The organism is Halomonas sp. A3H3 (genome assembly GCF_000982975.1).
Classification (GTDB): Bacteria; Pseudomonadota; Gammaproteobacteria; order Pseudomonadales; family Halomonadaceae; genus Vreelandella; species Vreelandella titanicae.
In genome coordinates, this window is sequence record NZ_HG423343.1 from 1,896,323 (window position 1) to 1,943,679 (window position 47,357).

The following is a 47,357-nucleotide window of genomic DNA, read 5'->3' on the forward strand; positions in this document are numbered from 1 at the left end:
CACCGCCAATTTGAGCAGGTCACCCGCATGATCGACGCGGCGGTAGCCGCTGGCGCAACGTTGTTAACGGGCGGTAAACGGCCAGAGGGATTACCTACCGAGGCTCAGGGCTACTTTATCGCCCCTACCGTGCTGGTCGATGTCACGCCGGATATGGAGATTGCTCAACAAGAAGTGTTCGGTCCGGTGCTGGTGGCCATGGCCTTTGACAATGAAAATCAGGCCATTCAGCTCGCCAACGAGACCCGCTTTGGCTTGGCTGGCGCCGTTTGGAGCCAGGACGTAGCGCGAGCGCATCGCGTAGCTGGGCAACTGCGTGCTGGTACGGTATGGATCAATAGCTACAAGGCGATCAGCGTGATGTCACCGTTTGGTGGCTTTGGCGATAGCGGCTTCGGTCGCTCCAGCGGCTTGGATGGCCTGCGCGAATATACGGTGCCGCAAAGCGTCTGGGTGGAAACAGCCCCTGAAGCCAGTGTGGCGTTCGGTTACGGCAGTGGTGTTGGTTGATCGCTTACCGAGCCTGGGGCGCGAAACGCCTGCATCCAGCGCTGCAGGTGGCGTAGCAGCAGAATGCTGGCCTTGGGCTGTTGGCGGCCTACCCGCGTGACCATGTGGGCCTGGGAGCGCTGAAAAAGCGGATTATCTACCGGGCGCGCCACTAACGTACCGAGCTCTAAATCGTGGGCGACGGCAAAGGCGGGTAACAGTGTAATGCCCATGCCGCTGCGCACATATTGGGCCAGAATCACCATTGAGTTGGTATTCATCGCCATGCGCGGGGCTATGCGTGATTGCTGGAATGCTTGGTCGACCATTTGACGTACCCCATGAGTGGTGTCCCACATGGCCATGGGCTGGTCGCTAAGCTGGGTAAGCGTGAGCGGTGACGTTTGGCTGGTTAAGGGGTGGTTGGGCGATAGAATAGCCATGAGTGGCTGAGGAGTAGATGACCAGAAACGCAGCTGGGGATGGGTACGCTCATGGAACATCAAGCCGATATGACTGTGATCGCCGACAATGGCGTCAATAATGCCCGAGGTGCCTGCGGTATGGATATCGAGCTGAATGCCCGCATAGCGTTGGGTAAATTCATGCAGTGGGGATGCTACTAGGTCACTGACAAACCCTTCTCCGACGGTAAGCGATATCTTGCCGGTTTCCATGCGTTGGTACGATTCAAGTGACGCAATAAACCCTTCATCAAGGGCGCCGCGGCGCTCGCAGTACTCAAGCAGCATTTCGCCTACCGGAGTAGGCGAAATGCCGTCGCGCTGACGCTCCATAAGCGTCGCTCCCAAGGCTTCTTCCAGCAAAGCAATTTGCCGGCTTACCGCCGAGGGAGCAATATCCAAGCGCGCCGCTGCGCGGCGCACGGAGCCAGACTCAAGGGTAACGCGAAAGTAAACGAGGCGTTGATGAGGTATGTCCATCGATAGCTTTTATACCTCTACCTTGTTCAGCCTAAATTTATTTAATCTAAGCCGTTACCCTATGCCAATCGTAAACCGCTACAAATACTTGAGTAGTTTTTGCAGCTTATTCATATCGGCGGAATCACCCACTAAGCGCACGTCGCCGTTTATCATGCCGTCGAGAAAGGCCTGCTGTGTTGGCTTTTTGAGCACTTTCAAGGCGGTATTCTGATCACGGAAGCGTAGCTCAAGATCTAAGTCCACAGGCAGCCCTTTGCCGGTACTGATACTTTTCGGTGTCATCCGGTAGTGGCGGGCAATACTTAGATCTTCCGTGGCAATCCCCCAGTCCAGGCCGCGCATGCGTTCTAACTGTTCACGAAAGCGCGGCTTGCGGCGCAGGGCACGTTTGAGCAGTACGCCCAGTAGCCACAGCGTCAGCTTGAGCTTCATTAAGAAACGGCGTCCTTAAGTCCTTTGCCTGGCTTAAAGGCAACGTTTTTGCTGGCCGGAATCTGCAGCGGGGCACCGGTTTGCGGATTTTTGCCGGTACGTGCTGCGCGCTCACGTACCGTGAAGGTACCAAAACCAATCAAAGCGACATCTTCGCCCTTAGCAACGCTGTTGGTGATCTCATCCAGAATAACGTTCAGCACTTGGCCAGCTTTATCTTTGGATAGGTCGGCACTTTCAGCGATGGCTGCAGCGAGTGCAGGTTTGCGCATAAGGAATCTCCCCTTTTTAAAAGAAATCAAACATCAAACAAATGCATGTTGTTGGGTGCGTAGCCGATTAGGTTAGCTTCTCTAGCCTAGTCGTGAACGCGACGAAAATCAGCCTAGCAGTGCAGGTGCTGCTCTGGAAAGCTCCACTTTCCTTCTCACGCAGCCGCCTGTCAACGCAAAACCAATCAAACGACCGTCTTTATTTTCAGCCAAGGCACTGATATCACCGCCTTCGCCTTCAATTCGCCAGTGCTCAGGCGTGTTCGTTGGCGGGTAGGCCACCACTGGTAGCAGCGGCGTTTTAACCACTACCGGCCAAGCACCGAAGCTAACCGGCGTGGGCGCGCCTGAAAGGGTTGCCGCCAGCGCCTTAACGCTGGCTTGTAGTGGCTGCACGTACATGGCATTAACACCGTCTACGCAGGCTGCATCGCCCAGGGCGTGGATATTGGGGTGCGATGTACGCAACTGGCGGTCAACGACTATACCGCCAGGTGATACGTTTAAATCAGCCGATTCGGCAAGTGCTGTGCGAGGTACAAGGCCGGTTGCCATCAACACGAGATCAGCGCTGACAGCGTCGCCGTTATCCAGACGTAATACGATATCTTCGCCGCTTTCGGCCGCTATCGAATCAATCGAACGTGCAAGGTGAAGATGGATACCTGCTTCGCTAAAGGCATCGCCTAGGGCGTTCCCTAAGGGCGGTGGCAGCAAGCGAGGAAGTAGGGTTCCTTCTGGGGCAATGAGGCTGACACGATGGCCGCCAGCGTGGAGGTCGTTGGCAAATTCACAGCCGACCAGCCCCGCGCCAACAATCGCCACCCGTGCAGGGCCCTGGCCTAGCGCCGTGTGAAAGCGGCGGTAGTCATCCAGGTCGTTAATGGTAAAGCAGCGTGGGGCTACGCTGGGTTCAATGCTGAAGGGCACCCGTGGTGCAGCGCCAGTGGCCAGTACCAGTGTGTCGTAGCCGAGCACCATGCCGCCTTCGAGCAGAATTGTTTGGTTATCCACATCCAGTGCGGTTACCTGGGTGTGGATAACCATTTGGGCATTTAGCTCTTCGCCCAGGTCAGTAGCGCTGCGCTGGGCTAATTGTTCGGGCACCAGGCCCTTGGCGAAGCCGGTGGAGAGCAACGGCTTGCTGTAATCATCGCCGCTGTCGGCGCTCACCAGCGTGATTGAGCGTTGGTCGCCCAATCGGCGCAACGCCCGGGCAAGGCCAACCCCTGCCATTCCAGTGCCAATAATCACCAGCGCAGCGTGCGAAGAGGTTTTCTGTGTTTGGGTGGCGGGCATGCAGACACCAAAAAAGTTGCTAAATAAGATTGCGAAAAAAGAAGCGCTAAACCGAGTCGTTAAAAAAGTTGCTGAAACAAAAGCCTTTCAGTGCCCATGTTACACTAGCCAACCCGTTAATTGCCCTGGAGAACTCGGTGACGGCTGCTGCTTTTCGGCAAACTCCTCTATTTTCCCGCTGGCGCCCGATTGATGCGGCGCGCCCGGCGATGAGTGCTTCCTGGTGGCAGTGGGTTGCCTCCACCGACTCGTTAACCGCCCGCTTAATGGTCGCAGGTGGCGAGAAGCCGTTTCGAGTACGACTGCTGCGCCAGGGGGTTGGTTGGCCGCGCCAGGATGAGGCTCAGGCGCTGGGCATTGGTGCCAAGCGTTACGCCTGGCTGCGGGAAGTGGCGCTGTGCTTAGATGGAACGCCATGGGTGGTGGCGCGCTCGGTCGCCCCGCTCTCACAGGTAAAGGGCCAACGGCTAGAGTGCTTGGGCGAGCGCTCGCTAGGTAGTTGGCTATTTCGCCAGCCGGGTTTAGTGCGTGGGCCATTGGAAGTAACGACGCATTCCCCCCAGTTTGCTAGCGTCAACGGCATACAGGAAGGCTGTGCCTGGGGAAGGCGCTCTGTTTTTTATCACGGCTGTAAGCACGGCAGTCTGTCATTATTAGTGCAAGAGTATTTTTTGACGGCGATGGCGGATGATCTTGGCCTGCCTTCGCGCTAGGCTAGCGCCTGCATCTTATTCTTCGTGAGGTAAGCATGGATCGTTCACTGTTGCGGCCGAAGGGATGGGCTCGCGTGGCAGATTTTTTACAGCTGATGCGCTTGAATCGGCCGATAGGCACATGGCTTTTGATGTGGCCGACGCTGTGGGCATTATGGGTGGCTGCGGAAGGTGTACCAGGGCGAAATGTGCTGCTGATTTTTGTGGCCGGCGTTTATGTGATGCGCGCTGCGGGCTGCGTGGTCAATGACTATGCGGATCGCCACTTCGATGGGCATGTGAAACGCACAAAACAACGTCCGCTAGCGACGGGCCGTATCAGCGAAACCGAAGCTCAACTGCTGTTTATCGCCCTGGTGGCCGCTGCGTTTATTCTGGTATTACTGACCAACTGGTTTACGGTGCTGCTCTCGCTGGGCGGGGTGCTGCTGGCGATTATTTATCCGTTTATGAAGCGCTATACCCACTTTCCTCAGGTGGTGCTGGGCGCGGCTTTTTCCTGGGCAATTCCGATGGCTTTTGGCGCCGTGCTCGGCCACGTGCCGCTGGAAGCATGGCTGCTATTCTGCGCTAATGTGTGCTGGACAGTGGCCTACGATACCCAGTACGCCATGGTCGATCGCGACGACGATTTAAAAATTGGCATTAAATCGACGGCCGTGCTGTTTGGAAATGCGGATCGTTTGATTATCGGCTTACTCCAGCTAGCCACCCTGGGGTTGCTGGCTTGGGTAGGCTGGCGGGTTGGTTTAGGTGGTTTCTTCTGGTTAGGGCTAGCGGCAATGGCAGCGACTTTTCTGCATCAGCAGCGCTTAATTCGCGACCAGGAGCGGGATGCCTGCTTCCAGGCGTTTCTCAATAATCACTGGTCGGGACTGCTGATTTTTGCCGGTATCGCGCTAAGTTGGTGGCCTGCGGCTGGCTGATCGAGGCGATTGTCATGTAATTGTCATCAAGTCATGGTGTTATCGTCACTGACATGTCATTGATCTGTTTATCTTTGAACTGTTTTTCTTTGAACTAGTTTCTTTGAACACCGTGAGGCTCTGGTATGACCGCCAAGACCGTTCTGATTGTCGATGATGAGGCGTCGATTCGCGAGATGATCGCGGTAGCGCTGGAAATGGCTGACTATCGCGTGCTCGAAGCGGATAACGCCCAGGATGCCCATGCCATGGTGGTCGACCACCAACCCGATTTACTGCTGCTGGACTGGATGATGCCCGGCACTAGCGGTATTGAGCTGGCGAGACGCCTAAAACGTGAAGAAACCACCGCTGAAATCCCGATTATTATGCTCACCGCGAAAGGCGAAGAGGATAATAAAATTCAAGGGCTTGAAGCCGGTGCCGATGATTATATCACCAAGCCTTTTTCACCCCGGGAATTGGTGGCACGGCTAAAAGCGGTGCTGCGCCGTGCGACGCCACGTGGCGTTGAAGACCCGATTGAGATTAACGGCCTGCTGCTTGATCCGGTGAGCCACCGGGTAAGTGCCCACGGCAAAGCGCTGGAAATGGGCCCCACCGAGTACCGTTTGCTGCAGTTTTTTATGACTCACCAAGAGCGCGCTTACACACGTAGCCAGCTGCTTGACCAAGTGTGGGGCGGCAATGTTTACGTTGAAGAGCGCACGGTCGATGTGCATATCCGCCGCTTGCGTAAAGCGCTGGGTGACGTGCATCAAAACCTGATCCAAACGGTTCGGGGTACCGGTTACCGTTTCTCTGCACGGGTGTAAATGTGCGTTTATGGAGTCGTGAGCTGTGGCGAATAGCGTGGCTGGCCACGCTGGGCACTTGCTTGGGCTGGCTGTTGGGCTCGGCTGGGCTGGGGCTCGCAGCAGGGCTTGCGGGATGCCTGTTTTACCACTTACGACAGTTACGCGAACTCTATTTGTGGCTCACCCTCCACCCTAACGATGAACCGCCTGCCGCTCGCGGGATGTGGGGCGAGCTATTCGATCGTTTATACCGCTATCAAAAAAGTCAGCGCATCACCCAAAGCCGTCTGCGGGCTACTTTGGCACGTATTCAAGAGTCGTCTGAAGCAATGCGTGATAGCGTGGTCATGCTTGATCGCCACGGTGATTTGGAGTGGTGGAACAGCGCCGCCACCGCCATGCTGGGGCTACAAACCGCCCATGATCGTGGTCAACACATTACCAACCTGCTGCGCGACCCGGGCTTTATCAGCTATTTTAATTCGCGTAACTACAGTGAGCCGTTAACGCTCACCTCACCGATTGATGAACGGCGAATCCTGCAGTATCAAATTACCCTCTATGGTGACGACGAACGCTTAGTGATGGCTCGCGATATCACCCGCTTGCATCGTCTTGAGCAGATGCGGCGCGACTTTGTCGCCAACGTTTCCCATGAGTTACGTACGCCGCTGACCGTTCTCTCCGGCTATTTGGAAACCTACAGTGATATCTCCGACCAGCTTCCGCCGCGCTTGGGACGTAGTATTCAGCAAATGCAGGAACAGACCCAGCGGATGCAGAATCTGGTCAACGATTTATTGCTGCTCTCGCGTTTGGAAATTGACCAGGGCGGCCAAGATCATCATCCACTGCCACTCGAGCCTTTACTGCAAAGCGTTTGTGATGATGCGCTGGCCCTATCGCATCAACGTCATACCATTACCGTCGCCCTTGAGAGCGATGCCCGACTGTTAGGCAGTGAACAGGAGATTCGCAGCGCCGTCTCTAACCTTGCCTTTAATGCGGTTCGCTACACGCCTGCTGGCAGCCAAATCACCCTGCGCTGGAAAGCTAGCGCTACTGGTGGCGGCTATATCGATGTGGAAGATAACGGTGAAGGGATTGATCCCGTTCATATTCCCCGACTAACAGAACGCTTTTACCGTGTTGATAAGGGGCGCAGCACTGCGACTGGCGGCACAGGTTTAGGCTTGGCGATCGTTAAGCACGTGCTATTGCGCCACGATGCGCAACTACAAATTGAGTCCCTTCCCGGCAAGGGTGCGTTGTTTCGCTGCGCCTTCCCCCCCTCGCGTCTTGTTTAATTTAGCAAGTCATTCCATCGCATAATATTTGTAACAATGTGCAATATTGGCATGCAAGGTTGGTAAAGCTTTACCCATGTGCCATTTTTACACAGCTCAAAGCGTTGTGTCGTGACTCAGTTGATGCCTTTTTGGCATAACTTATTTTTAAGTAAGAGTTTGATTTTGTTGTTTTTATTTATATTCTTCAGTTTTTTGGCATGCCTTCTGCAGAGTACAGATTGAAGGAAGATGACCGCAGGAATTGCTGGCTTCTCAGTAAGCCTTTCTTTCTTCATTAAGCGGTACTAAACAGCGATCGGAGGTAGGATATGACGTCCAAGGATTTTCTCAAGAAAGCTGGCATTTTAGGTGTATCTTTTGGTCTGATGGCAAGCCCATTAGCTTTTGCACAAACTGATGAAAATTCGGCGATTGACGAAAACCAAGGTATTACCGCTGACGAGCAACCGATGGATTCCCAAGGTACCGGTAGTTCAACTGGCAGTGATACAACAGACATGACTGACGATTTAACCCATGACGAAGGTGATGGTGCCAGCGACATGGATCCGCAATCAAGCAGTCACTCAGACGATGCTGAGTATGACAAGGATGAGCTTGTAGAAGAAAATGGCGGTAGCTAATTATCTATGACCTTTTAGATATCATTAAAAGCTTTTCAGAGAATGAATAAGCGATTAACAGGATGTTACAAAAGCAAGAATGCTTTTAAGATTCACGGATGAATCAGTAGGCAATCAGAACACTAGTCAGGGTTAATTCCAAGGTTGGAGCCCCGCACAAGGAGTGGAAGCTAGCGTTAGTTATTACCTATAGCCAATTCTGATATCGGGCCCCGCAATGCGGGGCCTAATTTTTGCTGCCTACTTTTTATCTCGCTTATTCCCCCGCTACTTTCTCCCCTATCTTTTCCGCCGATCTTTCTTTGCGCCTCTCTATCCAATGCCATGTTTTGTTTTTTATGAATTGATGCCGTAGCGCTTTGTTGGCATCGAGCCTTTTATTTTGCTGAGTGTGTCATAAAGGCACAGACAGTTTTGCGCATGTGTCATTAGTGCACATGTAATTAGCGTGCTTTTGTTTTTAGCGGCGTATAATTGTGCGCAATGTATTTATTTTAAATTATTGATTTATATAAGTATTTTATTTTTATAAGAGAGTTGGCATTACATATGCTCTCTAGAGGTAGTGAAGCTAGCCGCAGTGAGATCTGGCCAGAGAGCCCTTCTCACTTCACTTCAGCGGTATCAAACGGTCACCAGGAGTAAATAGTATGTTTAACGATTTTGTTAAAAAAGCAGCCGTCGTAGGTCTCTCTTTTGGTTTGCTGGCAAGCCCGCTTGCCTTTGCCCATATGTCCATCGAAGCAAATCAAGATTTGACCGTTGACGATGAGCCTATTCAAGCTCAATCACATCATACCTCGGGTCAGGCTAAATTTAGCCCCTCTGATTTGATGTATGACGAAGGCGACCGCCCTCGAGTCATCAAGGCAGAGTCGCATCACACTAGCGCTCAAGCGGAGTACACAGCAAAAGATTTGACCCAAGACGTAGGTGATGGAAACGTTTGGTAACAAAAATTTGCAATTCTGAAGAAATATATTACGATTAACACGTGAGCTAAACACGCGAAAGCGTGTCACACCGATACGGATGCATATCGATTCAAGGAATGAATCAAACGACAATCAGAGCGTTGGTCAGGGTTAAATTCCAAGGTTGGAGCAGCCCCGCAAAAGGAAAGGAAGCTAGCGCTAGTCATTGTCAAAGTCTTGTGTCCTTAGACCCTGCTGATGCGGGGTCTGATTTTTTGTGGCATCCAACACCTCTCCCACACTATTCTTGTTTTAGTTTAAGGTACGGCTTTCTAGCGGAGCCTAATTTCATTGCGTCGCTATTTATACACTGCCCATCATCAGCCTGCCGGTGGGTTATGTCTCAGGCATCCGGTCTCACAATCATTTTGACCGTAAAGGGTGAGCTAACTTTTTTGACGCCTAATATGCAACGCAAAGCGTAATAGCCGTTCTAATCATCGATGAACGGAATCCATGGATAATGAGGAGAACATCTTGCTGTTAAAAGAAATGAGCCAAAAAGTCGCCATAGTAGGTATTGCTTTTGGTTTGGTCGCGAGCCCCATGGCGATGGCGCACTCATCTATTGAACTGAACCAAGACCGCACCGCTGGTCAGGATGTCATTAACAAACCTGAGTCGCATGCAGCTTCCAAACCATCTCATGTCTCTGCGGGCGACTTGAACCGTGACGAAGCTGATAGCTTGGACTTTTCGCCTTCCAGTAGCCGTCCTTCTACGGCTGAAAAAGGGCCTACTTCTCGCCAAGAGGGTTACACTCCTGGAGAACTCAACCGGGATGAAGGTGATAGCACCGACTGGTAAATAATAGGATAAGTGTAACTGCTAATGTAAGCGTTACTCGCTAAAAACCCCGCTTTGGTGGGGTTTTTGCTATGTGTTAAAAGCCAACGACATCAGTGGTGATGCCCATCAGCAGCTTCGCTACCGTCTTGGGCGCTCTGTATCCAGACCTCGATGTCTACGTCACCTTGTTCAGCGAAGGTGAGCGTGAGGGGAAACCGCTCACCCTCCTTCAGCGGCTCGGTTAAGCCAATCAGCATTAAGTGAAAGCCGCCACCAGGGCGCATGGTATAAGTCTCCCCTGCCTCGACACGAATCTCGTCCACATGCCGCATCTGCATCATATCGCCGTCCATTTGCATATCGTGCAGCTCAACGTTGCTGCTCGCAGAACTGCTCGCGCCAACCAGAGTGACGGGGCCTGAAACGGCGGTGATATCAAGGTAGGCGGCACCGTTTACCGCACCCGGTGGGGTTGGGGTAGCGAAGGGGTGCGCAATGCGAAGAGTCTCTGTTTTTACGTCGTGGGCTAACGCCATAGATGTCATCGAAATAGACATAGCGCCAATCAAGAGTACGCCACCCAGCCAAGCCATCGGTTTTATCATGCGGTGATTCCTTTGTTGTTGATTGAGCCCAGGATCGACGAACAAAATATAAAGGTAGCAAAGTGACGTAGCCTGGGTAATAGGCGCCTACTGCGGTGTAATGCCACGTGCATCGCCACGTTTGTCGCTACGTACGTCTCTATAGTGGTCGTCCCACAGCAGTACGGCACCCGCAACGGCGCCGGGAATCAAAAACAGGTTGGCCAGCGGAATCCAGGTAATTAAGGTCACTAACCCCCCAAAGGTGAGGCTTTGCCACCAGCGCTTAGAGAGCCGTTGGCGCATATCGGCAAACGTTACTTTGTTGTTATCCATTGGGTAGTCTAGATAAGTGATTGCCATCACCCAGGCAGAAAACAGTGCCCAGAGTAGCGGAGCAACTATATTGACGCCTGGAATCCAGCTAAGCACAAATAGGCCTGCGGCACGAGGCAGAATATAGGCGAGCTTAACAAACTCGCGTCCCACAGCATCGATGGCTGTTTTGGTCAGGTTTCGGTCATCAATGGGTTCGCGGCCAGTGGCTTGGATTTCAACTTTGGCGGCTAAAAAGCCGTAAAAAGGGGCTGCAATCAAGCTGGTAACCAGCGTGAAGGTAAAAAACACCACCACCAACAGGCTAATCACAAACAGGGGCCAGATAAGCCAGGATAACCAGTCAAGCCAAGCGGGTACCATGCCCATCCAATGGGCGAGCCAGCCATCAAAACGGTTGAGCACAAAGCTGAACATGCTCACGTAGACAATCAGGTTGACCAGAATAGGCAGAAAAACATAGCGGCGCATACCCGGTTGATACACACAGCGTGTACCTCGGCTAAGCGCAGTGACAGCATCCAGCATTTAGGTGAGCTCCTCGTGATTCCAACGTCCAGGCTGCGTGGCAGCCTGGACGTATTGCAGGAGGAAAGCCCCATCAGGTCAAGACTTTTTTGGCACCTGTGGTTCCAGTTCATCGGTGTCGCTATGGCGAATATCCAAACCTTTGACGAGATAGACCACGTACTCAGCAAGGTTATCGGCGTGGTCGCCTACCCGCTCCAGCGCGCGCAGTACCCACATGATGCTGAGTACTGACGTAATAGAGCGTGAGTCTTCCATCATAAAGGTCATTAATGAGCGCATAGCGCTGCTGTACTCGTCATCCACCAGTTCGTCTTCGCGTACGACCTGCATAGCCAGGTCGGTATCAAAGCGGGCAAAGGCGGTGAGCGCATCGCGCAGCATTTTACGTACGTGCTCGCTAATGTGACGCACCTCCACCAGGCCACGAATGGTGCTAGAACTTTCGCTCAGGAGCAGGGCGTTGCGGGCGATTTTACTGGCTTCATCACCAATGCGCTCTAAGTCTGAGGTGGCGCGGATGACGGCCAGCACCAGACGCAAATCGGAAGCAGCAGGCTGGCGGCGCGCCAGTACGCGGGTGCATTCGTCGTCGATTTGCAGCTGCAGGTCGTTGACTTGGCGGTCATTGTCACGCACCTGCTCGGCTAACCGGGTGTCTCCTTCCAGTAGGGCAAAGACAGCGTCCTGCACTTGTTTTTCCACCAGACCGCCCATGGCCATCAGGTGGGTTTTCAGCTCTTCCAGCTCCTGGTTGAACTGGCGAGAGATATGCTGGCTGTGAGAGTCGCTAGTAATATCCATGGAGCACTCCTGACGGTTCAGTTGCTAAGGCCTAGGTGATACGGCCGGTGATGTAGTTTTCAGTGCGTTGCAAACGGGGGTTGGTGAAGACCTGATCGGTAGGGCCGTATTCAACCAGCTCCCCTTGATGCAAAAAGGCGGTGTAATCCGATACGCGCGCCGCTTGTTGCATATTGTGGGTGACCAGGATCAGCGTCAGCTCCGACTTGAGGTTACGGATCAACTCCTCAATTTTGAGGGTTGAAATTGGGTCTAGAGCTGATGCTGGCTCATCAAGCAGTAGCACGTCGGGTTGTACTGCTAAGGTACGGGCGATCACCAGACGCTGCTGCTGGCCACCGGAAAGCTGCCAAGCGGAACGGTGTAGGCGGTCTTTCACTTCATCCCACAGAGCGGCGGAAGTTAGCGCCCACTCAATAATGTCGTCCCTTTTGCGCTTGGGCATGCGCTGTTGCAGTCGTAGCCCAAAGGCCACGTTTTCATAGATCGACATAGGGAAGGGGTTGGGCGTTTGAAACACCATCCCGACACGCCGCCGCAGCTCAGTCACATTCATTTGCGGGTCATGAATATCCTGCCCTTCCAGCGTGATTTGGCCGCTGTGGGTGACTGACTCATTAAGATCGTGCAAACGGTTAATTGCCCGTAACAACGTCGACTTACCGCAACCTGACGGGCCGATAAAGGCCGTTACACGATGCCGGGGAACACTGAGGGTTAACTCGCGCAACGCCTCTTTCCCCGCGTAGGCGAGGCTAAAGTGATCGATACTCAGGCAGCTGTGCTCGGACGAAAAGTGCGCCACTGGTGCCTGAGAGGTATTGGCTGAATGTAATGACGCTAGCATTCGTTTCCCCGTTGACGCCTAAGATAATGACGCAGAAATATGGCAGTTAGGTTAAGCACCAGCACAATTAACACTAAAAGTAGCGCTGTGGCGTAAACCAGCGGTATGGCAGCCTGCACATCTTCGCCGTGAAAGGCGGTATCAAATAAATGATAGCCAAGGTGCATGAACTTGCGCTCTAAATGTAGGTAAGGAAACTCACCATCGATGGGCATTTGAGGCGCCAGCTTAGCGACGCCAACCAGCATTAGCGGCGCTACTTCGCCGGCCGCGCGAGCTACCGCTAAAATGACGCCTGTCAGCATGGCGGGGGCCGCCATGGGCAGTACAATGCGGGTGAGCATCTCTAAGCGCGTGGCGCCGAGCGCCACGGCGCCTTCCCGCTGCGCCTCGGGAATCCGCGCCAGCCCCTCTTCTGTTGCCACAATCACCACTGGTAGGGTCAGCAGTGCCAGGGTGAGCGACGCCCATAACAGGCCGCCGGTGCCAAAGGTGGGCGAAGGTAGGGTATCGCTGAAAAACCACTCATCCAGCGAGCCGCCGATGCCGTACACAAACACCCCCAAACCAAATACGCCATACACAATCGACGGAACGCCCGCCAGATTGCGCACACCAATACGTACCAGCCGGGTCAGCCGCCCCTGGTGAGCGATTTCATTGAGATAAATAGCGGCCAGCACCCCAAACGGGGTCACCATCACCGACATTAAAATCACCATCAGCACCGTGCCAAATATCGCGGGCCAGACGCCACCGTCGGTATTGGCGGCCCGTGGGCCCTCACTCAGAAACCGCCAAACCGCATCCCCCCAGGCGAGCGTTTTCTGCCACACGCTCATGGCATTGGGAGCCTGAGCGCTCGCCACGCTGGCCAGCGGTTGGCGCAGGGTTTGGCCGTCCACGGTGGTAAGCAGCAGTTGGCTATCCTGGCGTTGGCTGGCGGGAAGTACCAATAAAGCGTTTAATCGCTGCCAGGCAGCGTCTCCCTCCCAGCGTTGATCATGCTGCTCAATGGCCACCAAACGGCCAATAAAGTCACCCCAGGGGCTGCGATCAAGACGAATCAAATCGTCTGGCTGGGCGCGCTCGGCAATGTCATCAATCGCCACCCAGCGCCAGCGAACGCCCTCTATATCCTGGTTGCCGGTAAAGTAGAGGCGTTCATCCCCAGCTCGCTGGGGTAGCGCGACTTCGCGCACAGCTTGACCAGCAAAGGTTTCACCCGAGTCAAGGGTGACCTCTTCCAGCGTAGCGGGCCAAAAGTGCCCTAGCCCGCGTACCAGCAGTAGCGCGAGTAAGGCGCCCAGCATCAGCAGGGAGAGCGCTACGCTGGCTGCGCAAAGCCAGGGCCATACATCATTTACCCGGCTAAAACGACGGCGGCGAGAGGCGGTGTGGGTCGCAGAGTTCATCATGTGCCCCCCATCTGGCGGAAGCGGCGGCGTAAGCGTTGGCGGACGACCTCGGCAAGGGTGTTGACCAGAAACGTGAAGATAAACAGCACCAGTGCGGCCAAGATCAGCAGATGGTAGGTCTGGCCACCGGGTGACGCTTCAGGCAGCTCAATGGCGATAGCCGCGGCCATGGAGCGCATGCCTTCGAAGGGGCTGGCGCTAAACAGAGCCGTATTACCGCTGGCCATAAGCACTATCATGGTTTCGCCCACCGCCCGGCCCGCACCGATCATTATCGCCGAGAAGATACCTGGGCCCGCTGCCACCAGCGCCACTTTCCATAGCGCCTGCCAGCGGCTGGCCCCCATCGCCTGGGCGCCCTCGATTAAGCTGGCAGGCACATCGGCGAGCGCGTCTTCTGCCAGTGAATAGATGCTGGGAATAACGGCAAAGCCCATGGCAATGCCGACAATCAGTGCGTTACGGGTGGCGTAATCCATGCCATAGCGCTGGTCGAGTAACTGGCGTAAATCACCGCCTAACCACTGCTGCTCCATCCAGGGCGCGAGCCATAGTGCTATCGCCACCATTACAGAGAGCCAGGGAACTAGCCAGAGACCCGCCCAAGAGAGCGGTAAACGGCGGCGTAGGCGTGTTTTGGCCCACTGCCAGAGTAAGCCGGCAAGCGCTGCGCTAAGCGGCAGCCAAATGATCAGCACCAAAGCGCTGGCGAGATGGCGTTCTACCCAAGGTGCCAAAATAAGCCCGGCAATAAAGCCCACCACCACACCGGGGATCGCCTCCATCATTTCGAGCGCGGGCTTGATCCGCGAGCGCAGGCGCGCTGACATAAACAGCGCGGAGTAGATGGCGGCCCCCAAGGCCACGGGAATGGCGAACAGCAGTGCGGCTAGGGCGGCTTTGAGCGTGCCCCACGCCAGGGGAGAGAGCTTAGCCAGCGCTAAGGTATCGCCAATCGCCAGCAGCGGCAGGGTTTCCCATACCAAAAAGACACCGATAGCCAGGATTGCCAACAGCACACCTATGCCGCCAGCGGTGATTAAACCGGTGGCCATGCGGTCTTGCAGCAGCCTAAGCGGCTGTCGAGTAGAGGTTAACCGAGGTAGGGTCATGTGGATATCATGGCAAAACCGAGGTGATCATAGCGCTGACCAATAGGTAGTGAAAAACCAGGATGTGGTGAAAAACAGTACATAGACAGGATCCCTACCCTAAGACAATTATGTGTCAGTTAGATGACAGTGGTTTACCACCTCTGTTGTGCACTAAGGACACTGGAGGTTAATGGTACAAAGCCGGATGCGCGCGCAATCTGCTGGCCCTCATCGGACATAATCAACTTGAGCAGTGCCTGCTCGGCGGGGGGTAAGTTCTCCCCCGGCGGTAGGTTCACATAGAGGTAAAGATAGCGCGACAGCGGGTAGTCACCGCTCTGTATAGCCGCTTCATCGGGCGGTATCGCAATGCCATCATCGTTATACAGGCTCAATGCATGCACGGCTGGGGTGAGGTGGTTAAACCCCGCATAGCCCATCGCATTGGCAGATTCGCCAACGGCCGCGACCACCGCCGATGAGCCGGGGTGCTCACTAATGTCGTTACGAAAAAGACCGCCACATAACGCCCGCTGTTGAAATAGCCCATGGGTACCCGAGGCAAGGTTACGCCCATGCAGCGCAATGCTACCAAATGACCAGTCACGGGTTGCCGATAGCTGCTCCCAGCGCCTGATCGGCGTTTCACCACCGCAGGCCAGCGAGGTTGAGAAGATCGCATCAACCTGCTGGCGGGTCAGAGCGCGCAAGGGGTTATGGCGGTGTACGACTACAATCAGTGCGTCACGGGCGACTTTTAATTCCAGCGGTGGATAGCCATAGCGCTCAATAAAGTTATCACGCTCTTCGCTGGTCATCGGACGAGACATCGGACCAAGCCGGGTGGTGCCAGCCATCAGCGCCGTGGGCGCACTGGCTGAACCACTTGCTTGAAACTGCAGCTTTACGTCAGGATAGCGGGTGGTGAGGGTTTCACCCCAGCGCAGCATTAGCCCCGCCATAGTGTCGGAGCCCACCGCGCCCAAGGTGCCGCTAATAACTGTTGGCTGCTGCCCCCAGGTCAGGGGCGTTATCAGCATCAGTATAAACGCCACTCCGCTCAATACGGTGCGACGGACGGCGGAAGTTAACCTCCGATTAATGCAAAGAGTCGTCAAACGAGTATTCAAACGAGCGTCCTCTTATGGTTAACTAAATTCATTCCTTTGTGTTGCGATGCAGCAACACGCATAAACAACGTGCCACTCTGCAACGTTTACAACAATAAACTGACTAAGCGACTAACTCATGACTCTTCTGGAAACCGATTTGGATGACGTACCGGCCCCTCAAGGGCAGCTTACTTTAAAACTACTGGCTTCCCGCCAAGATACCAATTTTTATGGTGATATACCCGGTGGATGGCTGGTCAATCAAATGGACCAGGCGGCTGAGCTGGCGGCCGGTCGTGAAGCGGGTGGTCGCACGGCGACCGTGGCGATTGAAGCCATGGACTTTTTAAGCCCGGTGCGCGTTGGCTCAATGGTCAGCGTTTACACCCAAGTGCAAGAAATTGGTCATAGCTCGATCAAGATTGATGTGGAGGTCTGGGTGCGTCCTCCCCATGGGCAACGCATAGAGGAGCGCCAAAAAGTTACCGAGGCGCGCTTTGTGATGGTTGCGCTGGACGATAATGGGCGCATCCGAGCAGTACATAGCGACTAGCTCACTTCAACTTGAAATAGCAAAAGGGCGCTTAGGGCGCCCTTTTGTCGTGCTTATCGTTTATTTGTCTAGCGGCTCATTAACCGTCGACGTTATCGCGGTTCTTGAGGTAGGCGTATTCACCCACATCGCTGAACGGGCGCAGCAGCTTCTGGAAAGCTGAATAAGACTCGTAAACACGGCGAGACTCTTCGTCGCTGTCGACCTGGCGCTGGATGGCTTCCAGTGAAGAGGTGTGAAGCGCTGCCATTACGTCGTCAGGGAAAGTACGTAGCTGAACGCCATGCTCATCGACCAGAGTTTCCAGTGCTTGCGCGTTGCGGAAGGCAAATTCGCTGATCATGGCCAGGTTAGACGCCCGCGCCGCTTCGCGGATCACGTCCTGCAGGTCTTCTGGCAGGGAGTTCCAGGCATCCAGGTTGATCGTCCCTTCCAGTACCGCAGAGGGCTCGTTCCACGCCGAGGTGTAGTAGTAGTCAGCCACCTGATGCAGGCCGAATGCCATATCGTTATACGGCCCCACCCAGTCAGCGGCATCCAGCGCGCCGGTTTGCAGCGAGGTGAAAATTTCTGAGCCTGGCATAGTAACCGTACTGACGCCGATGCCGTTCATCGCCTCACCCGCCAGGCCCGGCAGGCGAAGTTTCAGCCCCTGCATGTCGTCGAGTGAGTTGATCTCTTTCTTGAACCAGCCCGCCATCTGCGTGCCGGTATTGCCCACGGCAAACGGCTTCAGATTGTGATTGGCGTAGATCTCATCCCAAAGCTCCTGACCGCCGCCGTGGTACAACCAGGCGTTCATTTCGGTAGTCGTCATACCGAAGGGTACAGCGGTAAAGAACTGTGAGGCAGCGACTTTGCCACGCCAGTAGTAAGAGGCAGAGTGGCCCATTTCAGCGGTACCAGCTGCTACCGCATCGAAGACTTCCAGGGCAGGTACCAGTTCACCCGCGCCGTGGACGCGGATCTGCATGCGGCCGTTGGAAAGCTGTTCTACCCGGCGGGCGAAATCATTCGCACCAGTACCCAGGGCAGGGAAGTTTTTTGGCCACGAGGTGACCATGTCCCAGGTGAAGGTTTCTTGAGCGCGAGCACTTGAGGTGGTTACGAAGGGGGCGGCAACGGCCCCGGCGACGCCAAGGCTGGCAGTTTTGAGGAAGTGACGGCGTTGCATGGTGAGCAAAACTCCGGAGATTATAGGATTTTTTTGTCAGCGCGCACAAAGGCGCAATGTCCGTTCGCCAGTATGCGCTAAGCGGGTTTTAATCGGCAAGCCATTGCACTCAACGCCACGCGCGTAGCGGCTTAAAGCGGCGTTAGCTTAGCAAAACCAAGCACTAGCCATTTGACCCCTTCGCCTTCAAAGCTGACCTGTACCCGGGCGCGGGCACCTTCGCCTTCCGCGTTAAGAATAATCCCTTCGCCGAACACCGGGTGCTCAACGCCTTGGCCGACATGTAAGGCGGGTATATCACCGCTGCTCTCGACACTTTGCTGAGCAAAGGAGGTGCGCGACGCGGTGACTGGGCGGGAAATATGCCCGCGCAGACGGACTTCTTCGAGTAGGTGCGGCGGTAGTTCGCGCAAAAAACGCGACGGGCGTGGAAACACTTCTTTGCCGTGCAGGCGGCGGGTTTCGGCGTGTGTGAGGTAGAGCTTCTGCATCGCGCGTGTGACGCCGACGTAACAGAGCCGGCGCTCCTCTTCGAGCCTACCCGGCTCTTCCAGGGACATCTTGTGTGGAAACAGCCCCTCCTCGACACCGGCAATAAATACTACCGGGAACTCCAGGCCTTTGGCGGAGTGCAGCGTCATCAGCTGTACGCTGTCCTCAAACTCTTCGGCTTCGTGGTCGCCTGCGTTAAGAGCGGCCTCTGAGAGAAATGCTTCCAGTGCCGCCATGCCTTCGCCCGCTTCAGGCGCTTCAAAGACATCGCCTTGGGTAAAGGCACGGGCAGCGGTAACCAACTCTTCCAGGTTCTCGACCCGCGCTTGGCCTTTCTCGCCGCGCTCACTTTTGTGATGCTCTATCAGACCCGTGTGTATCGTGACGTGATCGATAATTTCGTGCAGCGCCATGCCAGAGGCATCGTTATCGAGCTGCTCGATCAGGTTGGCGAAGGTTTGCACGGCATTGGCCGCGCGGCCTTTCAAGGTGCCGTCGTTAATCGCATCGTGGAGCGCTTGCCAGAGAGGGATACTTTGTTCCCGAGCGCGCAGGCGGACAATCTCGACCGTGCGCGTGCCGATGCCGCGAGTGGGTACGTTAATCACCCGCTCCAGCGAGGCATCGTCGTCGCGGTTGAGCATCAGGCGAAGGTAGGCCAGGGCATTCTTGATTTCCAGGCGCTCGTAGAAGCGGTGGCCGCCGTAAATACGGTAGGGCATGCCTTGGCGAATCAGCGTCTCTTCCAGCAGCCGCGACTGAGCGTTTGAGCGGTAGAGAATCGCGATATCGCGGCGGTTAAAGCCTTCGTCGACCTTCTCCTTGATGGTATCGACGATATAGCGGGCTTCTTCCAGGTCGTTAAACCCAGCGTAAATTGAGATCGGCTCGCCTTCGATGCCGTCAGTCCACAGGTTTTTACCCATCCGCTCGCTGTTGTGGCTGATCAGCGTATTGGCGGCTTCCAGGATGGCGCTGGTGGAGCGATAGTTCTGTTCAAGCCGTACGGTGTGGGTTTGCGGAAACTCTTGCTCAAAGCGGCTGATATTCTCCACCTTGGCACCGCGCCAGCCGTAGATCGACTGGTCGTCATCACCCACCGCCGTCATCGGCGTCTTCATGCCGGTGAGCAGTTTTAGCCAAGCGTATTGCAGGGTATTGGTATCTTGGAACTCATCTACCAGTACATGACCAAAGCGCTCCTGGTAGTGGTTTAACAGCGCCGGGTTGTCGCGTAGTAGCTCCAGGCTTCGCAGCAGCAGTTCACCGAAATCGACCAGGCCGCCGCGCTCGCAGGTGAGCTGGTAGCGCTCGTAGAGCTCAACCATCTGGCCCATGTAGGCATCGCCATCCACATTGACCTGGTGCGGGCGCAGCCCCTCCTCTTTGCAGCCGGAGATAAAGTGCTGCACTTGGCGGGGTGGGAAGCGTTCGTCGTCGATGGAGTAATCTTTCAGCAACCGTTTGACCAGGCGTAGCTGATCGTCAGAATCGATAATCTGGAAGTGTTGCGGCAGCTTGGCGTCCTGCCAGTGGGTGCGCAGCAGGCGGTGGGCGATGGAGTGAAAGGTGCCCACCCATACATGGCGCATCGAGATGCTCAGCAGTGCCTCAAGGCGGGTGCGCATCTCTTTGGCGGCTTTATTGGTAAAGGTCACTGCCAGCAGGGCATAAGGGGACAGCCCTTCGGCCTGCATCAGCCAGGCGATGCGATGCACCAGCACGCGGGTTTTACCGGAGCCTGCGCCTGCGAGCACCAACAGATTACCTTGGGGGGCGCTCACTGCTTCGCGCTGGGCGGAGTTGAGCTGATCGAGAATCGCCGTGACGTCGTCCATAGTAGCCGCTGCCGGATCAAAAAATAGGCGGCTAGTCTAGCACAGCCAGCGAACTGGCTGTGTATACAGGTTAACGATTAGGATTCTTCAGGAAAGCGCAGCGTATTTAGGCTCTTTTTAACCGCTTTGAGCTGTTCGGCGAGTTTCGGCCCGCGGGTTTTGGCCACACCCACGGCGAGTACATCGATCAGCACCAGATGGGCAATGCGCGAGCTAAGCGGGGTGTAAATCTCGGTGTCTTCATGAACATCGATATACAGCGGCAGGCTGACCTCTTCGGCGAGTGGCGAGCCGCTGGGGCACAGGCCAATGACTGTTGCACCCGCCTCGCGAGCCAGGCGTACGCTGGCGACTAGCGCTTTGGTACGGCCGGTTTGTGAAATTGCCACCACCACATCGCCATCGTTCAAGGTCACTGCCGACATATTCTGCATATGTGGGTCGGCGTAGGCAGAAGTGGAGATCTGCAGGCGGAAAAACTTGTGCTGGGCATCAAAGGCCACGGCACCGGAAGCCCCAAAGCCATAGAACTCGACCCGGTTGGCCATCGCCAGGGCGTTAACTGCACGGCCCAGGGCGTCGTTATCAAGCCGGTCGCGCACTGAGAGCAGCGTGCCCACGGTCGAGTCAAAAATACTGTGGGAAAACTCAGCGACCGAGTCGCTGTCGTTCATGGAGAATTGCGCGAACTGACTGCCGCTGGCCAGCATTTGCGCCAGCTGTAGCTTGAAATCCTGAAAGCCATTGCACCCCAGCGCACGACAAAAGCGCACCACGGTAGGTTCGCTAACGGTGGCTTCGGTGGCCAGATCCACAATGCGCATGTGAATGACCTCTTCGGGGTTGCGCAGTACAAACCGCGCCACTTTTTGCTCGGAGCGTCGAAAGTGCTCCATGCGGCGTCTCATTTCATCGAACAGGGCGCGACTCACGTTCAGCTCCTTGGGTGCTCAACCAACAGGTATTCAACAGTATGCCTTAATGAGTCCATAGGGCCACGAACTATTAGGCAGCGTTCCAACTGCGTTTAAAGGCCGTTAGCCTCTTTTTTTAGGAATGGTCATCATTTTGTCAAGTAGGTTATAGTAATAATTGAAGTGCCGCACTGCATCATAACAGTCGTCACGGATGCAGGTGGACGAAGGCATATTCATCTGGAGGAACGTCGATTATGAGAAACGTCGAACGAATCACCTCGGTTAAAAGCGAATTGCTCGACATCTTTATGAGTATGGAAGTCGATGAGCATGCCCAGCGCCAGCGCAGCGCTGCCCAACGCAGCTTAAGAGCGCGGCGGGGTATTGAGCTTCATCGTGAGTTTCAAAAGTTATCGCGGGATATCGCCCCCTTGCCCGATGAAGATCGGCAAGAGAGCGAATTGCACTAAGTTTTAGGATGCCAAGAGGTTAGGGGCGCAACTATTATCTGCGCAGAACCTCGCTGCCCTGCCGGCTAGCAGGGCCTTGGCGGCTCAGCTTAGATTAGCCCTGTTACGAACACGGCAACAACGCCAGCGGGCGCTACATAGCGCGCGATAATGTTCCATACGCTCTTGCCGGTCGCTGAAAGACCCAGTTCGTCTTCCACGCTGCTGCGCTCCAGGCACCAAGCGGTGAATAGAATCGCACCCAGCCCCGTCAGCGGCAGCATTATTTTGCTGGTCAGCGTATCCAGCAGGTCAAACACGCCCAGTCCAAACAGCAGCGGTTCGCTCCACACGTTAAATGACAGCAGCGCTGCAATACCCAGCAACCAAGCACCCACACCGGCCACAACGGTAGCCATGACGCGGCCTAGCGGCGTGCGCTCTTCAATGAATTCCACCACGGGCTCAAGCAGTGAAATGGCCGATGTTAATGCCGCAAACGTCAGCAGCAGAAAGAACATCAAACCTAAAAGTAAACCACCATCAATATTGCCAAAGGCCAGTGGTAGGGTGACGAAAATCAGCCCTGGGCCCGAAGCGACATCCAGATTATTAGCAAACACGATCGGGAAGATAGCTAAACCCGCGCCTAAAGCGATGACGGTATCCATGATGATGACCGTGCGGGCGGTTTGCAGCAGATCGATCTCTTTGTCCAAATAAGAGCCGTAAGCCATCATGATGCCCATACCCAGTGAGAGGGTGAAGAAGGCGTGGCCCAAGGCGGCTAGCACGGTTTCTGCTGTGAGCTTGCTCCAGTCCGGGTTGAACATATACGTCAACGCCTCGCCAAAGTGGCCGGTTGTCATGCCATAACCGATCAGCACGACCAGCAGTAGTGCGAGGACTGGCATCAGAATGCGTACAGCGCCTTCAAGGCCTTTGGTAACGCCGCGGGCGACAATCCCAATGACCAGCAGCATAAACACGGAGTGGCCCAGCAGCAGCAACCCAGGGTTACTCAACATGCCATTAAATAGCGCGCCAATGCCATCGGCATCTTGACCGCTAAAAGCACCGCTCACCGAGTTGACGGTGTAGTAGAGCGACCAGCCGCCAATCACGCTGTAAAACGACAAAATCAAGAAGGCCCCGACAATGCCGCTAATGCCCACGATGGCCCAGGCTTTGGGCTTTTTCGCCGTGCGCGCTAGCTCTGACATGGTGCTGGCGGGGTTCTTCTGGCCGCGCCGCCCCAATAGCCACTCAGAGACAAGAATGGGCAAGCCGATCAGCGCGATACAGAGCAAATACACAAATACGAAAGCAGCGCCGCCGCTTTCACCCACCATATACGGAAATTTCCAGATATTCCCTAGACCCACCGCTGAACCAGCGGCGGCCAGCACAAAGGTCATTCGCGATGACCACTGCGCATGCGCAAGCTTCGCCATACATCACCCATTAAGTCGATTGTTGTGTAAGTCACTGCGTGTTGAACACGCTAGTTTTCGGAAAATTGCGTCATTGCCAGCGTGCTTTTCCGAAAGTAAGCGCAATTTATCTGATCGACCGCAAGCATGCCAGTTAGCTGGCCTAAAAAGGTGGGTTAAAACAGTTGGCTTTGCTTTTCACCCGCAAAGGGGCCAAGAGCGGGTAATGGCGTCACTTCTCCTAGTGCGTTATAGAGTAAACGGGCCATGTGGGGAGACTCGCGGTTGTCCGCAGTATGCACAAATAAGAAAGGGGTTTTCCCCTGACTTATCCACAGCTTTAGGCGGGCTTTCCAGGCGGTGAAGTAGTCACTATTAATCGTTTTGTCAATATGGCCAATAAAGCGAATGACAGGAAAATTTGCCGTGGAAAGCACGTGTAGCGGGAGTTTCGGCTTTTCTTGCTGGGCGTGGGCCAAGCCCAAATGGTCATTTGCCGGGGTTGAGAAGAGCGGGCGCACGTCGAGCATCACGCGGTTGGCCGAATAAGTTATCAACAGGCGGTTAAGGGCAATTTCGGCGGCCCCTTTGTGGAAAAACTCAGGATGCCGAACCTCGACCGCGCAAGGCAAATGGGTAGGCCAAGCGGCAAGTAGCGCTTCAAGCTGGGGAAGCTCTTGGGGGCCGAAATCTCGTGGTAGTTGCACCATGGTGGGGCCAAGGCGGTCGTGCAGAGGTTCTAGCGCCGCTAAAAATGCCCAGGCCTCCTCTAACCGCGTTAGCCGTTGATCGTGGGTTACGCTGGCCGGTAATTTAAAACAAAAGCGAAAGTGGGATGGTGCCTGGCGCGCCCAGGCAGCAATGGTGTCCGGCTTTGGGGTACCGCTATAAAAGGTAGTGTTGCCCTCAACGCTGGAAAACACCGCCGCGTAATCGCTTAGCAGCTCAGTTTTGGCGTGGCGTGGATAAAGGTTGCCCAGCCAGTCTTGATTGGCCCACATAGGCAAGCCTAGATAAAGAGGAAGCTTCATGGGTGCCAGCCTACATCGACAAGATCAAGCGCTAATGTAACAGGTTAAGAGCCTTGCCCGTTAAGCGTGAATGGCGGCTCTAAAACGTCTATAGATGCGGCGCCAGTATGCCGTGGGTGAGCAGAGGCTGGCGCACTGGCGGGTTAGCAGCTAATGGTGGTGCGGATAAGACGCGCTTTTGATTGCAGCAGCGGCAAGTACTCTTTGAGCAGGGTGTCTAAATCGATACGTGCCGCGTTGGTACTAATGTTAATAGCCCCTAACAGTTTGCCATTCGCATCAAACGCCGGTACCGCCAGCGAGCGTAAGCCTGAATCCAGCTCTTGATCGGCAATGGCGTAGCCTTGCTGGCGGGCCTTGTGAATACACTTTTTTAGTTCGCTTTTAGAGGTAAAGGTTTTATCCGTATGGCGCTGTAGGGTTATTCGCTCTAAGTAGGCATCCAACTCAGCCTCTGACAGCTGGGCTAGCAGAACGCGCCCCATTGAGGTGTATGCGGCCGGTAAACGGGTTCCTATGGACAGAGTAATGGCCATCAAGCGGTGACGCGCCGCTGAGCGCGCAACATAAATGACATCATCGCCATCAAGTACACCCAATGAGGATGACTCACCGCATTCGTTGGTTATCTCCTCCAAATACTGCTGAATAGCGCTGCGATAATTATTGGCGGACAAAAACGAGTAACCCAGTTGCAGTACTCGCGGCGCTAGCTCAAAGTAGCGCTGCTGTTTGCGCACATAGCCGAGTGCATGCAGGGTGAGCAGAAAGCGTCGGGCCTTGGCCCGGTTCATGCCTGTGCGTGCGGCCACTTCGCTAAGCGTCATCCTTGGGTGGCCCTCATCAAATGCTAAAATCACTTCCAGGCCACTCGCCAGCGCTGTCACGAAGTCGCGGTCATCGGGGGTTAACATTTCATCCTGAAGCTGTTCTTCCATCGGTGTCCACTCATCGGAATAGGCGTAAATTTTAAAGATCAATATAGCATATTGTTCGAATGGCGAACATGTATGCGCGACTTTGGCTGGCGAATATATTCGCCGTGTACGGCGCTATAAACGGTTGAGCGCTTGAACCAATGTGCGTAGATCTTTAATCGTGATGACATCGGCTGGGAAAGGAGATTGAGCGGGATTCGCTGTAACACCGACAAAAAGCGTTCCGTTTGAGCGTGCGGCGCGATAGTCATTATACGAATCGCCAATCATAACGGTGGCTTTCACTGCTAGTTGGTGTCGGGTGAGTAAGTTGCGTAAGCCCGTGGCTTTGTCCGGGGGCGCTCCCACCACCTCTTTAAAGTAAGGCGCCAACTGGCGCTGCTCCACAATGGCCTTGAGTTCCTGTTCGGGGGTGGCAGAGAGCAAATATAGCCACTGGTGGTGGTGCCAATCGCTTAAAAATTCTAGCGCTCCGGGAATGGGCGGTGCGGTCAGTAAGTGCTCTTCGACACTGGCTTTAAATTGCTCACAAAGCGCCTGAATACGTGCGTCACTGGCTCGCTTGCCCAGGATGTGTTCTTCAATATGGCGAAACTTGACCTCTCTAGGCTGACCACCGCGTCTGCTAAGGTAGGCCACGATGGCGCGGTACTGAGCTTCCGGCGCTTGACAGTATACGTCGGCAAACGCCTGGCGTTTTAGGGTTGCTGAATCGAGAACAACGCCATCGAAGTCAAACACCAATGCATAAGAAGGAATCGTATCGTCATCACTCACGGAACTACTCCGCTGGCTAGGTTCCAGGCAAAAAACGGCACTATACCTAGGCGACAAGTGCCGTTACACGAACATTAGCTACGTTTGAAGCGTGAATATAACCAACTTTTTAGGGGAGTATTGCCTAGTAAAACCAGCACAATCACTGAGGTAAGCACTAATGAAAGTGGGTTGATTACCAGCGCGAGTAGGAAATCCGTACTGCTGTCACCGACCGATGACATAGCCTGTCGGTAAGATTCATCCAGCAGCGGGCCAAGAATGACACCGAGAATAATCGGGCCCATCTGAAAGCCAAACATCTTCAGCCAGTAGCCCAATATGCCAAAGCCTAGCATCCAATAAACTTCTGTCATGCTGCTGTTAAGCGAGTAGGTACCTACCACACACAGCACCAATATCAGCGGGATCATAATGGCTTTAGGCACTTCAACAATTTTTGAAAAAAGCTTAATACCGGTGAGCCCAAAGATGAGCAGGAATATATTGGCCAATGCTAAATTGCCGACCGTAAACCAAAAGATATAGGGTGTTTCGATCATCAGCATTGGGCCTGGATTCAGGCCATGAATGACTAGTGCACCGATAATAACGGCGGTGACTGCGTCACCCGGCATGCCGAGGGTAAGCATAGGTACGTAAGCGCCACCCACTGCTGCGTTATTGGCGGTTTCAGGTGCCACAAGCCCTTCATACGCGCCTTCACCAAAAGGCACTTCAGGGTTTTTAACTGTGCGCTTGGCGTGATCATAAGCAAACAGTGATGCAATATCTCCGCCAGTACCGGGGAGAGCGCCAACCACGACGCCGATAATAGACGTGCGTAAAGAAAGCGGTAAAAACTTGAGCACCATATTAAGAGGCGGAACGATCTTATCGACGTTCTGTTTAACGGGCACTTTGGCCATATTATGTAGCTGGTAAAACGCTTCCGCGACACCAAACAGGCCAATCATGACCACCACGTAATGAATCCCGCCCAGCAGTTCCATACTACCCATGGTTAGGCGTGGCTGGGCGGTTACCATGTCCATGCCGACCAACCCAATGGTGGCCCCCAGGGCGACAGAGAAAATACCGCGTGCAAGCGATTTACCCGATAGCGAGCTGACCAATAGTAAACCCATGACGGCGATTAAAAAGTAGTCGCGGGGGGCAAATTTAAGAGCAAGATCGGCAAGGTGCGGGGCCGTGGCAGCGAGTACGGCCACACCAATCAAGCCACCGATGACCGACATCACGGTGCTCAGACCGATCGCTTTGCCCGCTTCACCTTTCTGGGCTAACGGGTAACCGTCGAAAGCAGTTGTGACCGCTGATGGGGCACCAGGAATATTGAGCAGGATGGCCGTGCGCGAACCGCCGTAAACGCCGCCGACATAAATACCCACCATCAGCGCTAGCGCGTTATTAATGTCCCAGGAAAACGTAAATGAAATCAGAATAGAGACGGCCATTGTAACCGAGAGGCCGGGAATGGCACCGATGTAAATACCGGCGATAACGCCAAGGGCAGTTAAGCCCAATAGACCTGGATCAAGCCAAGCCATGAGCAGATAGGAGAAGGTATCACTCATTGGATGCCTCGGGGTTCATTATCAAGGAAGATAGACACGAAACACTATCGTGAAAAGTACATAAATTACCGCAATGGCAAGCGAAGCAATCACTAGAGAACTAATGATTTTTCCTTGACGATAATAAATGAACATAGCGGCTAAAAAGATAAAGGTGCTTACATAGAAGCTTGTCCATACGATAGCTACTAAATAGAGCATCGATACTATCGAGAACACCACAATATGCGTTTTAAAATGCTCATGTAAAAACACTTTAAACTCTTGGCTAGCGCTGTGAATTTGGGGATCTCGCTGCTTGCGCCGATGGCTGAAGATAATGGCTATTGAGGAAGCGAGCATTATCAAGGCGAGCCCGACAGGAAATGAGCCAGCGGAGTTCAGCTGCACCCCATTATCGATACGATAAGCCTCGTAGAGGACGCCGACACTAAACAGCAGAAGCAACCAGTCAAAGACCTTTTCTCCCGCCCGAACGCGCTCAATTTTTTTAGTCATACAGAGACTCCAAGGGGACAGGTGGTAATCCTGTCCCCTAAGTCATAGGAAGATAGCGTTAGGGGCGTGGAATACCTAACTCTTCAGGGGATTTTTCGACCGCATCCGCTTCGAACATTGACCATGCTGTGACGGATTGCCAGTTATCCAGGTATTGCTGCGCTTCTTCACCGTTGAGGTTGAGCGATTCGCCACCAAAATTAGCTAAGAACTCTTGGAAACCATCGCTGGCAACGGCCTGCTCGTAAGCATCTTCCAAGGTAGCTTTTACGTCATCGGGTGTATCTTCACGCACAAAGACACCCCAGAACGGGCCCCAAGGCAAGAATGAATCAAGCTCTGGGATAGCATCGGTGATCGGCGGAACGTCCGGCAGATCCTCCAGTTCTTCACTACCCAGCACGGCCAGGCCCTTCAGGCGGCCCGCGCGGATTTGTTCGGCCACAGCAGAAAGACTTAGCGGCATAAAGTCGATATGTTCACCCAGCAGTGCCGTAACACCAGGTCCATCTCCACCGAAGGTCACTGTGCGAACATTAAGATCGTCGACAGAGTTGATCATTGCGTGAATCGTACTGGGCAAGCCACCGGCACCGGTACCGCCCATTTTGAGCTCGTCGGGGTTTTCGTGGGCGTACTCAAGCAGCTCAGCGAAAGTATCGAATGGGCTATTAGGATGGGTGGCAATAACCACCCGGCCTTGGCCGATAATATTGATAGGATACATATCATCGTAGGTGAAATCGGCTAAGCCCATTAGTGGGTATAGCTGGGGATTCTCTGCACCAAACAGCAGGTTATAGCCGTCAGGGCGCTGGCGCATGACGTGGTTCATGCCAATAACGCCAGTACCCCCTGGACGGTTGGTGAGAACAATAGTGGTATCCAGAACCTCTTCCACGTGGGGCGTCAGGCTGCGTACGACGTTGTCGGTGGCGCCCCCGGCTCCCCACTGGATGGTACCTTGAATGTTACGGTCAGGATAATCGGCGAGGGCGCCCCCCGCGACTGCCAAAGAGCCGATAGCGATAGCCAACTGGGTGAAAAGTGGCTTAGTCATAATGCTTATCCTCCAACGAGTTATTATATTAGTTGCTGCCAAAGGCGATATTAGTTCGCCTTACGAACTTAAGTGCTTAAGGCGAACACTAGTGATCGCTATGGCGGCTGTCAATCAACAAACCTTCGTATAAGACCAAGGTTTAATATTGCGTGATGGCCGTTACAAGGCAGTACTAAACATGCTGTTTTAGCAGGTGTTAATAGAGTTTTGGGCGCATTAGCCATTGTTTCTGATAACAATAAACCTCTATTACCTCTATATAGTAACGGTTTTTGATAGGTGTCGTGTTAGTCGTATAGGGAACAGGTTGCCACACCCCCCCGTCCTATCGTGCATAATGCGAACTAAAGAACGCTATGCGAACAATGGTCACCTATACTGAAAGCCATTAGCTCAGCCATAGCGACACATAATAGTCGTGGTGCTAGAGCTCATTCGCTTGAAAGCACTACCTGGGAGGATGCTATGCGCGCAATCGCCACTGTTTGTTTAAGCGGAGACCTGCGAACTAAGCTGGAAGCCATTGCCCGTGCCGGTTTTGATGGCGTAGAAATATTTGAAAACGACCTGCTCTCTTTTGATGGCTCGCCGCAGGAAGTGCGTGCGCTGTGTGAGCGCCTGGGGCTGAAGATCGTTGCCTTTCAACCGTTTCGCGATTTTGAGGCGATGCCGGAGCCGCAGCGCAGCCGCAATCTAAAGCGTGCAGAGCGAAAATTTGAACTGATGGAGCAGTTAGGCACTGATTTTCTGCTGGTGTGTAGCAATGTATCCCCTCAGGCCATGGACGATATGGATCGCGTAGTGGCCGATTTGCGCGAGCTTGCCGAGCTGGCAGCGAAGCGGAATATTCGGGTGGGGTTTGAAGCGTTGGCCTGGGGGAGGCATATTTCTGACTACCGCGATACGTGGGAAGCCGTGCGGCGCGTCGATCATCCTAATTTGGGCATTGTGCTCGACAGCTTTCACATTCTATCGCGTGGCCATGATCTCTCTGCCATCGGCAAAATCCCTAAACAAAAGATCTTCTTCGTCCAGGTGGCAGATGCGCCGCTGCTGGATATGGATGTACTGCAGTGGAGCCGTCACTTCCGCTGCTTTCCCGGCCAAGGTCGCCTACCGCTGAAAGCCTTCATGGCCGAACTCGCCAAAACCGGTTACGACGGCCCGCTGTCGCTGGAAATTTTTAGCGACGCCTTTCGCGCCGCACCAACTGAAATCACTGCCCTGGATGGTCTTCGTTCGCTCATTCTGCTCGAAAACCTTATCGAGGAGGGCCCCTGGGCAAGCCCTATTCCCCCGGCGCCCAACTACAACGGCATTCATTTTATAGAGTTTACCCTCGACGAAGAGAGCGCCGCGCCGCTCGGCGAATTTATCGATGCACTGGGCTTTCGTCATGTAGGCCGCCATCGCTCCAAAAATGTCGAGCTCTGGAAGCAGGGTGAGATTCATCTGGTGCTCAATTTTGAAACGGACAGCTTTGCCCATACTTTCCGGCTGCTTCACGGCACCTCAGTGTGTGCGGTGGGTTTCCGTGTTGATGATGTTGAACGCGGGCTTGCCCGTGCAAAAGCATTTAAAGCACAGACATTCCGTGGCCAGGTGGGCGAAGGCGAGATGGAAATCTCAGCGCTGCGGGGTATAGAAGGCAGCCTTGTTTACCTGGTGGATGATCAAGCGGCTGAGGACTTGCAGTGGCGAACCGATTTTGAACTGTTTGACCAAGAGAGCCGCAATGAGGCCGGTCTCACCCGGGTAGATCACCTCTCTTACGTACTGCCCGCTACGCAGCTACTCAGTTGGCAGCTCTTTCACCGCACCGTATTTGGATTTAACGCGGCCGCAGAGAACGAGATCATCGACCCAAGGGGCATGATGATCAGCCAAGCGGTGATTAGCCCAGAGCAGAGTATTCGCATCCCGTTGACGGTTTCACAGGCCCAGGATACCCAGCCAGGGCGTTTTCTGAGCGAGTTTCGCGGTGGCGTGCAGCAGATCGCCTTTGAAAGCCACGATATCTTCGCCACGGTTGATGAGCTACAAACGCGCGGCTTGCCGCTGCTGAAAATTCCGCAGAATTACTACGACGATCTTGAAGCACGCTACGGGCTGGAAGAGGAGCTGTTAGAGGCAATGCGTAAGCGCAATATTCTGTTTGATCGCAACGACGAAGGCGACTTTCTCCACGCCTATACCGAAACGTTCTCGGGCCGATTCTTCTTCGAAATCGTTGAGCGGCGTGGAACCTACCAGCAGTTTGGTGCTGCCAACGCGGGTATTCGCCTGGCCGCTCAGGCCGCCCAGCGCTAATTAGACAAAACGAAAACAATGCGGCGGTGCAAAGCGGCACTGCTCGGGAGGATAGCAATGAAACTTGGCCTAATCGGTAAAGCGATTATGAACTCCAGTTCACCGGACTTGCATGTTCGGCTGGGGCAGCTCACCGGCATACCTACTACTTACGACCTGTTTGATGCCAACGAGCAACCGATTAAGTCACTGGCAAAACAGGTAGATAAAGTCATCGCCGCAGGCTATCGCGGAGTTAATGTGACATTTCCCTGGAAAGAGGCCGCCGTTGGGCTGGCCTCCCGTCTATCCACGGGCGCAAAAATGGTCGGCGCTGCCAATACATTGGTGTTTGAAAACGGCGAAATCATCGCGGAGAACACAGACTTTACCGGCTTTATGAGTGGCTTTCGTGCCACCTTAGGTGAGCGCAAACCGGGCCGCGTACTGTTGATGGGCACCGGCGGCGTCGGCAAAGCCGTTGCTTTTGGCCTGGGGCAACTGGGTGCAAGCGAGGTAATCCTGATGGATCTGGATGACGCCAAGTCGCGCCAGCTGGCCAAGGAGCTACAGCAACACGGTTTCACTGCATCGACCATTACCGCCGCGCAGCTGGCTGATACCGTGCCCCACTGCGATGGGCTAGTAAACTGTACACCGATTGGGCACGAAAAAAGCCCCGGCTGCCCGCTGCCTGCAGAGCTGGTGCAGGCGCACCACTGGATTTTTGATGCGGTGTACGTGCCCGCCGTCACTGAATTTATTTCCGCGGCAAAGCAAGCGGGCGCTGCGGTGGTTAGCGGGGTTAGCCTGTTTGTGTATCAGGGCGTCGACGCCTTTAAGCTGTTCTGTGAAGATGAAGCTAAACGCAAGGCGGCTGACCAGCAGTCAACCACGCTATTTGCCCACTACCGTCGCGAACTACTCAAGGAAACTGACGAATGAGCCAAGGTAAAGTATTAGTGCTGCACGGACCTAATTTGAATCTGCTCGGTACCCGCCAGCCGGAAATTTATGGCTATGAGACCCTTGAAGACGTCAATAACGTGCTACGTGAAAAAGCCGTCATGGCTGACTGGGAGCTTAACTGCCTGCAGAGCAACCACGAAGGCGCGTTGATTGATGCTATTCATGCGGCACGGCTTGATGGTACCCAGGCAATTATTATCAATCCCGCTGCCTATACCCACACGTCAGTAGCGATTCTGGATGCGCTTAACGCCTTTGAGGGTAAGGTCATCGAAGTGCATATCTCTAATGTACACAAGCGCGAAAGCTTCCGTCACCACTCCTATGTATCGCTGCGTGCCGATGGCGTCATTGCCGGGCTGGGCACACAGGGTTATCAGGCCGCGCTGGATGCGATCATGAAAGCGGCGAGCATCTCCTAGGGTGATCCATTAATAGTTGAGAAGGTTGTCATGACCAGACTTCGACTAGCCTTGGTGGGGGCGGGTGTTATCGGTCGTCGCCATATCGGCTTGATCCAGGAGAGTGCCCAGGTAGCGCTAACCGCCATTGTTGGCCCAGGGGCTGCAACGCAAACCCTTGCCAATACGTTGGCCGTTGAGTACCACCAGGATCTACCCACGCTTTTTGCCCGGCAAACAGTAGACGGGGTGATTTTGGCAACCCCCAACGCGCTACATGTGGAACAAGCTCTGCTGTGCATAGAAGCAGGTGTGCCTGCGCTAATTGAAAAGCCCGTGGCGCATAGCGTGGCGGAAGGCGAGCGGCTGTTGAACGCGGCAAGCACTTCCTCAGTCCCTCTTTTAGTCGGTCATCACCGGGCCCATAGCCCCATTTTAGCCAAAGCGCGTGCCATCATTGCCAAAGGGGTGATTGGGCAGCCGGTCGCTATTCAGGGAAGCGCGCTTTTTTATAAGCCGGATAGCTATTTTGACGAGGCTGCATGGCGCAGGGAGCCTGGAGGTGGGCCTGTGTTGATCAACCTAATCCATGAGATTGGTAATCTGCGCTCACTGTTGGGCGATATCACCCATGTGCAGGCGATGACCTCCCAGGCCACGCGCCAGTTCACCGTGGAAGATACCGCGGCCATTAACTTTCGGTTTGCTAACGGCGCGCTGGGCACATTTTTACTGAGCGATACGGCGGCCACGCCGCGTAGCTGGGAGCAGTCTAGCGGTGAGGATCCTGTCTACGCGCATTACCCCGATGAGGAGTGTTATCTGGTGGCCGGTACTCAGGGGTCATTGTCGGTACCGACGCTGCGCATCAAACGCTACTGTGAGGAGCAAGTTGCTTCATGGTGGGAACCGTTTGATGAGCTGACACTCGACGTTCGCCGCGATGACCCTTTGGCTTGCCAACTCGCTCATTTTGTCGCCGTTATCCGCGGCGAAGCAACGCCCTTGGTCAGCGTGCACGATGGTTTGCAAAACCTAAGAGTCGTTGAGGCGATTTACGATGCGGCTGCCACAGGCCGGTGTATAGCACTCTAGGCGAGTTATCAAAATAAGTTGTCGTTCCACAACAAGAGTTAACATTTCTGATAGTTAGAATACTGTCTATTGATAAACCTATTAAGTTAAATATGCTTTAGTTTTAGATGTTTATACTAAAGTCGTGTTTTTTATGACTAAAGTAAAAGAGTAATCTCGCTGTATGTAGCGCGAATAGATGTACGAAATGCGAACATAAAAACAAAGCAATAATAGGAAGTTAAAATGAAAAAAATCTTTGCCGCAACCTGTCTCGCCGTTTGCAGCAGCGCCTTGGCTCTCGGTCTCACTGTTTCCTCCGCTAGCGCCAATGAGTGGCCGACTAGCGATATTCGCCTGGTCGTTCCTTATGCGCCGGGTGGCACTACCGATGTCTTGTCGCGTCGCGTTGCTGATCTCCTCCAGCAAGAACTTGATGCCAATGTCATTGTAGAAAACCGCCCAGGCGCGGGCTCCACTGTCGGCACCGGCAGGCTCGCCCGCGGTGGCCGTGATGCTGACCACACCATCCTGATGGCATCCCCAGGGCACACGATTGGTGCCGCGATCTACCCAGACCTGGCCTATGACCCCGTTGAAGATTTCGTCTTTCTACAAAATATGATCGATATTCCCAATGTCATGGTGGTGCCCGCAGACAGCCCCTATGAGAATGTCATTGAGTTTATCGAAGCCGCGAAAGAAGACAACATGACCTTTAGCCACAGCGGCGTAGGTAGCTCCATTCATATGTCGGGTGAGTTATTCAAAACGCTGACCGAAACGAATATGACGGCAGTGCCTTTTGCGGGTAGCGGCGCGGCGCTTCCTGCGTTGCTGAGCGGCGATGTGGATGTTTCGTTTGAGAACATGCCAGCGGTGCTCTCGCACATACGTTCAGGTGATCTACGTGCGCTGGCGGTTACCTCTGCCGAGCGTTCCGAGTACCTTCCCGATGTCCCGACGTTGTCAGAAATCGGTGAATATAACCTCGACCAGTTCATCACGACTGCCTGGTTCGGCCTGATTGCGCACAGCTCCTTCCCTGAAGAGGCCCAGAGCACAATGCGAGAAGCGCTAGCCAATGTCATGGAGCGCGAAGAGTTTCTGGATTTCGCCGAACAGCTGGGTGCTGAGCCGGGCCAAGTGGCCGGTGATGAGTTCAAACAGTTTATCGCCGATGACCTGCAGCGCTGGGAAGAGGTTGCCGAGCAGGCTGGTATCAGTCAATAAGTTCAGTAACCCCCAATAAGCTAAGGCGAGGGCTATGTCCTCGCCTCTCTTATTTGTTAGGAGAAGGCAGCGATGACGACATCGGATTCCCATCGCAGGGTGAAGATAAAGGACATCGGCGATGTAATAGCAGGCGTTGTCCTGCTGGGATTTGCCCTTGTGCTGGTCTTTTACCTGGTACCCAACTACATCAATGAGCCGCCCATTCTGCAAAACCCGATGATGTCGCCCCGCTGGCTGCCTACGATCGTGGGTTGGTTGATTTTGCTGTTTTCCATTCTGCTCATCCTCCAAGGCTTACTGGTAACAGGTGCTCGCGAGGAAGATGAGCGAGCGATTGAAAAGGGCTCGCCGCGGCGTTTCTTTATGATGGTCGTTGCGTTAGTGATCTACGTTGCCCTGTTTGAAACGATGGGCGCGGTGTTCTGTGGCATCCTTGCAACGCTCGTCTTGTTTGTGGCCCACCCTGTGCGCACATGGTGGGTGTATAGCTTGGCCTTCCTGTTTCCCATCGTCGTGACATTCTTATTTGTTGAAGTGATGAATGTACCGCTTCCGATAATGCCGTTTTGGCTCTGATTGACTGATTCTCGTACTGGGTGAGCTATGGAAAATTTTTCGGAAGTCATACACCTATTCTTTACCCTGGAGAACTTCCTGGCGATCGCCGTGGGGGTTGTCATCGGTGTGGTGGTGGGTTCGATCCCAGGATTAACCGCGACAATGGCGGTGGCATTAGCGCTACCCTTCACCTTCTCAATGCAGCCGATTGCCGCCATCTTGCTGCTGGTGGGGATTTACAAAGGGGGGATGTACGGTGGTTCGATTACGGCGATCTTGATACGCACGCCAGGCTCTCCTGCTTCTGCCTGTACGCTGCTTGACGGCTATCCCATGGCCCAGCAGGGGCATGCGAAGAAAGCCCTCAAAGCGGCGCTATACTCTTCGGTTATCGCCGATTTTATCTCCAACATCGCGCTTATCTTCTTTGCCGCTTATCTGGCTAAGATCGCGCTTAATTTCGGCGCCCCAGAATTTTTCTGGCTGATCTGCTTCTCGCTGACCATTATTATTTCCTTGGCCAGTGGCTCGATGATTAAGGGCTTAATGGCGGCTTTGCTGGGCATTCTGCTTTCCATGGTAGGGCTTGACGATGTCTTTGGCTCTCAGCGGTTGACCTTTGGCAGCTACAACTTAATGGATAGCATCTCCTTTATTCCCTTGTTGATTGGTCTATTCGCCATACCGGAGATTATTGAGTTTTATCGCAAAAAAGCGGTGCCGCATATTAAGGCTAAGGCCAGTGGTGCTGGCTTGGCGTTTTCCGAACTGAAGCGCTGCATGTCGAGCATCGTACGGGGCAGTTTAATTGGGGTCATCATCGGCGCGATACCGGGTACTGGCGCCACCGCGGCGGCGTTTATTTCTTACAGCGATGCGCGCAGGCGCTCGCCTAATAAGGCTAATTTCGGTAAAGGTGAAGTCGAGGGTGTTGCGGCCGCGGAGGCGGGCAATAATGGCGTCGCGGGCGCTACCATGATCCCTCTGCTCTCGTTAGGTATTCCTGGTGATGTGATTACCGCGATTATACTCGGCGCCTTTATGGTGCATGGTTTGACGCCTGGCCCGCTGATGTTCCAAGAGAACCTATCACTGATTTATGCGCTGTTTATGGGCATCATGCTCAGCTCCGTTATTTTGCTGGTGGTGGGTAATGTGGCAATTAAGTACTTCTCATTAATTGCTGATATTCCAAAGCCGATTCTGTTTCCCATCGTCCTGATGTTTTGCGTATACGGCGCCTATGCGGTCAATAACGATACCTTCGATGTTGGGTTGATGTTGGCCTTCGGTGTGCTGGGATATATCTTCAATCGGGCGGCGATACCCGCAGCTCCGTTTCTGATTGGTTTTATCCTGGGTCCGATGTTTGAAGATAACCTGCGCCGCTCTCTTTTAATCGGCTCCAATGACCTATCAATTTTTGTACGTGGCCCGATTACTTGGTTCTTTATTGCCCTGACAGTGGGCTCGATTGGCTTGGCGTTTTATCGCTTTTGGGAGGCGCGCAGGAAGCGTCCTATAACGTCTAAGACCTCCTAAACCGCTAAGGCTTTACAAACATTTGAATGTGACAAGAGAACAAGTCAATGAGTGACCACTTTTATAGTGCCGATCGTATCCGTGACCGCTTTTCCCAAGCGATGTCCGATATGTATCAGCAAGAGGTACCCCAGTACGGCACGCTGCTCTCGCTAGTGGCTGACGTTAATCGAGAGGTGATCGAGCGCGATACTAGGCTAGCGGACACGCTCACTGCAAACGGTGAGATGGAACGCTTGCACGTTGAGCGACACGGCGCTATCCGGGTGGGCAGCCCCGAAGAATTGGCGCTGTTGCGCCGCATGTTTGCCGTTATGGGCATGTTTCCGGTGGGTTACTATGACCTTTCAGTCGCTGGCGTGCCTGTTCATGCAACGGCGTTTCGTCCCATCGACGATGAAGCGCTGAAGTTAAACCCTTTCCGTTTGTTCACGTCGTTACTCCGGCTTGAGCTCATTGCGGATGCCGAGCTGCGCGAACGGGCGGCGGCGATTATAGCGTCGCGAGAGATCGTCACCCCGCAGGCCGTCGCCCTGATCGAACGCTTTGAGGCTCAGGGTGGGCTCAACGAAGCCGAGGCCGAAACCTTTGTGGTTGAGGCGTTGGAAACCTTCCGCTGGCACCGTGATGCCACCGTCGATTTAGCGACCTATCAAGCGCTACACCAAGAGCATCGCTTGATCGCGGATGTGGTTTGCTTCCGCGGGCCGCATATCAACCACTTGACCCCGCGTACCCTGGACATAGACGCGGTGCAGCAGCGCATGCCGACAAAAGGTATTACCCCGAAGGCGATTATTGAAGGGCCGCCTAGGCGCCACTGCCCGATTCTATTACGGCAAACCAGTTTTAAAGCACTGGAGGAGTCCATCTACTTTGCGGATGAGGCAGAAGGCCAGCATACGGCGCGCTTTGGTGAAATCGAGCAGCGCGGGGTTGCCTTGACCCGTAAAGGGCGAATGCTTTACGACCAGTTGCTGGCTGCTTCACGTCAGGGCGATCCAGCCGTTTCTAATGCTGACCATCAAGCTCATTTAGCCCAAGCGTTTGCTGAGTTTCCTGATGATCAAGACGCGCTGCGCCGCCAAGAGCTGGCATTTTTCCATTACCGTGCAGTGCCGGGGGCTACCACGGCAGAGGACGCCACTAGCGATAACATCGAACGGCTTTTAGCAACGGGTGCGCTGGTGGCAACGCCCATGATCTACGAAGATTTTCTGCCGGTGAGTGCGGCGGGCATCTTCCAGTCTAACCTGGGCGATGGGACGCGCGATGAGTACAGCAGCCACTCCAGCCAGCAGACGTTTGAGCAGGCCCTGGGCACCGCCGTGACGGATGAAATTGCGCTGTATGAGCGTCGCCAAGCCAACTCGCTGGCCCAGGCACTTGCCGAGCTGGGCGGCGCATAAGGGGGAGTAGCCTGCGCTGAGCGCGCTGCCCTTGGTTGGCCTATCCGACCGTAACACCGCCGCAAACAAACAGCGTTTGGCCGGTCATAAAGCCGCTTCGGTCGTCGCAAAAGAAGCTGACGGCCTGGGCTACGTCTTCGGGCTGGCCCATACGCTTTAACGGAATATTATCGATGATGCGACGGGCGCGCTCAGAATCGGGAGGATTATTCTCCCAAAAGGCACTGGTAGCGATGGGCCCTGGGGCAACGCAGTTAACCGTAATGCCGTGTTCCGCCAGCTCCAACGCCCAGGTTCTCGCCATAGACTGCAGCGCTCCTTTCGTGGCGCTGTAAATGGTGCGCGCCTCTTTGCCGAGCACCACGCGGCTGGCATTGATGACGATGCGCCCCATACCGGCTGCTTTCATGGAAGGCAGCAATGCCTGTGTGCATATCAGCGCCGAGCGGACGTTCAGGTGCATTAATGTGTCGAAGTCTTCAAGCCGCGACTCTTCAAGCAGCGCGGGGGCGACAATGCCTACGTTATTGATCAACCGGGTCACCGTATGGCGCTCGGCTATTTTCGCCATCACCCGGCGAGAGGCATCGGCATCGGCAAGGTCGACCAGGACGGCATCAGCTTGCAAAGACGCTGCTTCCGGCTCAACAATATCTACCACGATAACCTGGTAACCCTCCTGCTGGAGACGCAGGGCAATGGCTTGGCCGATGTTTCTAGCCCCGCCGGTCACCACGGCGCAGTGATGCTGAGATGTTCTGCTTTGATCAGAGTGTGAATGCATTTTTGTTATCCTTGGCGGTCATCAATCTTTGTTTTTGTATAAACCCAAACGTTAAAACGTCATCAGTCCCGACATCGTCATCAACCAAATTATTAGGCTAAGCGTAAAGAAGGAGGCTATAGTCGCCACCAGCAGAGCCGCCGCGCTCACCCCGGCTAAGCCATAGCGCTGGCCGAGTAGGGGGTAAATGCTGATCAACGGAGCGGCAGCAAACAGCAGCGCACCGGCCATATAAAGTGGGTCGATACCTGGGACAAGATAAAAGGCGATGAATATAGCCAGTGGGTGAAAGAGGAGTTTGCCGGCCACTATTTGGCCAACGTCCCTGGCCATTCCTTTCACCTGCAGGCCAAACAGCGCCCCGCCAATGACGAAAAGCGCCGCAGGGCCAGCTGCATCGGCTAGCATATCAATGGCTTTAAACAGCGGGCCAGGTATCTGCACGTGGGATACCGCGAGACTAATGCCGACCAGTAAACCAATCAGCACCGGATTTTTGATTAGGCTAAGCGCTGTGTGTTTGACCGTTTTCCATACGCTGGAACCTTGATGGCTGCCCATTTCAGCTAAAATCAGCGCGGCGGGAATAATAAGCAGGTTTTCAATGACCATATTCAGCGCCAAGAGCACCGCCGCTGGGGAGCCAATGACCATGGCCGCCACCGGGTAGCCGACAAAGCCACTGTTGGACGCAGCCATACCTAGGGCCTGCATGGCACTGGCGTTAAGGGGCTGGCGCTGTCGTTTTAAGCAGAGCAGCAACCCCCCACTAAACACGGCGATAGAGCCCAGGCCGTAAGCAACCAGGTAGTTGAGCTTGAAAATATCTTCCAGAGGCTGCTGGGTTAACGCACGAATCACGAGCGCGGGCAGCGCGCAGTAAAGTACAAATACGCCCACCCCCTGCATCTGATCGCGCTGAATAATACCGCTCCATCTCGCTATATAGCCTAAGCCAATGAGTAGGAATATGGGCGTGGTAATCCCAAGTATAGCGAGCATGGCGGCCCCTTAGCGCATGAAGGCAAATGATTAAGTTCGAATAACGAATAATTGTACGCTATTTCTCTTGCGCTTCATGGCATGGAGTGAACAGAAGGCGTGACAAGTTGCTCGATATAATGCGTACGCAGTGGTGTCACATGCGGATCGATCTGTTCAGAGGCGATGCAATCGGTATTTTCAGCCCGCAGACGGTCAGGGTCAAACAGCAGCATCTTGAGCGCTGCCGTTAATTTCAGCTTCCAAGCGCTGCTGCGCGGTGACGCGCACAAAGGCATTCGGCGCGCCCAGCCCTTGGTAACCTTCACGCTGCACCAGCTCAAAGAAGAACGCCTGACGGCTGGGTTGGGTATACAGCTGATGGAAGTCACCGTCGCTGTCCTGATCAAAGAGGATGTGGTGCGCTTGCATCCCAGCTCTGTCTGGCGGGAGAAGATATGGAAAGTGTCCAGCACCAGGCCGACATTAGGGTGGGCCGCCCGGCGCACCACCTCCCGGCTGTCGCGGTAGTCGTGAATATGGCGGCCCCAGGCCATCGCCTCATAGGCCACACGCAGGTGTCGCCGCGCGGCCCTGGAGACCTTCGAAATCGCGAAACGGCTGCAGCGTGACCAGCTTAAGGCCGCGGGAGCGTATCAACTCCCCCGCCTCCCACGGCGTGCCGGGAAACGCCGTTAGGTCGTTTTCAAACAGCTCAAGCCCCTCAAAGCCAGCTTGGGCAATGGCGTCTACCTTCTCTTCGAGCGAGCCGCTTAGGCAAACCGTGGCAATGGATGAGTACATGGCATCACGCTCCTTGCATTGAGTAATATCAGTAGCCCAATAGGCGTGGCAGGAAGGTGACTAGCGTGGGTGCTTTACCTACACAGCTTCTCAACCTGTGCCCGTGCTTCGGCCAGTGCTGTATGCCTAGCGTCTCCTTCACCCATGCCAGGTAGTTCAAGAGCTGCGTTCCATGTACCGCGTAGAGCTGAGAGCATGTCCTGAATGGGTAGTGCGCCTTGACCAGGTATGAGTCGACCGCCACGTGCTTCGGCAATAATATCGCCTTGAAGCTCAGCCGTGGCGTCGCAAATCTGCACCAGATTGACGAAATCCGGTGGCAGCGTGGCTAACTCTTCAGCAGTTCCGCCTGAGCGGGCAAGATGCAACAAATCCACCAGAATTCGTGCATTATGCTGCTCGGAGCGCTCTACCACCTCACGTGCATCCGAGAGCGTGCCAACAGCACGCCAGCGCATGAATTCAAGATGGACAAGCAGCCCGTGTGCTGCTGCGTTTTTGCAGATTGCTGCAAAGCGGTCAATCAACAACGCTCGATCATCGATATCACCGGTAACAATCAATCCGGTTGCTCCCAGCTCCTTTGCTACTTGCAGAAGAGGTCGTAGGGTGTCCGGCGCAAGGTTGTGGGTGATCGGCACTAGCTCTATTTCGCTAATAGCTATGCCCCGGGAATGGGCATAATCACGCAGCGCCAGTGTCTCGACAGAGCCAGGAACCATCGGGTAGACGGGCGTGCCGGCCGCCGCTGAATGTAAGCGCAGCGCGACCGAAGCATGCCCAGTGTTGGCCGCCAAATCGATGAGCGCAGCAGGCTCGAGTTCCATTGCGCTCAAATGCGCGAGTCCGATGGGATGAGCCATTAGTAAGTCGCCCGCCCGCCCGATGCATCGAACACGAAGCCCGTGGTACATGAGCATTCAGGACTAGCTGCGAAGGCCACGACAGCTGCCAGCTCCTCAATACCGAGTAGGCGTTGCATCGGGATCTTCGCTTTCGAAGCAGCGATATGCTCTGCCGTCATTTGCTCTAATAGTTCTGTTTCAACCATTACCGGGGCCACAGCATTAACAGTAACCCCGCTGGTCACTAGCTCTTTCGCGAGCGACTTCGTGAAACCGATGGCTCCCGCTTTAGCCGAAGCGTAGGCAGCGATGCCGGGTACTCCTTCCTTTCCAGCAATGGAGGCGACGGTAACAATGCGTCCGTAGCTCTTTTCAACCATGGCGGGTACGAAGGCGCGGCTAACCAGGAACACGCTATCAAGGTTCACTTGTATCACCCGTCGCCATGTCTCGAAATCATAATCAGTCACGGGGACGACGGGCCCATTAATTCCCGCGTTATTTACAACAATAGATGGAGCGCCATACGTAGTCAGCACTGTTTGAGCGGCAGTGGCAACACTTTCGGGATCAGCAACATCGACGGCCATAGTGTCAATTGGCTCGAAACCCGCAGCCACTGAGTCGAAATACTCGGGCCGGATATCCCAGATAATGACCTGCGCGCCGTCTGCCGCCAGGCGCTTAGCGATCCCACGTCCAATGCCGCGAGCCCCTCCGGTAATGATCGTGATTTGCCCTTCCAGCTTCCTTGTCATGATTCTACTCCAGCGTTCGCTCGGTAATATTTGATCGTCTGTTTCAGCCCTTGAGAAAGTGGTGTGGGCGACCAGTCCACCAATATGGCTGCACTGTCATCGGGTGGCGGAAGCACAATTGGCATCGGATCCCCCGTTGCTGTAACCGAGATATCCTCGCTGGCCTGCTCGTCAAGCATGCGCGCCACCTCGACGGCCTCGATTCTTTGGCCGAACAAATTCACCACGTGCGCGCCCGCAATATCGGCTTTCAGTGCGGCCATAAAGGCTGTGGCCACGTCTGCGACATAAATCATGTCAAGCAACCCTGTAAAGGGAATCGTGAACGATCGACCTTCAGCCACAGCACGTGCAGCAAGGCTTGGTCCAGCAGAAAGGCCTATCTCGCGACCAGGCCCGTAAACCACATAAGGCCGCACCCCGACGGAGGCGAGCCCATCATTATCCCAGAAAGACTGCGCGCAGATTTCGCCGGCCAACTTAAAGGCCCCATACAGCGTTGTTGGCTGGGGGGTTGAGCCCCCGCTAGGGCCGTAAACCCCGGCAGAACTCATGTAGATCACGCTCTTCTGGTTGAGTGTTTGTGCGACAGCAAAGACGTTAAGCAGGCCGATCAGATTCACTTCAGCCCCGAGCCGAGGGTTAGCACGGCAGCCGGGAGTCAGCATGCCTGCTAGATGAATGATGCGCTCCGTCCCCATGGCTGCTGCTTGCAACTGATCGGTGTCCCGGATATCGCCTATGTGCCAATTGAGCATGTTGGCGGCATCCGAGCCACAGATCGCGGCCACCAAACGGCGATCCTCTTTCAAGTCAAATACGACGGGGCAGTAGCCCTCAAAGAGTAGTGCGCGCAGTGTCCAAGCGCCGATGAAACCCGCGGCCCCAGTCACAAGAACTTTGGGCGCCTCTGCGGAGGGGAGTGGAGGGAAGGCAAGATCACTCATGGGCATCGACATCGCTCAGTACGTGCTGGGTTTGGTAAAGCGTGATGCAGTCAGACGCAAGTGCTCCCAGGTGATTCTTAAGCGCCACTATCGCCGCCTCAACAGAGGCACGATCCATTCCTTCAACCAACAGAGCAACGGCGACGGTAATGTCTTTATCGCGAGATTCGCGGAAGATTTTCTCCTTTGTGGGCTGCTGGCCAGTGGTAGGATCACCTTCGAGCGCATGAGCTGCCAATATGCCATCAAGGTGCATTATCTTATCTATCCAGTCGCCGTTAGCGAATGCGGTTGCCGTGTCTCGCTTATCTTCTCCAAACTCAAAAGTGGCGATCCAACCCCCGACACCACGCCCTGCACTGCCAAGGACACGGCAAATCGTCCGCGAGGGCGCTATGTATTCCGATAAAATTCGCTGCGTCCAGGGCGTTGGGTCGTTAAGGCGCGCAAGATAAGGCGAAGACTCTAATGTCTCAAGCGTGCGAGTCTCATACATCATAAAGTAGCGACGGTGAGCCGGCGTTCCTTCCACCGCAATACAGCGTCGACCACGAAGGAATCCCGGAACCGACATTCTTTCAGGCATGTGCTCAAGGCTGTGCCAAGCGTTGTAATCCGTCTCTGCTACCTCGGTCACACCGCCCCAATTGGCAAGTATTCCTTGCCCCAAAAATCCCGTCATTATTTGGTTCTCCTGCCGCATTGCCTAAGGAACTGCAGCTGATGACTCAGTAGAATAGTTTTGGTAGTGCCAGCGTCAGCCAAGGCCAGAAGGCCACGAGGCACAGCGCCAGCATGTTGACGGCCAGGAAAGGCAACGAGGCAATAGATAGGCGCCCAACACCGACTCGCGCAATCACCGAGCCTAGATAGATACAGTTGCCCACGGGTGGCGTTACCAGGCCAATCCCTAACGTCATGATCATAATGATGCCGAAGTGCACTGAATCGTAGCCTGCCGCCTCTGCCACAGGCAGCAGTATTGGGGCGAAGAGCACCAGCGCCGGGACAAGATCCATGAACATCCCAACCACCAGCAAAAAGAGAATGATCAATAGGATGATCGTCCAAGGACCGTATCCACCCGTCTCAAAAAGACTTACCAAGGTGGCTGGGTATCTCTCCACAGCAACAATCCAGGCTGTAACGGAGGTGGTAGCGAGGATAAACAGTGGCACGGCCGTGTTGATCGCAGAGTTAACCAGAACCTTCCACATCTGTATCAGCGTCTGATCACGATAGACCACACCGCCTAGCAGCAGCGCATAGATCACGCCGATAACGCCCGCCTCTGTCGCCGTCGTCAGTCCACTTACAATGGCACCGAGCAGGAAGACCGGAAGCAGCAGCGAAAGAAAGGCACTTTTAAAGCTCTCCCAAAGCTCCCTGCGGGTGGCACGGCGTTCGCGGCGTGGCCACTTTTTGCGTTTGGCCATCGTGAAGACCGCCGCCATCAGCATCAGACCCACTAACAAGCCAGGCACAATCCCCGCGAGAAATAGCTGACCCACGCTTTCACCCACCGTAATACCGTAGAGCACCATGGGAATTGAGGGTGGTATCAGTACGCCGATGGTGGATGAGCAAATGGTAATGGCACCCGCATCTTCTCGGGTGTAACCCTGCCGTTCCATTGGCGGTACCATGAGTGAGCCGAGCGCCGCGGTATCGGCCACCGCCGACCCGGAGATACCGCCAAAGAACATGGAGGCGGCAACATTCACTTGTCCCAAGCCACCACGAATATGCCCAACAACTGCATCGGCGAAACGCACTAGACGCTGCGCAATAGACGTTTCGCCAGCCAATGCTCCTGCAAGAATGAAGAGCGGCACCGCAACCAGCGAAAACGACGAAATGGCATTCACCATTTTGTGCCCGATGATCAGCAGCGGGTAGCTGCCATCCAGCCAAATAGCGATGGTAGCCGCAAGCCCCATACCGAAACCGATGGGCACGCCAATGAGCAGCAGCAAGACAAAGACGAGTGCGATTGTCAGCAGCATTTGTTAGTTTCCTATCGGATTAGTTTTATTATGCGTCGCGTCTGACCGCAGCCTTTAATGCCGGGCCCAACCGTTCTAGCACCATGAGCACGATCAGCGCCGAGGAAAAGGGTATAGCGCCATATACCCATGCTTTAGAGATGCGCAACGCTTCAGTGAACGAGGTCATACCCTGTTGTGTTAGCAGAACGCCCTGCCACAACATGATGCCGAAGAAGACTAGCGTCACCATCAGCACAATCACCGCGTTCCAGCGACCGAGCCAGCCTGGCAGCATTTCGCTCACCACGGTGAAAGCGATGTGCGAGTGCTGGTGATAAGCGGCAACGCTGCCGAGAAAGACCAGCCAGACCAGGATGATGTTCGGCACTTCAGTCCCCCAATAAAGAGAAGACTGAAGGAAGTAGCGATAGACAACGCCCAGCGTGACGACAGCCACTAGCGCAGCCAGCAGTAGGCCGATCAGGATCTTCAGGATCCGGCTAATCAGTTCCATGGTTTCAATCCTGGCCAGCGGTGCGGACGGCTTCAATTAGATCGGCGCCAATGCGATCCTCATAGGCTGCCCATGAAGCCTCGGCACCAACGCGAAAACTCTCACGATCCACATCTGAAACGATGGTCATACCACGGTCGGACAGTTCATTCACCAACGCTTCGTTAGCTTCACGTGTAGCTTGCACCTGAGCATCACGACTGATCGTCGCTGCTTCCATGACGGCTTCTTGCAAATCGGAGTCTAAGCCTTCCCAAAAGCGGGCAGACACAATGAACTCCGATGGGATCGAGGCATGCTCAGTCAGCGAAAGCGTGTCCTGAACCTCATCGAAACGTGAGTTAACGATAACCTCAGGTGGGTTTTCCTGCGCGTCCACTACGCCTTGCTGAAGTGCCGAGTAGAGTTCAGAAAAATCGAGCGGTGTAGGGTTTGCGCCCCATTCACGAAAGGCGATGAGCCATGGCTCGACATTCGGCACTCGGATATCGAGCCCCTCCAAGTCTTGGGCCTTGCGGATTGGTACTCCAGAAGTGGTAATGTCGCGGAAGCCCAGCTCCCCCCAACCCAGCACCTTGAAGCCATTTTCGTACATGATGTCATCTAACGTCTGCTGAACCTCACTACCACTGCGTAGGACCTCATCTAGATGGTTGGCATCTCTGTAGATCATCGGCAAATTTAGAACTTCGAGTCGCTGATCAATCTGGCCGTGGCGTCCGACTACGGCTCCTTCAATCACACCAAACTGCATACCTTCAAGGTATTCCGTCTCGGTTCCGAGTTGGGCATTCGGGAAAGCTTCGACCTCAATTTTACCTGGAGCCAAGCGTTCTAGCTCGACCGCGAAATCCTCAATCCAGGACTGGTAGCTATGAGATGTAGGCATAGAGTGTGCTACGCGAAGCGTGATCGTATCTTGTGCAGTGGCGTATTGGGTTCCCAGCGTTATTGCAACAGCAACCGCTAAGGTAAGGGGCTTCTTAAACATTTTGTTTTCCTTTGTTTTTAAGATTACTGGCGGCCTCACTGATAGAAATCTAATTCACTGACATACAGTATGTCAACAAGCAGATAAATGATCACTCAGGAGTATCTTTGCCTTATGGCAGGACGTAAGCACGGGCTCTCAATGAATGAAAAAAGCCTGCATTCAGTCTTTTCAACGGGTTAGCATTGCCTCTGCCTCTGCCTCTGCCTCTGCCTCTGCCTCTGCCTCTGCCT

50 protein-coding genes and 1 pseudogene (1 of these 51 cut by a window edge) are annotated in these 47,357 nt (G+C 54.5%); 18 read left to right on the forward strand and 33 right to left on the reverse strand.

The window, feature by feature from the left end:
* Positions 1-510, forward strand: the 3' end of a protein-coding gene (locus tag HALA3H3_RS08360; protein ID WP_022521102.1) for an aldehyde dehydrogenase family protein. It extends 1,041 nt beyond the left edge of the window; 510 of the gene's 1,551 nt are visible here — the last part of the coding sequence; its start codon lies beyond the left edge, outside the window; the stop codon is at positions 508-510.
* Here the strand turns inward: HALA3H3_RS08360 and HALA3H3_RS08365 are convergent.
* The 4 genes from HALA3H3_RS08365 to HALA3H3_RS08380 form a co-directional block, all read right to left on the reverse strand.
* A complete protein-coding gene (locus HALA3H3_RS08365) occupies positions 489-1,433 on the reverse strand; it encodes a LysR family transcriptional regulator (protein ID WP_022521103.1) in 945 nt (314 codons plus the stop codon). The two genes, HALA3H3_RS08360 and HALA3H3_RS08365, sit on opposite strands and share 22 nt — an antisense overlap.
* Positions 1,434-1,511: 78 nt before the next feature.
* Positions 1,512-1,868, reverse strand: coding sequence for a hypothetical protein (locus HALA3H3_RS08370; RefSeq protein WP_022521104.1), 357 nt, complete (start codon positions 1,866-1,868; stop codon positions 1,512-1,514).
* The gene (locus tag HALA3H3_RS08375; protein WP_022521105.1) at positions 1,868-2,140 is read right to left on the reverse strand and encodes an HU family DNA-binding protein; all 273 of its coding nucleotides are present in this window, start codon (positions 2,138-2,140) and stop codon (positions 1,868-1,870) included. The genes HALA3H3_RS08370 and HALA3H3_RS08375 overlap by 1 nt, the downstream gene beginning before the upstream one ends.
* Positions 2,141-2,248: 108 nt before the next feature.
* Positions 2,249-3,439 (reverse strand): NAD(P)/FAD-dependent oxidoreductase, encoded by a 1,191-nt coding sequence (locus HALA3H3_RS08380; protein ID WP_022521106.1) that lies wholly within the window; start codon positions 3,437-3,439, stop codon positions 2,249-2,251.
* 137 nt (positions 3,440-3,576) lie between these two features.
* Here HALA3H3_RS08380 and HALA3H3_RS08385 point away from each other — a divergent pair, with 137 nt between their 5' ends.
* The 7 genes from HALA3H3_RS08385 to HALA3H3_RS08415 all read left to right on the forward strand — a co-directional run bounded on the left by HALA3H3_RS08385 (position 3,577) and on the right by HALA3H3_RS08415 (position 9,589).
* Complete coding sequence (locus HALA3H3_RS08385; protein ID WP_022521107.1) at positions 3,577-4,152, forward strand: chorismate--pyruvate lyase family protein; 576 nt, start codon at positions 3,577-3,579, stop codon at positions 4,150-4,152.
* Between the two features lie 35 nt (positions 4,153-4,187).
* The gene (gene ubiA / locus HALA3H3_RS08390) at positions 4,188-5,078 is read left to right on the forward strand and encodes a 4-hydroxybenzoate octaprenyltransferase (RefSeq protein ID WP_022521108.1); all 891 of its coding nucleotides are present in this window, start codon (positions 4,188-4,190) and stop codon (positions 5,076-5,078) included.
* Between the two features lie 125 nt (positions 5,079-5,203).
* A complete protein-coding gene (phoB, locus tag HALA3H3_RS08395) occupies positions 5,204-5,893 on the forward strand; it encodes a phosphate regulon transcriptional regulator PhoB (protein ID WP_009286297.1) in 690 nt (229 codons plus the stop codon).
* A gap of 2 nt (positions 5,894-5,895) precedes the next feature.
* Positions 5,896-7,182: a phosphate regulon sensor histidine kinase PhoR gene (gene phoR, locus HALA3H3_RS08400; protein ID WP_022521109.1), complete on the forward strand. Its 1,287-nt coding sequence runs from the start codon at positions 5,896-5,898 to the stop codon at positions 7,180-7,182.
* A gap of 311 nt (positions 7,183-7,493) precedes the next feature.
* Positions 7,494-7,808, forward strand: coding sequence for a hypothetical protein (locus HALA3H3_RS08405; protein ID WP_022521110.1), 315 nt, complete (start codon positions 7,494-7,496; stop codon positions 7,806-7,808).
* Positions 7,809-8,458: 650 nt separating this feature from the next.
* A complete protein-coding gene (locus tag HALA3H3_RS08410) occupies positions 8,459-8,761 on the forward strand; it encodes a hypothetical protein (protein ID WP_022521111.1) in 303 nt (100 codons plus the stop codon).
* A gap of 477 nt (positions 8,762-9,238) precedes the next feature.
* Positions 9,239-9,589, forward strand: a complete 351-nt coding sequence (locus tag HALA3H3_RS08415) for a hypothetical protein (protein WP_022521112.1) — start codon at positions 9,239-9,241, stop codon at positions 9,587-9,589.
* Positions 9,590-9,681: 92 nt separating this feature from the next.
* Here the strand turns inward: HALA3H3_RS08415 and HALA3H3_RS08420 are convergent, their stop codons facing one another.
* From HALA3H3_RS08420 to HALA3H3_RS08450, 7 genes are all read right to left on the reverse strand, one after another.
* Positions 9,682-10,176, reverse strand: a complete 495-nt coding sequence (locus HALA3H3_RS08420; protein ID WP_022521113.1) for a copper chaperone PCu(A)C — start codon at positions 10,174-10,176, stop codon at positions 9,682-9,684.
* Between the two features lie 87 nt (positions 10,177-10,263).
* Positions 10,264-11,019, reverse strand: coding sequence for a sulfate transporter CysZ (cysZ, locus tag HALA3H3_RS08425; RefSeq protein ID WP_009286295.1), 756 nt, complete (start codon positions 11,017-11,019; stop codon positions 10,264-10,266).
* 78 nt (positions 11,020-11,097) lie between these two features.
* Complete coding sequence (phoU, locus tag HALA3H3_RS08430; RefSeq protein WP_009286294.1) at positions 11,098-11,823, reverse strand: phosphate signaling complex protein PhoU; 726 nt, start codon at positions 11,821-11,823, stop codon at positions 11,098-11,100.
* 31 nt (positions 11,824-11,854) lie between these two features.
* Positions 11,855-12,670 carry a phosphate ABC transporter ATP-binding protein PstB gene (pstB, locus tag HALA3H3_RS08435; protein WP_009286293.1) on the reverse strand — a complete coding sequence of 272 codons (816 nt, stop codon included), beginning with the start codon at positions 12,668-12,670 and terminating at the stop codon, positions 11,855-11,857.
* Positions 12,664-14,088 (reverse strand): phosphate ABC transporter permease PstA, encoded by a 1,425-nt coding sequence (gene pstA / locus HALA3H3_RS08440; RefSeq protein WP_022521114.1) that lies wholly within the window; start codon positions 14,086-14,088, stop codon positions 12,664-12,666. Before pstA ends, pstB begins: the two co-directional genes overlap by 7 nt.
* Positions 14,085-15,200: an ABC transporter permease subunit gene (locus HALA3H3_RS08445; protein WP_022521115.1), complete on the reverse strand. Its 1,116-nt coding sequence runs from the start codon at positions 15,198-15,200 to the stop codon at positions 14,085-14,087. The genes pstA and HALA3H3_RS08445 overlap by 4 nt, the downstream gene beginning before the upstream one ends.
* A 134-nt stretch (positions 15,201-15,334) precedes the next feature.
* Positions 15,335-16,222 (reverse strand): PstS family phosphate ABC transporter substrate-binding protein, encoded by an 888-nt coding sequence (locus HALA3H3_RS08450; RefSeq protein ID WP_230804270.1) that lies wholly within the window; start codon positions 16,220-16,222, stop codon positions 15,335-15,337.
* A gap of 208 nt (positions 16,223-16,430) precedes the next feature.
* Between HALA3H3_RS08450 and HALA3H3_RS08455 the strand changes: the two genes are divergently transcribed.
* Positions 16,431-16,847, forward strand: a complete 417-nt coding sequence (locus HALA3H3_RS08455; protein WP_022521117.1) for an acyl-CoA thioesterase — start codon at positions 16,431-16,433, stop codon at positions 16,845-16,847.
* A 79-nt stretch (positions 16,848-16,926) separates the two neighbouring features.
* On the opposite strand, the gene HALA3H3_RS08460 is transcribed toward HALA3H3_RS08455, so the two are convergent.
* From HALA3H3_RS08460 to hexR, 3 genes are all read right to left on the reverse strand, one after another.
* Positions 16,927-18,021, reverse strand: coding sequence for a TRAP transporter substrate-binding protein (locus HALA3H3_RS08460; protein ID WP_022521118.1), 1,095 nt, complete (start codon positions 18,019-18,021; stop codon positions 16,927-16,929).
* A 131-nt stretch (positions 18,022-18,152) separates the two neighbouring features.
* Complete coding sequence (uvrD, locus tag HALA3H3_RS08465) at positions 18,153-20,351, reverse strand: DNA helicase II (protein WP_009286288.1); 2,199 nt, start codon at positions 20,349-20,351, stop codon at positions 18,153-18,155.
* A gap of 77 nt (positions 20,352-20,428) precedes the next feature.
* Complete coding sequence (gene hexR / locus HALA3H3_RS08470; RefSeq protein ID WP_022521119.1) at positions 20,429-21,283, reverse strand: transcriptional regulator HexR; 855 nt, start codon at positions 21,281-21,283, stop codon at positions 20,429-20,431.
* Between the two features lie 239 nt (positions 21,284-21,522).
* On the opposite strand from hexR, the gene HALA3H3_RS08475 reads away from it, so the two are divergent.
* Positions 21,523-21,738, forward strand: a complete 216-nt coding sequence (locus HALA3H3_RS08475) for a PA3496 family putative envelope integrity protein (protein ID WP_022521120.1) — start codon at positions 21,523-21,525, stop codon at positions 21,736-21,738.
* Positions 21,739-21,827: 89 nt separating this feature from the next.
* Here the strand turns inward: HALA3H3_RS08475 and HALA3H3_RS08480 are convergent, their stop codons facing one another.
* The 7 genes from HALA3H3_RS08480 to HALA3H3_RS08510 form a co-directional block, all read right to left on the reverse strand.
* A complete protein-coding gene (locus tag HALA3H3_RS08480; RefSeq protein ID WP_022521121.1) occupies positions 21,828-23,171 on the reverse strand; it encodes a sodium-dependent transporter in 1,344 nt (447 codons plus the stop codon).
* Between the two features lie 155 nt (positions 23,172-23,326).
* Positions 23,327-24,181 carry a DUF72 domain-containing protein gene (locus tag HALA3H3_RS08485; protein WP_022521122.1) on the reverse strand — a complete coding sequence of 285 codons (855 nt, stop codon included), beginning with the start codon at positions 24,179-24,181 and terminating at the stop codon, positions 23,327-23,329.
* 143 nt (positions 24,182-24,324) lie between these two features.
* A complete protein-coding gene (locus tag HALA3H3_RS08490; RefSeq protein ID WP_022521123.1) occupies positions 24,325-25,119 on the reverse strand; it encodes an IclR family transcriptional regulator domain-containing protein in 795 nt (264 codons plus the stop codon).
* 114 nt (positions 25,120-25,233) lie between these two features.
* Positions 25,234-25,896 (reverse strand): HAD family hydrolase, encoded by a 663-nt coding sequence (locus HALA3H3_RS08495; RefSeq protein ID WP_022521124.1) that lies wholly within the window; start codon positions 25,894-25,896, stop codon positions 25,234-25,236.
* Between the two features lie 74 nt (positions 25,897-25,970).
* Positions 25,971-27,473 (reverse strand): tripartite tricarboxylate transporter permease, encoded by a 1,503-nt coding sequence (locus HALA3H3_RS08500; RefSeq protein ID WP_022521125.1) that lies wholly within the window; start codon positions 27,471-27,473, stop codon positions 25,971-25,973.
* A gap of 21 nt (positions 27,474-27,494) precedes the next feature.
* The gene (locus HALA3H3_RS08505; RefSeq protein WP_022521126.1) at positions 27,495-27,971 is read right to left on the reverse strand and encodes a tripartite tricarboxylate transporter TctB family protein; all 477 of its coding nucleotides are present in this window, start codon (positions 27,969-27,971) and stop codon (positions 27,495-27,497) included.
* Between the two features lie 58 nt (positions 27,972-28,029).
* The gene (locus HALA3H3_RS08510; protein WP_022521127.1) at positions 28,030-29,031 is read right to left on the reverse strand and encodes a tripartite tricarboxylate transporter substrate binding protein; all 1,002 of its coding nucleotides are present in this window, start codon (positions 29,029-29,031) and stop codon (positions 28,030-28,032) included.
* A gap of 468 nt (positions 29,032-29,499) precedes the next feature.
* Here HALA3H3_RS08510 and HALA3H3_RS08515 point away from each other — a divergent pair, with 468 nt between their 5' ends.
* The 8 genes from HALA3H3_RS08515 to hglS all read left to right on the forward strand — a co-directional run bounded on the left by HALA3H3_RS08515 (position 29,500) and on the right by hglS (position 38,512).
* Positions 29,500-31,344 (forward strand): bifunctional sugar phosphate isomerase/epimerase/4-hydroxyphenylpyruvate dioxygenase family protein, encoded by a 1,845-nt coding sequence (locus HALA3H3_RS08515; RefSeq protein WP_022521129.1) that lies wholly within the window; start codon positions 29,500-29,502, stop codon positions 31,342-31,344.
* A gap of 57 nt (positions 31,345-31,401) precedes the next feature.
* On the forward strand, positions 31,402-32,268 hold the full coding sequence (locus HALA3H3_RS08520; protein ID WP_022521130.1) for a shikimate dehydrogenase family protein: 867 nt from the start codon (positions 31,402-31,404) through the stop codon (positions 32,266-32,268).
* Positions 32,265-32,714, forward strand: a complete 450-nt coding sequence (gene aroQ, locus HALA3H3_RS08525) for a type II 3-dehydroquinate dehydratase (protein ID WP_022521131.1) — start codon at positions 32,265-32,267, stop codon at positions 32,712-32,714. Before HALA3H3_RS08520 ends, aroQ begins: the two co-directional genes overlap by 4 nt.
* A gap of 30 nt (positions 32,715-32,744) precedes the next feature.
* A complete protein-coding gene (locus HALA3H3_RS08530; RefSeq protein WP_022521132.1) occupies positions 32,745-33,788 on the forward strand; it encodes a Gfo/Idh/MocA family protein in 1,044 nt (347 codons plus the stop codon).
* A 225-nt stretch (positions 33,789-34,013) separates the two neighbouring features.
* Positions 34,014-35,000 (forward strand): Bug family tripartite tricarboxylate transporter substrate binding protein, encoded by a 987-nt coding sequence (locus HALA3H3_RS08535; protein WP_022521133.1) that lies wholly within the window; start codon positions 34,014-34,016, stop codon positions 34,998-35,000.
* Positions 35,001-35,072: 72 nt separating this feature from the next.
* Positions 35,073-35,579, forward strand: a complete 507-nt coding sequence (locus tag HALA3H3_RS08540) for a tripartite tricarboxylate transporter TctB family protein (protein WP_022521134.1) — start codon at positions 35,073-35,075, stop codon at positions 35,577-35,579.
* Positions 35,580-35,606: 27 nt separating this feature from the next.
* The gene (locus tag HALA3H3_RS08545) at positions 35,607-37,103 is read left to right on the forward strand and encodes a tripartite tricarboxylate transporter permease (RefSeq protein ID WP_022521135.1); all 1,497 of its coding nucleotides are present in this window, start codon (positions 35,607-35,609) and stop codon (positions 37,101-37,103) included.
* Positions 37,104-37,150: 47 nt separating this feature from the next.
* Positions 37,151-38,512 carry a 2-oxoadipate dioxygenase/decarboxylase HglS gene (hglS, locus tag HALA3H3_RS08550; RefSeq protein WP_022521136.1) on the forward strand — a complete coding sequence of 454 codons (1,362 nt, stop codon included), beginning with the start codon at positions 37,151-37,153 and terminating at the stop codon, positions 38,510-38,512.
* Positions 38,513-38,552: 40 nt separating this feature from the next.
* Here hglS and HALA3H3_RS08555 read toward each other — a convergent pair whose 3' ends face one another.
* From HALA3H3_RS08555 to HALA3H3_RS08605, 12 genes and pseudogenes are all read right to left on the reverse strand, one after another.
* The gene (locus tag HALA3H3_RS08555) at positions 38,553-39,296 is read right to left on the reverse strand and encodes an SDR family NAD(P)-dependent oxidoreductase (RefSeq protein WP_022521137.1); all 744 of its coding nucleotides are present in this window, start codon (positions 39,294-39,296) and stop codon (positions 38,553-38,555) included.
* Positions 39,297-39,347: 51 nt separating this feature from the next.
* Positions 39,348-40,298 (reverse strand): AEC family transporter, encoded by a 951-nt coding sequence (locus tag HALA3H3_RS08560; RefSeq protein WP_022521138.1) that lies wholly within the window; start codon positions 40,296-40,298, stop codon positions 39,348-39,350.
* Between the two features lie 201 nt (positions 40,299-40,499).
* Positions 40,500-40,709 carry a hypothetical protein gene (locus tag HALA3H3_RS27305; RefSeq protein WP_053856937.1) on the reverse strand — a complete coding sequence of 70 codons (210 nt, stop codon included), beginning with the start codon at positions 40,707-40,709 and terminating at the stop codon, positions 40,500-40,502.
* Positions 40,710-40,780: 71 nt separating this feature from the next.
* Positions 40,781-40,834, reverse strand: a pseudogene (locus HALA3H3_RS27310) (hypothetical protein); the annotation flags it as partial.
* Positions 40,835-40,838: 4 nt separating this feature from the next.
* Complete coding sequence (locus HALA3H3_RS27100) at positions 40,839-41,081, reverse strand: sugar phosphate isomerase/epimerase (RefSeq protein WP_022521140.1); 243 nt, start codon at positions 41,079-41,081, stop codon at positions 40,839-40,841.
* 74 nt (positions 41,082-41,155) lie between these two features.
* Positions 41,156-41,944, reverse strand: a complete 789-nt coding sequence (locus HALA3H3_RS08575; RefSeq protein WP_022521141.1) for a sugar phosphate isomerase/epimerase family protein — start codon at positions 41,942-41,944, stop codon at positions 41,156-41,158.
* Positions 41,944-42,684: an SDR family NAD(P)-dependent oxidoreductase gene (locus HALA3H3_RS08580; protein ID WP_022521142.1), complete on the reverse strand. Its 741-nt coding sequence runs from the start codon at positions 42,682-42,684 to the stop codon at positions 41,944-41,946. Before HALA3H3_RS08580 ends, HALA3H3_RS08575 begins: the two co-directional genes overlap by 1 nt.
* The gene (locus HALA3H3_RS08585; protein WP_051430510.1) at positions 42,681-43,631 is read right to left on the reverse strand and encodes an NAD-dependent epimerase/dehydratase family protein; all 951 of its coding nucleotides are present in this window, start codon (positions 43,629-43,631) and stop codon (positions 42,681-42,683) included. The genes HALA3H3_RS08580 and HALA3H3_RS08585 overlap by 4 nt, the downstream gene beginning before the upstream one ends.
* Positions 43,624-44,313 carry a DUF4286 family protein gene (locus HALA3H3_RS08590; protein WP_022521144.1) on the reverse strand — a complete coding sequence of 230 codons (690 nt, stop codon included), beginning with the start codon at positions 44,311-44,313 and terminating at the stop codon, positions 43,624-43,626. Before HALA3H3_RS08590 ends, HALA3H3_RS08585 begins: the two co-directional genes overlap by 8 nt.
* Positions 44,314-44,359: 46 nt before the next feature.
* Positions 44,360-45,637, reverse strand: coding sequence for a TRAP transporter large permease (locus tag HALA3H3_RS08595; RefSeq protein ID WP_022521145.1), 1,278 nt, complete (start codon positions 45,635-45,637; stop codon positions 44,360-44,362).
* Between the two features lie 28 nt (positions 45,638-45,665).
* Positions 45,666-46,133: a TRAP transporter small permease gene (locus HALA3H3_RS08600; protein ID WP_022521146.1), complete on the reverse strand. Its 468-nt coding sequence runs from the start codon at positions 46,131-46,133 to the stop codon at positions 45,666-45,668.
* 4 nt (positions 46,134-46,137) lie between these two features.
* Complete coding sequence (locus HALA3H3_RS08605) at positions 46,138-47,124, reverse strand: TRAP transporter substrate-binding protein (RefSeq protein ID WP_022521147.1); 987 nt, start codon at positions 47,122-47,124, stop codon at positions 46,138-46,140.
* Between the last annotated feature and the right edge of the window lie 233 nt (positions 47,125-47,357).

Bases quoted from the DNA above. Each gene is read 5' to 3' on its own strand.
- HALA3H3_RS08365 (WP_022521103.1), bottom strand. From the start codon at position 1,433: ATGGACATACCTCATCAACGCCTCGTTTACTTTCGCGTTACCCTTGAG.
- HALA3H3_RS08370 (WP_022521104.1), bottom strand. From the start codon at position 1,868: ATGAAGCTCAAGCTGACGCTGTGGCTACTGGGCGTACTGCTCAAACGT.
- HALA3H3_RS08375 (WP_022521105.1), bottom strand. From the start codon at position 2,140: ATGCGCAAACCTGCACTCGCTGCAGCCATCGCTGAAAGTGCCGACCTA.
- HALA3H3_RS08380 (WP_022521106.1), bottom strand. From the start codon at position 3,439: ATGCCCGCCACCCAAACACAGAAAACCTCTTCGCACGCTGCGCTGGTG.
- ubiA (WP_022521108.1), top strand. From the start codon at position 4,188: ATGGATCGTTCACTGTTGCGGCCGAAGGGATGGGCTCGCGTGGCAGAT.
- phoB (WP_009286297.1), top strand. From the start codon at position 5,204: ATGACCGCCAAGACCGTTCTGATTGTCGATGATGAGGCGTCGATTCGC.
- HALA3H3_RS08405 (WP_022521110.1), top strand. From the start codon at position 7,494: ATGACGTCCAAGGATTTTCTCAAGAAAGCTGGCATTTTAGGTGTATCT.
- HALA3H3_RS08410 (WP_022521111.1), top strand. From the start codon at position 8,459: ATGTTTAACGATTTTGTTAAAAAAGCAGCCGTCGTAGGTCTCTCTTTT.
- HALA3H3_RS08415 (WP_022521112.1), top strand. From the start codon at position 9,239: ATGGATAATGAGGAGAACATCTTGCTGTTAAAAGAAATGAGCCAAAAA.
- HALA3H3_RS08420 (WP_022521113.1), bottom strand. From the start codon at position 10,176: ATGATAAAACCGATGGCTTGGCTGGGTGGCGTACTCTTGATTGGCGCT.
- cysZ (WP_009286295.1), bottom strand. From the start codon at position 11,019: ATGCTGGATGCTGTCACTGCGCTTAGCCGAGGTACACGCTGTGTGTAT.
- phoU (WP_009286294.1), bottom strand. From the start codon at position 11,823: ATGGATATTACTAGCGACTCTCACAGCCAGCATATCTCTCGCCAGTTC.
- pstB (WP_009286293.1), bottom strand. From the start codon at position 12,670: ATGCTAGCGTCATTACATTCAGCCAATACCTCTCAGGCACCAGTGGCG.
- pstA (WP_022521114.1), bottom strand. From the start codon at position 14,088: ATGATGAACTCTGCGACCCACACCGCCTCTCGCCGCCGTCGTTTTAGC.
- HALA3H3_RS08445 (WP_022521115.1), bottom strand. From the start codon at position 15,200: ATGACCCTACCTCGGTTAACCTCTACTCGACAGCCGCTTAGGCTGCTG.
- HALA3H3_RS08450 (WP_230804270.1), bottom strand. From the start codon at position 16,222: ATGCTGATAACGCCCCTGACCTGGGGGCAGCAGCCAACAGTTATTAGC.
- HALA3H3_RS08455 (WP_022521117.1), top strand. From the start codon at position 16,431: ATGACTCTTCTGGAAACCGATTTGGATGACGTACCGGCCCCTCAAGGG.
- HALA3H3_RS08460 (WP_022521118.1), bottom strand. From the start codon at position 18,021: ATGCAACGCCGTCACTTCCTCAAAACTGCCAGCCTTGGCGTCGCCGGG.
- uvrD (WP_009286288.1), bottom strand. From the start codon at position 20,351: ATGGACGACGTCACGGCGATTCTCGATCAGCTCAACTCCGCCCAGCGC.
- HALA3H3_RS08475 (WP_022521120.1), top strand. From the start codon at position 21,523: ATGAGAAACGTCGAACGAATCACCTCGGTTAAAAGCGAATTGCTCGAC.
- HALA3H3_RS08480 (WP_022521121.1), bottom strand. From the start codon at position 23,171: ATGGCGAAGCTTGCGCATGCGCAGTGGTCATCGCGAATGACCTTTGTG.
- HALA3H3_RS08485 (WP_022521122.1), bottom strand. From the start codon at position 24,181: ATGAAGCTTCCTCTTTATCTAGGCTTGCCTATGTGGGCCAATCAAGAC.
- HALA3H3_RS08490 (WP_022521123.1), bottom strand. From the start codon at position 25,119: ATGGAAGAACAGCTTCAGGATGAAATGTTAACCCCCGATGACCGCGAC.
- HALA3H3_RS08500 (WP_022521125.1), bottom strand. From the start codon at position 27,473: ATGAGTGATACCTTCTCCTATCTGCTCATGGCTTGGCTTGATCCAGGT.
- HALA3H3_RS08505 (WP_022521126.1), bottom strand. From the start codon at position 27,971: ATGACTAAAAAAATTGAGCGCGTTCGGGCGGGAGAAAAGGTCTTTGAC.
- HALA3H3_RS08510 (WP_022521127.1), bottom strand. From the start codon at position 29,031: ATGACTAAGCCACTTTTCACCCAGTTGGCTATCGCTATCGGCTCTTTG.
- HALA3H3_RS08515 (WP_022521129.1), top strand. From the start codon at position 29,500: ATGCGCGCAATCGCCACTGTTTGTTTAAGCGGAGACCTGCGAACTAAG.
- HALA3H3_RS08520 (WP_022521130.1), top strand. From the start codon at position 31,402: ATGAAACTTGGCCTAATCGGTAAAGCGATTATGAACTCCAGTTCACCG.
- aroQ (WP_022521131.1), top strand. From the start codon at position 32,265: ATGAGCCAAGGTAAAGTATTAGTGCTGCACGGACCTAATTTGAATCTG.
- HALA3H3_RS08530 (WP_022521132.1), top strand. From the start codon at position 32,745: ATGACCAGACTTCGACTAGCCTTGGTGGGGGCGGGTGTTATCGGTCGT.
- HALA3H3_RS08535 (WP_022521133.1), top strand. From the start codon at position 34,014: ATGAAAAAAATCTTTGCCGCAACCTGTCTCGCCGTTTGCAGCAGCGCC.
- HALA3H3_RS08540 (WP_022521134.1), top strand. From the start codon at position 35,073: ATGACGACATCGGATTCCCATCGCAGGGTGAAGATAAAGGACATCGGC.
- HALA3H3_RS08545 (WP_022521135.1), top strand. From the start codon at position 35,607: ATGGAAAATTTTTCGGAAGTCATACACCTATTCTTTACCCTGGAGAAC.
- hglS (WP_022521136.1), top strand. From the start codon at position 37,151: ATGAGTGACCACTTTTATAGTGCCGATCGTATCCGTGACCGCTTTTCC.
- HALA3H3_RS08555 (WP_022521137.1), bottom strand. From the start codon at position 39,296: ATGCATTCACACTCTGATCAAAGCAGAACATCTCAGCATCACTGCGCC.
- HALA3H3_RS08560 (WP_022521138.1), bottom strand. From the start codon at position 40,298: ATGCTCGCTATACTTGGGATTACCACGCCCATATTCCTACTCATTGGC.
- HALA3H3_RS27305 (WP_053856937.1), bottom strand. From the start codon at position 40,709: ATGCAAGCGCACCACATCCTCTTTGATCAGGACAGCGACGGTGACTTC.
- HALA3H3_RS27100 (WP_022521140.1), bottom strand. From the start codon at position 41,081: ATGTACTCATCCATTGCCACGGTTTGCCTAAGCGGCTCGCTCGAAGAG.
- HALA3H3_RS08575 (WP_022521141.1), bottom strand. From the start codon at position 41,944: ATGGCTCATCCCATCGGACTCGCGCATTTGAGCGCAATGGAACTCGAG.
- HALA3H3_RS08580 (WP_022521142.1), bottom strand. From the start codon at position 42,684: ATGACAAGGAAGCTGGAAGGGCAAATCACGATCATTACCGGAGGGGCT.
- HALA3H3_RS08585 (WP_051430510.1), bottom strand. From the start codon at position 43,631: ATGAGTGATCTTGCCTTCCCTCCACTCCCCTCCGCAGAGGCGCCCAAA.
- HALA3H3_RS08590 (WP_022521144.1), bottom strand. From the start codon at position 44,313: ATGACGGGATTTTTGGGGCAAGGAATACTTGCCAATTGGGGCGGTGTG.
- HALA3H3_RS08595 (WP_022521145.1), bottom strand. From the start codon at position 45,637: ATGCTGCTGACAATCGCACTCGTCTTTGTCTTGCTGCTGCTCATTGGC.
- HALA3H3_RS08600 (WP_022521146.1), bottom strand. From the start codon at position 46,133: ATGGAACTGATTAGCCGGATCCTGAAGATCCTGATCGGCCTACTGCTG.
- HALA3H3_RS08605 (WP_022521147.1), bottom strand. From the start codon at position 47,124: ATGTTTAAGAAGCCCCTTACCTTAGCGGTTGCTGTTGCAATAACGCTG.